Origin of the sequence: Paenibacillus vortex V453 (assembly GCF_000193415.1) — a bacterium.
Classification (GTDB): domain Bacteria; phylum Bacillota; class Bacilli; order Paenibacillales; family Paenibacillaceae; genus Paenibacillus_AQ; species Paenibacillus_AQ glucanolyticus.
Genome location: NZ_ADHJ01000050.1, coordinates 1 through 56675, shown reverse-complemented (window position 1 = coordinate 56675; position 56675 = coordinate 1). Strand labels below are relative to the sequence as shown.

Here is a 56675-nt window from a genome sequence, read left to right as displayed (position 1 = left end):
GTAGCTCGTCGGGCTCATAACCCGAAGGTCACAGGTTCAAATCCTGTCCCCGCAACCAATTTATATCACTTATAGTGATCATACCTTATGGAACTGTGGTGTAGAGGCCTAACATGCCTGCCTGTCACGCAGGAGATCGCGGGTTCGAATCCCGTCAGTTCCGCCATTATTTACAAGCTTCAGGGATAAGATGAGTATCCGATATGGGTTTCGTCGAAGTTCGCGAAGAACTAAGGCTCGGTAGCTCAGTCGGTAGAGCAGAGGACTGAAAATCCTCGTGTCGGCGGTTCGATTCCGTCCCGAGCCACCATGTAATTTTATAATTGTGTATGCCGGTGTAGCTCAATTGGTAGAGCAACTGACTTGTAATCAGTAGGTTGGGGGTTCAAGTCCTCTCGCCGGCACCATTATGGAGGATTAGTGAAGTGGCTAAACACGGCAGACTGTAAATCTGCTCTCTTCGAGTTCGGTGGTTCGAATCCATCATCCTCCACCAGTTTTTAGGGGCATAGTTTAAAGGTAGAACAACGGTCTCCAAAACCGTTGGTGTGGGTTCAATTCCTGCTGCCCCTGCCATTGAATACTTATAATGAACTTGGCGATCGTGGCGAAGGGGTTAACGCACCGGATTGTGGTTCCGGCATTCGTGGGTTCGAGACCCATCGGTCGCCCATTACTTCATTATGATTATTCTCTAGAAAAAACTATTACATTATGGCGATCGTGGCGAAGGGGTTAACGCACCGGATTGTGGTTCCGGCATTCGTGGGTTCGAGACCCATCGGTCGCCCCATAGTTTTTTTAAAAAATGTTGGGGATTAGCCAAGCGGTAAGGCAACGGACTTTGACTCCGTCATGCATAGGTTCGAATCCTATATCCCCAGCCATTGATTTTTTAATAAGCGGACGTGGCTCAGCGGTAGAGCATCGCCTTGCCAAGGCGAGGGTCGCGGGTTCGATTCCCGTCGTCCGCTCCATTTTTGTTTCTGGCGCCATAGCCAAGTGGTAAGGCACAGCTCTGCAAAAGCTTTATCCCCAGTTCGAATCTGGGTGGCGCCTCCATTACAAACTTATGTGCCCTTAGCTCAGCTGGATAGAGCGTTTGACTACGAATCAAAAGGTCAGGAGTTCGAATCTCTTAGGGCACGCCATCAGTAAGCCGGTGTGGCGGAATTGGCAGACGCGCGCGACTCAAAATCGTGAGGGAAACCGTGGGGGTTCGAGTCCCTTCACCGGCATCATCAAAAGGAATGCAGACGTTTATAGTCTGCATTCCTTTTTTCGTATTGATCTTTTGTTAGGTTAGTTACTCCACGCTAAGCCTCCGTTGCTTTTTATGATAGGGACTGATGTAAATGCTCCTCAGTATGTAGGCAGCTCCTGAATTGCACCTAACTGCATACCTTTAACTGCATGCCTTTAACGCCCCCTTTTTAATACACTATCGTACTTCATTTTACGTGGTATTAATCCCCTCACTAATCCGGGACTCGTTTAATTCTAGTGCTTTCAATCATTCATACATTAATGAATATCTTGATTTTCTTACAAGGCCTTTGTAAATCAGGACATATTACGCGACCCGCGGTATAGATCCTTTCTAAACCGACACTTTTAGCACTGCTCTAAGGTAATCAGTAATCAGACAGCAGTAGAGCTATGCTCTTGATGGTAATGATACATCCCATGGAATGAGCTGAGAGCAGATCTAGTGTAAGGGTTGGACGCAGGTCTGTAGGTGGCCCCGACTTAGGTCTAGGTTCAAAAACCGTCCGCAGGCCGTTTTAGTTCATCTTGAAATTACCTAGAATAGAGTCATAAGGTTGAACAAAAGAAACAACAATCAAATAACAGAAAGGCGGTGCATAAATGAGGAATTCAAAAGGAAATGGAATAAGTATCCTGTTGATTGGTTTAGGGATATTGGTTCTCCTGGGAATATTCGGTCCTCTGCTCGGATGGTTGTTCAGTCTTCTAATTCCAGTGCTGATGGTCGCTTTGGGATATTACGGGATCCGTAGAGGAAATACCTTAATCGGATGGATTATTCTCGGTATCGGTGTGATCTGGTTGATGGGTAAACTGTCCTGGTTGATCGGTCCGATCTTTGGAATCATCTTAATCATCTACGGGGTGTCCAGATTGAAGAATGGCAGACCACGTTACTGATATAACACAATAATGAATGGCAGGCATAAACAGCCAGATAATGATCGCGATAGAAGAGGAGGACTAAGCCAATATGAGTGTTTTCCGACGGATAAGAGACATAACCGTTGCAACATTGAATGAAAAGCTTGAACAGAGCCAGGATCCGGTTCGTTTGATCGACCAGTTCCTTCATTCAACCAGACAGGACATTGCAGAAGCAGAGAAACTGCAGCAGCAATGCCAAGTACATTCCAGACAGCTGAAACAGCAGGTGGATCAAGCAGAAACCATGCGCTATAAACGTGAAGAGCAGGCATTGCTCGCACTGAAGGCCGGTGAAGATCATCTTGCCAAACTTGCATTGCAGGAAAAGCTGATCTATGAGGAAAAAATTGAGCAGTACCAAGGCCTGTTATCCTCAAGCCTGGAGTCGCTGAAAGAAATCGATGAACAGCTCGGCGAGCTGCGCATGGAATATCAGACGGTGTACAGCAAACGGCAATATTACGTTGCCCGGGTCGAGACCCTTCGTCTTCAACAGAAAATGAATGAACGTACGGGATCCTACGGCGGCGGTCAAGATGTACCCAAGATGTTCAATCGCCTAGAAGATCGCATCAGTGATTGGGAATTGGAAGCCAGAAGCCTTCGCGATTTACGGCGCATGGGGCAAGAATACATGAATCAGGCTGGTGAATCGGTCTCCACTGTATTGGAAAAGGAACTTGCCCGCTTGAAGCAAAAGCTGAATAACAGCGGAAAGGAGTAAACATGACTAGATTGTACCGTTCCACCCGCGACAAAATGTTCACAGGGTTGATCGGCGGTATATCCGATTATTTCGGAGTCGAATCGACCCTACTCAGAATCATATTTGTAATCAGTATCTTTTTTACAGGCGGTACAACGCTCTTAATATATCTGATTGCATCCCTCGTAGTTCCCAAAGAACCGTATTATCACGATCCGTACGGACCACCACGGGGAAGACAGGGCGGCGGATATCGTTACAACGATAATCCAGGACCAGGTCCAGGCTACAATGGTTACAACGACGGTTATGGACGCCAAGGCTATCCTAATGAACATGGGATCTTTGGTCCGAAATATGACCGCTCTGGGCGTCCGGATGGAGGACATGGCGCAAGAAACAACGCGTCCCCGGATTCCGATCTGGATGCAATGATGAAGGATATCGAGAAGAAGGCAATGCAGAAAGAAATTGAAGAACTTAAGAAAAAACTTTCGGACTATGAGAAGGGAGATAAATAACATGGGAGTATTTAAAAGACTTAAAGATATGACAAAGGCATCGGTGAATGAACTGCTGGATAAAGTAGAGGATCCGATCGTAATGTTGAATCAGTACCTGCGCGATATGGAGGCAGAAATTCATGAAGCAGAGGTAACGGTTGCGAAGCAAATGGCTAACGAGCGCCGCATGAAGCAGCGTGTGGATGAGGCAGTAAAAATGGCTGCACAACGCGAAGCACAAGCTGAATTGGCTCTGAAAAACGGTCAAGAAGAAGTGGCTCGCAAGCTGCTTGAAGAAAAAATTTATTTCGATCAAAAAGAAACCGAGTATGTGGAGCTGCACCTGCAATCCGAGGCTCAAGCGAAAGAGCTTGTCGCTCAGCTGCATGAAATGAAAGACGAGTTCTACAAAATGCGTAACAAGCGCAATGAGCTCGTAGCCCGCGCTCAAATGGCTAAAGCGAAGAAACAGATGTCTCAAGTGAGCAGCCTGCACACGATTGAAAGCGGCAGTGCTTCGATGGGCTTCCACCGTATGGAGGAAAAAATTATGCAGTTGGAAGCAGAAGCTGATGTGCTCCGTGCACCATACCGTCCTAACAATGCTGTATACACCAGCCCGGTGGATGCTGAGAAGCAGTTGAAGGTGGATGAGCAGCTGCAAGCTTTGAAAAACAAAATGGGTAATTCCTCAAAGTCAGAGTAATTGCTTAACAAGTTAGCAAAATAAGTACAAACCATATTCGAAATCCATGTTCATATGATATGCTATACGGTATGATAGTTGTCCGAATAGTACAGGTAAAGCCATACAGTGTGGAGTGTCACACTGATATGGCTTTTCCGAGCTTATATCTTGGTCATCAAGGAGGTGCGACATGGACAGAAACCGCTGGATTGCAGTTGGTTTAATCAGCTTGGGATTCATTATGCTTTTCGGCCGATGGTTTGGTTTCTTCACCATTGTCGCCCTGCTGCTCATGTTTGCAGGTGTCCTTCAGATCAGGGAAAGTCACGTGAAGAAGGGATACATTCTGCTCGGAGTAGGTGCCGTGATGCTGCTGCTGGAGCATCTCATGCTGATTATCGGCATCAGCTTGATTTCGCTAGGTATTTTTTATGGTAAGTCCAAACGGGCTCATACAACAACAGGATACATTCAGAAGCAGAACTTTATGTCCAACTTTGATTGGGACCGTGCACCGTGGGTGATGCGAAGTCTGAGTGTGTGGCATGTGCTTGGAGAGGCCGATGTGGACCTATCGCTTGCGCTTCCTGAGGAACGCCAAACCGTCCTGATGTTCCACGGAATGCTGGGCGATATTGATCTGATGATTCCTGACTATTATGGGGTGGAGATCGAAGCATCGATACTGTTTGGCTCCATTCATATGGACGATCGGAAGGAAACCGGCATCCTCAATCGAGTTCGATATAAATCGCCTAATTATGAGGCCAGTGAGTATAAGGTGAAATTCATTGTTTCTTATTTAGGCGGAGATTTGAATATAAGAATGACCTAATAAATGCAGAAGCATTGTTTTGTTTAAACCATTCAGGAGGGTTGCCCCGTGGAAACAGAAAAGAAAGCAAATATGATTACCCGACATATGCGCGAGGGGACCCTTCTTGGATTGGTTGTCATGCTCGTTGTTCTTTATTTATTATATACATATGGTTATCTTAAGCCGTTTGATTCGTGGAAGAACCGGATCGAAGCCGGCATTACTCTGGTACTGCTGCCGATTGGACTTGGAGCCATTTATGGATTCTTTCAAGGATATCGGGTAAAGCGCCGGGTCGATCTTGTAAGGGAAACACTGGTAAACTGGGAAAAAGGCAGCCTAACGGACGTAATGCCCGATATCGGTGAAGATGAAGTGGGCAGGCTAGGCGAGCAGCTGGTTAAGATCAGCAAACGCTGGGAGGATCAAGTATCTTCCCTGCAGCGACTGTCTACGAACAATGCGCAGCTTGCAGAGCAAGCCAGAGTCACGGCGATTGTAGAAGAGCGGCAGCGTCTGGCACGCGAGCTTCATGATGCGGTTTCTCAGCAGCTGTTTGCGATCTCGATGACCGCAACAGCCGTAGGAAGAACGCTGGATAAGGATTTTGACAAAGCACAGCGTCAGGTCGCGCTGATTGAGGAAATGTCGGCCGTTGCACAGTCGGAGATGAGAGCACTACTTCTTCATTTGCGGCCGGTCTATCTCGAAGGAAAAGCGCTTGAGCAAGGACTGAAGGATCTGATCAAGGAACTGCGGATCAAAGTACCTATGGAAATTACGTTTGAGATGGACGATGACATACATTTGCTAAAAGGGATCGAGAATCATCTGTTCCGTATCGTTCAGGAGGCGATGTCGAATACACTTCGGCACTCCAAGGCGGAGAAGATGGATATTCGCATTCATCGTAAGCAGAACACCGTTCGGGTGATGCTGAGGGACGACGGGATCGGATTCGAGTTGGATGACAAGAAACAAACTTCCTACGGTCTGTCCACGATGCAGGAACGGGTAACGGAGATCGGGGGCTCGGTACAATTCATTACAGCACCGGGCAAAGGGACGCGAATTGAGATTGTTGTGCCGCTCATAAATGACGAACGTAAACGGGGGGATGGAGATGGAAACACCGATTAAGGTGCTGCTGGTGGATGATCATGAGATGGTTCGGATCGGTTTGGCAGCCGTTCTGGGTACAGAGGATGGCATCGAGGTTGTTGGTGAAGCCGGCAGCGGCGAGGAAGGGATACGCTTAGCCCAGGAATATCATCCAGATGTGGTGCTCATGGACTTGGTGATGGACGGAATGGACGGGATCGAGACGACGCGTCAATTGATGAATCAGTTCCCGAATCTTAAGGTTATTGTACTGACCAGCTATCTGGACGATGAGAAGATGTATCCGGTTATCGAAGCAGGCGCCTTCAGTTACTTGTTAAAGACTTCCCGCGCTTCAGAAGTAGCCGATGCGATACGTGCAGCCGCACGGGGGCAGTCGGTACTCGAGTCGCAGGTTGCCTCCAAGATGATGAATCGCTTCCGACATCCGCAAAATGAAGCACCGGCCCATAACGACCTCACGGATCGTGAGATGGAAGTGCTGCGATTGGTGGCCCAGGGCAAGTCGAATCAGGATATTGCTGATGATTTGATTATAGGCATCAAAACCGTGAAGTTTCATGTGACTAATATTTTGGGCAAGCTGGGTGTAGAAGATCGTACCCAGGCGGCCATATATGCATATAAGAACGGGTTGGCTGAGTAAGAACGGCCGGCTCTATTTTTTTAAGATATAGAATTTATAAGTTATCAGCAGGCTGATGAATTTAATGGCGAGAGGCGCATTTTTCATGTTGGGTGTATAAATCCGCTGTGACGAGGCTATCCTTTTAGTAGATTGATAGATTCGTACGGGGAGGCGTGGCTGACGATGCGGAAGATGCGATTACAGATTATTGTGATGATGTTGTTGCTGTGTGGAGCGGCAGGTGTCATGGCGGGTTTTGCAGGAACAACGAAGGACAATATGGGCGTAACGGTTCCGCAAGCGAAAGCAGTCTCAACCTCGGCAGGATGGGAAGCAGCAGGTGTGGCAGCAAAAAGCGATCTGGAGCTCCTTGTCGATCTGGGGGAGGAACACATGGACCCTTCGGCTCTCTTAACGGTAAAAATTCAAGGAGAAATCATAAATACCGTATCTGCGGATCAAGCTAAGATGCTTGCGGATCAGTTAGCGGGAGCTATTGGGCTGTCAGAGGTCACTACGGCTCGACTTCATGGAAACGAAGTATTCCATGCTGAAGCGAAGGTTTCCGGCGTATCTGCGCAGCTGGATTGGGCGCTCAGCGAGGAGGGTAGCAGTTACATCAGAGTGATGCTTATTGGAGAGGCAGCAGAGCAGACCACGGAGATGATGACGATGCAGCAGAACATCCAGGATGAGATGAATCAGGCAAGCATTGCCAACACATGGAATGCGGCCATTCAGGGGTATGCATTGAAAACAAGGGGTGTCGAGGAGACGATGAATCAGGTAGAGGAGTCCATATCCGCGGAAGTGCCGATTCGCTCGGTTGAAGATTATGCGGATGTCACAACTTTGAGTCGTTCATATGAGGCTCCATCCTTGGATGCTTTCGTGATGAGTGGCAGCACACCCATTCATATGCAGATGGCGGTGCATGAAGATTCGGTGAAGAAAAGTAATAGAATAACGATCGGATTTCCCGTCATTACAATAGAGTACTGAAAATGATTTCTGAAACTCCGATGAAAAAATGTGGAATGAGATAGCATACTTTATATGAATATGCTAAAATGTCATCACATCGTGTTAAGTTCCGATGCATAAAAATACACTATAATTCATAGAAAGAATGAGGAGCCATGGCTGAAAATCAAAATCTAGATACATTGAAGACACCGGGAGCGGTATTTTTCATCTTTGGAGCGACCGGTGATTTGGCAAGACGTAAGTTGTTTCCGGCGATCTACAGTCTTTATCGTGAAGGGAAACTGGATGAGGATTTTGCGGTAATCGGCGTGGCGCGGCGTCCGCGCACCCAGGAAGAGTTCCGCGAGGACGTTTATCGTTCGATTCAGGAATTCTGCCGATACAGTTCGGAACAGGATAGTGAATGGCATGCATTTGCACAGCATTTTGAATATAAATCTTTAGATATTAACAATATTGACGGTTTCCGTGAGCTTCGTGAACAAACAGAGCAGTTGGAGACGAAATTTAATATACCGGGTAATCGCTTGTTCTATCTGGCGCTTGCACCGGAATTGTTCGGTAGCGTATCGTTTAACCTGATGAAGGGCGGTATGCTGGACGGAGAAGGCTGGAACCGTCTGGTGATCGAGAAGCCTTTTGGCTACGATCTGGAGTCGGCTGCCAAGCTGAACGAAGAGATCCGCAAGGTGTTCAAGGAAGAGGAGATTTATCGAATCGACCACTATCTGGGCAAGGAAATGGTACAGAACATCGAAGTTATGCGTTTTGCGAATGCTTTCTTTGAGCCGCTCTGGAACAACAAGCATATTGCGAACATCCAAATTACGCTTGGCGAAACGGTTGGCGTAGAGGAGCGGGGAGGATATTACGACCATGCCGGCGCACTGAGGGATATGGGACAAAACCATATGCTGCAGTTGCTGACCATGATTGCAATGGAGCCGCCTAGCCGTCTGCTCGCAGAGGATATCCGCGACGAGAAGGTGAAGGTACTTCGTTCCCTGCGTCCATATGCCTCACATGAAGAGGTGAAGAACAACGTTGTCCGTGGCCAATATACCCACGGCTCCGCAGGCGGCAAAGATCTGCCGGCTTACCGTGAAGAGGACAAGGTTAATTCGGAATCCAATACAGAAACCTATTTTGCGGCCAGAGTATTCGTGGATAACTTCCGTTGGGCGGGCGTACCGTTCTATATCCGTACAGGCAAACGCCTGCCAGTCAAAACAACCGAGGTTGTTGTCGAGTTCAAACGGATGCCAACAAATGTATATTTGGGACAGAAGCATTCTCTGGAACCTAACTTACTTGTTATCCGCGTCAACCCGATGGAAGGCATTTACGTGAAGATTAACGCCAAGAAGCCAGGTTCGGAGTCGGAGATCGCTCCTGTAGCGATGGACTTCTGTCAAAGCTGCATCGTGGGAATCAATTCGCCTGAAGCTTATGAGCGTCTGCTGCATGATGCAGCCCGCGGTGATTCCACCTACTTTACGCGCTGGGATGAAGTGGCTTCAGCCTGGTCCTTCGTGGATCGAATCGCAAACGCCTGGAGAGAGAACCAAGGGGAGCTGGAATCATATCCTGCAGGTTCTTGGGGACCCAAGAGGGCGGATGAGCTTCTGGAAGAAGACGGATTCCACTGGTGGCCCGTTAATGGTCAACTCGAGGATAACGTTGTGTGGTTGAAAAACTAACCAATTTCTAAAATTTACGTGATAAAAATCATCCTCATGCGCACCGCGTATGGGGATGATTTGCGTATTAATTGTGGTACAATGATATACATGACTTTAGTTACGAAGGGATAAGTGAAATGGCAAAGCTAATAGATGAACTGCAGCAGGAAGTGGATAAGCGACGTACGTTTGCGATTATTTCCCACCCTGACGCCGGTAAAACAACACTGACCGAGAAGCTGCTCTTGTTCGGGGGCGCCATTCGTCTGGCTGGATCGGTTAAGGCTCGTAAAGCGAGCAAGCATGCAACGAGTGACTGGATGGAGATCGAGAAGCAGCGCGGGATCTCGGTTACCTCGTCTGTTATGCAATTTGATTATTTAGGGCATCGAATTAACATATTGGATACGCCAGGTCACCAAGACTTTAGTGAAGACACCTATCGTACGTTGACGGCCGCAGACAGCGCAGTCATGTTGATTGACGTTGCGAAAGGGGTCGAGGCTCAGACCATTAAGCTGTTTCAGGTCTGTGCCAAGCGGGGCATTCCCATCTTTACGTTTATTAACAAGCTCGACCGAGAAGGACGCAGTCCGTTCGATCTCATGGAAGAGCTGGAGCAGGTGCTCGGAATCCGTTCTGTACCCATGAACTGGCCGATCGGTTCTGGACGCGATCTGTGCGGTGTATACGACAGGGTTAAGAATCAGGTTGAATTGTTCCAGGGAGACGACCATTCCAAGATTAAAGTACAGAAGGTCGAAGGCTATGAGGACCCGCTGATTCGTGAGATGGCCGGTGATTACCTGCATGATCAATTGTGCCAGGACCTGGAGCTTTTGGATGTCGCTGGCGACCAATTTGATCTGGAGAAAGTTATGCAAGGTCAGCTGACGCCCGTATTTTTTGGAAGCGCGATTAACAATTTCGGTGTTCAGACTTTCCTGGAGAACTTTCTTCAGCTTGCGCCGAAGCCGGAGCCGCGCCGCAGCACGGAGGGTGTGGTGGAACCGACCGACGAGAAGTTCTCCGGGTACGTATTCAAGATCCAAGCCAATATGAATCCGGCTCACCGGGATCGTATCGCTTTTCTGCGAATTGTGTCGGGTAAGTTCGAGCGCGGCATGAGTGTGAAACACGTTCGCGTAGGCAAGGAAATCAAGCTGTCGCAGCCGCAGCAGTTCCTGGCGCAGGATCGAGATATTGTGCAGGAGGCTTATCCTGGCGATATCATCGGTCTGTTTGACCCGGGCATTTTCCGTATCGGAGATTCCCTCAGTCAAGGACGAGAAGTGGTATTCGATGAGCTGCCAACGTTCTCCCCAGAGATTTTTGCGAAAGTAACGGTGAAGAACGCGCTCAAGCATAAGCAGTATCAAAAGGGGATTGACCAGCTGACGGAGGAGGGAACCATTCAGGTATTCCGTACCGTTAGCTTCGACGAAACAATCCTCGGGGTTGTAGGTCAGCTCCAGTTCGAGGTATTCGAATACCGGATGAAGGGTGAATATGGTGTCGATGTCCAGCTTCAGCGGATGCCGTATCAGTTCGCACGCTGGATTGTGGATGAGACCATTGATCCGTCCAAGTTCCGGATAAATTCAACGCTCGTGAAAGACAAGAAGGATAATTATGTTGTCCTGTTCGAGAATGAGTACGCAATGAGAACGGCAATCGATAAAAATCCAACCGCGAAGTTTCTAGAAACGGCTCCGTAAGTTGTAGATCGTAATGCGGTACATGAAAACAATCCCCCAGCTATGACGGCTTAGGGGATTGTTTTTTTTGTTGACCTTGGGTTTATCCTTGCAGGTTGCCGGGGGTAACGGTTTTCAAATGGTCGTGAAGGGAAGTGACAAGGCTGTTCTGCTGGGAAGCATCCATGTCTTTCCACATCATTTCAAACATCACACCGAGTCCCGGTAGCGCGGCTTCAGGCCCGTCAACGGAACCCTCGATCATGGAGCGCAGCTCTTCTTCGTCCTGGTTGTGGACTTTATGAATGACGGCCTGCCTTAGATCTAACAATATGGACATGGAAATGTTCCTCCTTGTTATGAAAGGGTCATTGTGTAATGTACCCGTTAAGCGGCCGTTACATTCAAGTATTCGGGACAGTATGATATACTGATATCATTCATATTAGGAAATGGACCTAGGCTCGTGGAGGGGTATATATATGGCTAAGAAGCAGTACGCAGTAATCGGTATGGGGCGTTTTGGCACAAGTGTTGCCAAGGAATTAAGCAGCATGGGATTTGACGTATTAGCCGTCGATGCGAGCGAACAGCGCATACAGGAAATCGCGAATTTGGTCACTCATGCCGTATCGGCAGATTCGACGGATGAAGACGCGCTTCGGGCGCTGGGCATTCGGAATTTTGACGTGGTGGTTGTGGCAATTGGCGAGGATATTCAATCCAGCATTTTGACTACGCTGATTCTGAAGGATCTTGGTGTACCGGCCATTATCGTCAAAGCGAAAAACGAGCTGCATGGTAAAGTCCTTAACAAAATCGGTGCGGACAAGGTGATATTCCCGGAACGGGACATGGGGCTTCGGGTTGCCCATCATTTGGTGTCACCGAACATTTTGGACTATATTGATTTATCGGACGACTACAGTATTATGGAGATGCTCGCTACCGGAGATCTGATCGGTCATAATCTGAGGGAGCTTGATATTCGGGCACGTTTTGGCTGCAATGTCATGGCGATCCGAAGTGACGCGGATATGAACATCTCGCCGAGTCCCGATGACCGGATAGAGGACGGCGATATTCTTGTTATCGTTGGGCATAAGAACGATTTGACAAAGCTGGAGCTTGCTTATCCGAAATGACGTCGGTAATGTGAATTTTTGTGAATGTAGTATCAGGTTGAGTGGAACTCAGCGATGTATATAAGCAAAGAACGGATGGATTAAGAATGGAGATACTATCGCCGCAGAATGCCAGGGTAAAGGGCTGGGCACAGCTGCAGGAGAAGAAACATCGAGATAAGCAAAACAAGTACGTGGTTGAAGGTATCCATCTTGTGCAGGAGGCCTTGTCATCCGGTGCGGATATCGAGTGTATAGCTTATGATATGGATAAAGGTATCCCCCTTGAACTCCGTCAAATTCCAGATAGGGGTCAAGGCGCCGAATGGATTGGCGTATCCCATGCGGTGATATCAAAAGTCAGTGATACTCCGTCCCCGCAGCCGGTGTTTGCCGTTGTTCGGAAGGAAGCGCGTCAATGGCAGGACTTGATCATGCGCGAGAACGGATTGGTCATTGTTCTGGACGGTCTTCAGGACCCAGGCAACGTGGGAACTATTATACGGGGGGCGGACGCCGTAGGTGCTGCTGGCGTTATACTAGGACGCGGCTGCGCAGATTTGTATAACCCCAAGACGTTGCGCTCTACCATGGGCTCCCTGTTTCATCTGCCGGTGCTGGAGGGCGAGCTGCTGAGCATTTTGCCGGAGGCTCGAGAGCGAGGAGCCCGATTGGTGACAACCATGCTGGAAGGGAAGCGTTCCTGCTTCGAGTATGATTTCAGAGGGACAAGCTGGATTGTAATTGGAAGCGAAGGCCGTGGTGTCTCGCCTGAGGTTGCGGCTATCGTGGATGACGCGATCCGTATCCCGATGCCGGGTCAAGCGGAATCGCTGAATGCAGCCATGGCGGCGTCTGTGCTCATGTACGAGGCACTGCGGCAAAGACATTACGCAGACACAGGTCAATAGCAGATAGGGTCTTCTTCTGGGCGGGAAAGTGATTAGGTATCGTTGCTGATCATTTTCCGGCCTTTTTAAGTTATTTTTGAGAAAATGGAAAATCTAACGGGAGAGGTAGAAAGGAGTTTATTCCAATGTATGAGCAAAAAACGAAAGAGACAGATAACAGCGTGGTGGAGTTTATCGAGCAGGTGGATTCCCCTAAAAAGCGTGAGGATGCTTATCGCTTACTTGATATTTTCGAGGAAACGAGCGGCTTTCCAGCCAAGATGTGGGGACCCAGCATCATCGGTTATGGCTCATACCATTATCGTTATGCATCCGGTCACGAGGGAGATGCGCCGCTGGTTGGGTTTTCTCCCCGAAAAGCGAAAATCAGCCTGTATTTTGCCCCTGGTGATGATAAACGGGAGGAGCTGCTGAAGAATTTCGGCAAGCATACAGCAGGCAAAGGGTGTGTGTACATTAACAAAATCGCGGATATTGACGTTGAGGTGCTGAAGCAGCTCATTCGAGAATCCATTGTCTTTTTGAACGAAACCTACCCGGATCAACATCAGGAGGATAATATTGGTATTTGACGCGAAACCTATTGGTATCATATTATGTTAAAAGGGAAACCAAATGGTTTCATAATTCAAACATAAGTGAGGTATCATTTTGCCATGGACAACCCATCAAACGGCAAGCTGCCGGATATTCGCCATACCCTTGTACTTCAAGCGCCGATCGAAAAGGTGTGGAAGGCTGTATCCACCTCGGAAGGCATTGCGGCTTGGTTTATGCCAAACAACTTTGAACCGGTGGAGGGCTTTGAGTTTGAGCTGAATGCAGGTCCATTCGGGAATTCACCCTGCAAGGTTACAATCATTGATGAGCCCAACCGTCTGTCTTTCAACTGGGGGAAGGATTGGAGCGTTACATTTGAACTGGTACAGCAAGGAGATCATACAGAATTCACGCTCATCCACGGCGGCTGGACAGCGGATCAAGTCACCGAGTTCGGAGAAGCTCACGATATTGTACGTGGCCGCATGGACGGCGGATGGGCAGGAATTGTTCAGAAGCTTGCCAGATACGTGGTTTAATCCATGTCTCAAGCTGCTGCAAAGCATGATGTTTATCAAGCCATTGCAGATCCCACGCGCCGCAAACTGCTTGGTTTGTTAAGCGATAAGGAAATGCCGGTTAAGGAAATCTCGGGGCATTTTCCAATGACGCGTACCGCCGTGTCCAAACATCTACGAATTCTGGGGGAAGCGGGGCTCGTGAAGGAACGCAAGGTTGGACGCGAGACCCGCTATCGCCTGGATGCCGAACCGCTGAAGGAATTAAAGGATTGGCTCGCTTACTTCGATCGTTTCTGGGAAAATAAACTGTCGATGCTGAAGCATTACGTAGAAGAAGAGGAAGTTCGATCCCATAAGGAAGAGTAAGGATAACCTATCCTTGCTCTTCTTTTTTGCCGTTTGTCCGCATACCCTCTATACAGGAGAGCTTGCCATGGTAAACATGCTCCTCGGGGCGTAAATAGGGGGGACCAAGCATGAGACGAAAGAGATGGGGAAGCAGACGTATATCCTTTCCGTCCCTGTCATGGCCCAGACCAAGGAGGGCTTATAAACCACCACGCAGAGGCTTTAGGCCCGTACCTCAGAGCCGGGGCCGTCCTCAGGCTGCCAAACGGCGCAGCATGAAAAAATGGTGGCTGATCGGTGCTCTGCTCCTTTTGTTTGGGATCGTTGAGTTTTTTATGTATATTGAGCAGAATCTGCGTCCGCCAATCATGCATCTTGCGCAAATCAGGGTGAAGCAGATTGCCACCGAAGCGATTAACAAAGCGATCACATCACAGGTGACCCAAGGCAAGGATTTTGATAACCTGGTTAACTGGAAAACGGATAGCAACGGCAAAGTGACGGGATTCATGCTGAATTACGCCGAGCATCTGAAGATTACGTCCCATACAACCGAGGTTGTTCAGAAGACACTGGACGACATCCATAAGCGCAAGGAACAGATTCCACTGGGCCAGGTGATGAAGAGTCCAATCATCGCTTCATTCGGTCCGCAAATCCCATTAAAGATCGAACCGCAGGGAGCGGTAAAGGTTCAGTTGGATACTAGGCAGCAGGGAGCCGGTATTAATATGATACTGGTGGAGGTATTTGTTCATATTGTAACCGAAGTGGCGGTAGTTGTTCCTTTTGACATGGAGCCACAGATTGTGGAGGCCGATATTCCCATCTCCTATCTGCTCGTGGTCGGCGATGTGCCGATGTATTATTATGATGGTCAGGGAAAGGCTGTTGGTGAGAATAAAGCTAGCGCGCCAAGCATAGCGATTCCGCCACCAGTGACGAATGAGAACAACCATAACTCGCAGCAGGAAACCCCACCGGCAACAATTCCCGGAAATCCGGTTGAGGGAAGCGATGTGCCCATTATTCCTCCTCCTTCGTCCGGTGGCGTAAGCTCAGGACAACAAGAGGGGACAGGGATCGGGGATTAAGCATTAGGGGTTAGCCTATTATTCGGAATACCTACCTGGGTTTGTACTCGGACCGTGTGATTGAATCAGTTGAGCAGTTGATGTCATTGAACGAAAAAAACGCGCCCTGAGCTAAGCTCAGGAGCGCGTCTTTTTCTTGGTTCGTCTTTCTTCTGCTTCCCAATGCTTCAGCAGCGGGTAAGGATCGAATGCCCACTCGGTGAGTCCGGTATCCCGGTAAATGCCGTAATGGAGATGAGGAGGAAATTTGCCTTGGGTTCCGGGCTTTCCGTACCCTGAGCTGCCGACCCAGCCCAGGGTTTGCCCCGGCGTCACAACATCCCCAAGCGAAATGCCTTTGTCGAAGCCTTGCAGATGGGCGTAATAGTGGTAATGGTTGTTCAGGTCACGGATGCCGATACGCCAGCCGCCGTATTTATTCCAGCCCTTGATTTCAACAACACCGTAACAGGTACTGCGAACGGGGACTCCATAATGGGCGAACAAGTCGGTTCCTTCATGGACTCTTCTGCCGCCCCAGTTGCGTCCCATTCCGAATGTGCTTCGGTAGGAATAGTCGCTTTGGACAGGCAGAGGAAAGGCATGATCGAACAAATCCAGCTTCCCAAAGGTCTCGTACAGCTTGGCATACTGCATCACGCGCTGCACGGCCCGAGTGTTCTGATAGTACGACCACAATCCGATGCTGAAATCATCAGCGGCATGCCCATACGGAGATAGTCTTGTCGCAACCGTATAGAGAAGATCGATATTATTATTGGGGTCTGCCTTGCCATCTCCGTCACCATCCAGACCGATCCCTGAAAACACGCTGATCGACATCGGATCAACATCTTCCTGATTGGGATTTAAGGGACCGGTCCATCTTGTGGGAGGGATGAAGATGCCGATTGTCCGCTCTGGATGCTTGCGATCCTTGGGATGGACCCGGGTAAGTGTTCTTTCATACTGGTCGATGGCCGCAAGGCGATACCATGGAATCTGGGTCACGGTAGCAACCTGGTCGTACAACGATTTCCGATCAGCAAAAATGGCTGCGGCATCGATGCTTTCTACGGATTCATCGGCTTTGTTTATCGCGATAGAAGCGGATGCAAACACAGGTCCGCACATGCAGCAGGCAGCGGTCACTGCAGCCACTGCTGCAGTGGTCCAGCGATAATAGATGCCGCTGCGGCTCAATGGTTGTAATATCCTCAATGTGTCCTTCTCCTCCTTCTAGATTGTCATAATTAAGGACGGACAGTCATGCCTACACTGTAGGGTGAATCGAAATAAGGATTTTTATCCATGCCGCAAGTAGATTAATCTCATATCGATGCGAAACAAGTAATATGATGGTTTTCATGATATAATATGGGACAGTAAACGATGGGTTATGTCTTGCGTTATATCATTACAATTCGAAAGAAGGTTTTTTCTTTGTCTAAAACCAAACAGCCAAAACCTGACTGGATTCGAATCAAGCTGACTACTGGCGATAATTATAAAGAAATCAAAAGCATGATGCGATCCAAGACGCTGCATACGGTGTGTGAAGAGGCTCGCTGTCCAAATATTTACGAATGTTGGGCAAACCGCACGGCAACCTTCATGATTTTGGGCGATATCTGCACCCGTGCATGCCGATTCTGTGCCGTGAATACAGGGCTCCCAACAGAGCTGGATCTGCAGGAGCCGGAACGCGTAGCGGAAGCAGCAGAACAGATGAACCTGCGCCACTGCGTAGTAACAAGCGTGGCCCGCGATGATCTGAAGGATGGCGGAGCATACATATTTGCAGAAACCGTGAAAGCCATTCGCAGACGTTTGCCGTTGTGCTCCGTGGAAGTGCTGATTCCCGACTTCATGGGAAGTGAGGAAGCACTGAAGATCGTCATGGATGTGAAGCCGGACATTCTGAACCATAACATTGAAACGGTAGAAAGAATGTCGGATCGGGTTCGTGCAAAAGCCAAGTATGAACGTTCTCTGCAATTGCTGAAGAATGCCAAAGCGATGCAGCCTGATATTCCAACCAAGTCCAGCATCATGCTGGGTGTTGGGGAGCAATGGCATGAGATCCTGGAGGCTATGGACGATCTGCGGTCCGTTGGCTGCGATATTATGACGATTGGACAATACTTGCAGCCTTCACCGAAACATCTGAATGTGGATAAGTACTATACGCCTGAAGAGTTTGCTATCTTGAAGGAAGAAGGAATGAAACGTGGATTCAGTCACGTGGAGTCCGGTCCGCTTGTGCGCAGCTCTTATCACGCCCATGAGCAAGTGAAATCTGCGGAACGCAACAAGGAAGAGACTGTACAGTCTTAACCTTTGGAAAGGCAGGGGAAGCTTTCAATGATCGTTATCGGAAACAAAAGTTATGAAGTGTTAAAGGACCATCGAAACGGCTGGAATCCGGAAGCTTTCCGTGAGCGGTACAGCGAGGTGCTGGAACGCTATGACTATATCGTGGGAGACTGGGGTTACAATCAGCTTCGACTTAAGGGTTTCTACCGGGACAACCATCCCAAGGCTGCCAAGGATTCCACCTTCTCCAGCATGTCCGATTACATTAACGAATACTGCAACTTCGGCTGCGCCCACTTTGTGCTGCAGAAATCCAAGGAGCAGAAGGAAGCGAAAGAACGGGATTCCAAAGAGCCTGCAGAGGGTCCCGCATCTCCCAAAGAAATTCGGGTAGATGGGGATCCTAAGGGAAACATGGATAACAAAGAAACCAAGGAAATGAAAGAAACACCGCAGGATGCCAATAAGGTTAGCAAGGATAACAAGAACCAGCGCGAGCGACGTGAAGCGAAGGAAGCGAGACGCGAGCAGCGCGATCTTAAGGAATCCAAAGAGAAGGAAGCCAAGCCGAAGGAGCTTAACCCTCCTGCAGAGCAGCACCAATAAAAAGATCGGTCATCTGTTTAACAGATGACCGATCTTTTTTAGTTCAATCAGCCAAGAAATGCATCCCTCACACGATTCCAGAACGGGAACGGCCGATAACGGGCAAAGCTGACCTGCTGCTCCGCCACTTGACAGCGAACGGAAACGAGATCATCAATCGAGATGTTGACATGATCGATGGTCAGCAGCAGACGCTGCTCTTTACGCGAGAATATATCACAATGATGATGCTTGGGCAGGAGGAGCGGTGAGCCCAGCGTACGGAATATCCGATTGTTAATTGAGGCGATCTCCGCGATCTGAAGGGCATCGATGGAGGGGTGTACCATGGCGCCGCCGACACTCTTGTTATAGGCCGTGCTGCCGGACGGCGTGGACACGCAAATGCCATCTCCCCTGAACATCTCAAAGGTTACGTCGTTGATGTCAATCTGAGCGACGACAGTGCCGTCAACGCCCTTAAGCGTAAATTCGTTTAAGGCAATGTAAGAGGACGTCCCTGATTTCTTATGGATTTCCAGCTGAACCAGGGGATACTTGACGAGACGCGGCTTCATGCCGCTGTGTTCGCCTTCTCCGCTCATATGATCAATTAGCTCCGTCAGTTCATCCGCCTTCCAGTCTGCATAGAATCCCAAGTGTCCCGTGTGGACACCAACAAAAGCGAGGTCAGGAATCCGGTCAATAAAAGTATGAAAGGCGTGCAGCATCGTACCGTCTCCACCGATGGAGACCACAATCTCCGGAGATTCTGCATCCAGCACAAACCCCCGCTGTTCCGCCAGCTTGTGAAACTGCTGGGTCAGCTCTACAGACAATGGGTCACCGCGGTCCAGAACATAATATCTCAAGTTGATAAGCTCCTTTGTAAAGGTTATATAAAGATGATAATCAATCTTGAAGAAGAACACAATGTTCACCTTGGGAATTTGCGGAATTTCTGCTGCAGTCCTTTTATGACCTGGATCAACAACGTAAATGTTATGAGGAAACCAAGCAGCATGCAAAAAGCCGCCATAATATGGGTATACCCGTTTAGAACGGAATTCGAAACAGCCGGCAGGGCCATGGTCGGAATGGAAGATCCCATCACGCTCTTCCACAACAGCATGACTGCTGTCGCGGCAATCAGGCCATGAACGAGTCTTGCGATGACAAACGGGAAATACCTGAGGTTTGTAGAGTTCAGGATGCTGATGATCTGTGCATGAACGGACAAGCCGCCCCATGACAAGATGAAGGCCGCTGCAGCCGCTTTGTACGCCAACGGAATGGCGGCACCCGCTTCACCGGCGTAACGCGCTCCAAGTGTTACTTCAAAAATCCCTCCTACGATGGCAGTGGAGAGGGACTCGGGCATGCCAACCAGGGACAGCATCAAACCGATAGCCTCGGTAAGCGCCGGGATAACGCCGGCACGGGTCCAAAGCTCGAGAAAGACGGAGAAGAATACCACGAGCCCGCCAACCACGATATTAAGCTGGAGCGATGATTGTATCGCTTGTCTAAGCAAGGTCCCCAAGTCCCGGCCATCCTGCTTCCTCGCAGCATGCATCGCACGAATCGCGGCTTTAACCCGGCTTGTCTTAACCTGAGACAGGTGAAGCGGCGATTCAGATGAGCTTTTAGCGTCATGTTTGCCATGAAACCTCATTAGCAGTCCGACAAGGAATCCACCGCCATAATGGGCTATTGCAAGAATGATACCGATTTTAGGATCGTGAAAAAAGCCGATGGAGACTGCTCCGATTAAAAATATAGGATCAGAGGAAGTGGTAAAGGCCACGAGCCGTTCGCCTTCCTCTCGACTTACCATTTTTTGTTCCCACAGTTTGGCGGTTAATTTGGCACCGATCGGGTAACCTGATACATATCCCATTGCGGCAACGAATCCCCCTGCTCCCGGAATACGAAACAGGGGCCTCATCATAGGGTCCAGAAGGGTGCCAATCAGGTGCACCACACCAAACCCAAGCAGCACCTCTGAAATGACAAAGAACGGGAACAGGGACGGAAAGAGAACGTCCCACCATATCGCCAGGCCCCGAAGAGCGGATTGAAGAGCGGCATCGGGAAATACAGCCATCAGGATAATTACGCTGAGGAGTGCCGTTACAAGCATGAACCAGCCCATTTTTTTCATGGTCATATAATGAATACGCCCCCTGGCATCGATGTGAACTACTGAAATATAGGTCCCATTAATTTAAAATCTATGCAGGATATAGGACAAACAGTATAAAAAAACATGAGAAAGCGGTTACAAATGTGCTTTATTTTCGAGGATATTGTGCTATAATAAAAAACATCAAAGCACATCTTTCGTATTATGTTTGGATGGAGTGATGATCATGAGCATAGTCGCAGGTATCCTAGTATGCGCCTTCGTTTATGTAATACGTGCTTCTCTCGTCCAGAGTGAAGAAGACTGGCGCAGTTATTAATAAGTTTCTAAAAGGTGCTAACCATTGCTTAGCGCCTTTTTTTGTTGTTTTTGCTATAATAAAAAGGTATATCCAATCGAAAGCGAATCATAAACAGATGGGAGAATTAGCGGATATGAATCCGAACTTAAGCATCTATGATAACCTCGGGGGTGCCGAGGGTGTACGTTCGCTCGTCGAAGCTTTTTATCCGAGAGTTCAGCAAAATGAATTGCTCTCGCCCTTGTTTCCGGAGGACATCATGCCGGTGATGGACAAACAATATATGTTCCTGAGTCAGTTCTTTGGAGGGCCTGCCCTATTCTCCGAAGCCTTCGGTCATCCCATGATGCGGGCCAGACATATGAAATTTCCGATTACGGACCGCCACGCTGAAGAATGGCTTGGCTGTATGGCAGGAGCCTTGATCGAAATCGGCGTGGAGGATGATCTGCGTGATTTTGTGCTACAGCGTCTTTCCGGTCCCGCTCACCATTTCGTCAATACACCTTAGTGCCTTGGAACTAGAAGTGGACTGGAATTAGACGCGAATGAAGGGATGGCGAATGGCGTGAAGTTAGAACCCTTGTATTCCATCAAGGTGGTTTGTGCGCACTGTGAGCAAGAATATTTAACATCTAGAGTAAGACCAAGCTTCAAAAAGGCATTCCGAACAGATACGGACTTCTGCGCTTATTATAAATCGGAGAATCCTGATTTCTACGTGGTGCGTGTCTGTCCTGAATGCGGATTTGCCTCAACGGAGAATTCGACTGTGAAATTGAATGAGCGGCAGAAGACGCTGTTCTACGAGCAGGTTGGATGCCGATGGGACAAGAGGGATATGGGGGGTCCACGCAGTCTGGAGGATGCCCTGGAGGCGTATAAGCTGGCTCTCCTCTGTGCGCAAGTGATCGGGGAGCGGGATCGGATTGTGGCCAGCCTGCTGCATCATATTGCTTGGCTGTATCGGTATCAAGGCAATCAGGACCAGGAGAACCGCTTCTTGAAATATAGTCTTGAATCCTATATCCGGGTGTTTGAACACGAAGGAGTAGGAGCAAACGATGCCCGTCTTCTATTCCTGATTGGAGAGATCCACCGCAGGCTGGGACAATTCCAGGAGGCGGTTCAATGGTTCTCCCGAGTGGTCCAGGACGAGAAGATTATGGATGCTGCCATGATCCGGGCTTCCAGAGAGCAGTGGAAGCTGATCTCGGAGCAGATACGGGAACAGAAGAACGCTGCAAAGGCGGAATCTCAATGAATGCAAAATGCAAACAGCCCGCCGAATGAAATGCCAGCAGGCTGATAAGAATGCTCATTCTTACTCGTACTAGGCGAAGTCAGCGAAGTCGCTGATCCGTGAGCAAGTAGTCGATGTCGCTGTCCAGTACGGTTACTTTATTATGGCAGCAGGGGAAAATCAGCAGCTTCTTTTTCCCCTCTCTAACACTCACTAATTCTTTGGGCTTCATTGGCAGTAATACATTGTCAGTTCCACAGAAAGGGCAGCTGTGTACATAAACGTCGTTTCCAACGACATCGTAAGGCCACGTATTAGAAAAAGGGATCATGAGTTCTCCGATGAGTGAGGCTCATCGTCCTTTTTCGAGGATGGCCCTTCATCATTTTTGGCAAGCTCGGCAATTTTCTGCATCAATATATGCTGTGGCATATGCATCAGCTGTTCCAGCGGAACGCCCAGCTGCTTGGACAGTGTAACCGCCGTCTCCGGTGATATTTGTAAAGGTCTCATGGCTTCCAGCTCCTTTTAGTTATAGCAGTAATTTGATTTATATATAGTTATACACTTTTCCCTATGCTCGCACAAATGGTATTACTGCATGGATTCATATTATGATTCGAAAGGTGATGAATGTTCGATGGCACTTCAACAAACTTGGGATTTAGATTCGATATTTCCTGGAGGTTCTTCCTCTCCACAGCTCTTGAGCTTTCTTGAGACCCTTGAGCAGGATGTACAACAGCTCCAACAGGATGTACAGGCACTGTCCGTTCCGGAAACCGTCGAGCGTGCGGCGAGCCTTGAGCGTTTCCTAGAGCAGTTTCAAAGCGCCTATGCCCGTATCCGTGAAGTCTCCGCATTTGTGAGCTGTTTGACCGCACAGAATGTGAATGACAAAAAGGCGGTTCAATTGACCGGCCGGGTAACTTCCTTGTCCGCAACCCTGCAATCGGTTAAGAACCAATTCGATAATGTGCTCCGCGGCATGAACGATGAGCTTTGGACCGCTTGGACAGGTACAGATAAAGTGTCTCAGCTGGACTTTGTATTGAACGAAGCCCGCAACCTTGCCAAGGATAAAATGAGCCCTGAGCTTGAAAGCCTGGCTCTGTCTCTCGGCGTTGACGGTTATCACGGTTGGGGAGAATTCTATGATACCATCGTGAAGAAAATCCAGATTCCATATGAGGAAGATGGCAAGACCGTCATGCTGTCTGCAGGACAGGCATTCAATAGAATGCATGATCCTCGCAGAGAAGTACGCCAATCCATGTTTGAAAAATGGGAGCAGGCTTGGGGAGATTCTGCCGATTACTGCGCGGATACCCTTAACCATCTATCGGGCTACCGCCTGAAGCTGTATGAGAACCGCGGCTGGGACGATGTGCTGAAAGAGCCGCTCGCCATTGGCCGAATGAGCCGTGAGACTCTGGATGCCATGTGGGCCGTCATTCAGGACACCAAGTCGGTACTGGTGGAGTATTTAAACCGTAAAGCGAAGCTGCTGGGCTTGGAAGGCTTGTCGTGGACGGATGTGGATGCACCGCTTCGTACTTCGGCTGCCAAAATCTCCTACGATGATGCTGCCGTCAACATTGTTGAGCAGTTCCGCAAATTTAGTCCAAGGCTGGCAGACTTCTCGCAAATGGCCTTCGACAAGAGCTGGATTGAGGTCGAGGATCGTCCAGGGAAAAGACCCGGCGGTTTCTGTACATCCTTCCCGGCAAGCAGCCAGACGCGCATATTCATGACATTTGGCGGAACCGCCTCGAATGTTTCGACGCTGGCTCATGAACTCGGTCATGCTTACCACCAGCATCTGATGGGCGGAATTCCGGTTCTCAACCAGAAGTATGCAATGAACGTTGCTGAGACGGCCTCTACTTTTGCCGAGATGATTGTTTTTGATGCAATGGTGAAGGGTGCCGGCAGCGAAGAAGAGAAGCTGGCTCTGCTGGAAGAGAAAATTCAGAACAGTGTAGCTTTCTTTATGAATATTCATGCACGGTTCCTGTTTGAAACCCGCTTCTATGACAAACGGAAGAGCGGACTGCTCAGCAGCGAGGAGATTTCAGAATTGATGGTTGAGGCACAGAAGGAAGCCTACTGCGATGCTCTGACATCCTACCATCCTCATTTCTGGGCATCCAAGCTTCATTTCTATATCACGGGTACACCATTCTATAATTTCCCATACACCTTCGGTTATATGTTCAGCACAGGCTTATATGTACGGGCATTGGAAGAAGGTCCGACCTTTGCTGATAAATATGACGCGCTTCTTCAGGATACAGGTGTCATGTCCGTTGAGGATTTGGCTAAAAAGCATCTGGATGTGGATTTGACTCAGCGTGATTTCTGGCAAAGTGCAGCGGATTCTTGCGTATCCGATATCAGACAATTCTTGCAAATGACTGAAACTTTGGCATAATTTGTTGATTATCATCGGAAAAACAGATAAAAAGGCCGTTCCTGAAATGGATATTTCCATCCATATTCATGTTTATCCCGCCAAAATAGAGAAGCTCCCAGTGAGCTTCTTTTTTTGTCGTAAAAGAAAGAAAGTTGACGCAAAAAAGGAGTGGAAATCTAAAATATTTGTGCAATTTTAGTAATAAATACCCAATTGTGTTGAATATTGTTGATACATTGATTTCTTTATCCTATAATGAGTCACAAGCCCTAATAATAGGGAAGATTTACTAATAAAGGAGGGGAGAAGAGATGGTAAAACTAGATCAATTATCACTGGCTAGACAATTGGACATTGTTTTTAAAGAGCTGGAAGAAGAGTTGGGAGGTCTAAGTTCAGGGACAGTATTTGTACAAATACGAAACAATGTAATTGGTAAATTTGGCATACGGCATAATCCATTGGCTGGGCGAAACGGGGTCATTGCTCCTTGTGAAGAGGGGCTTAGTGAAGCTCAACAATTCTCTTTTCGTACGATGGCGCTTGAGAGTTTGAAGCATAAACGCCATTGGACACATGGCGAAATTAGTTATGAATTTATGGTACGGCAAGGAATTGTCGTGGTAGATGCTATTCTTGAATCGAACTATAACATGGCCAATCTAATGATTCGGTACCCTCGTAATACATATGCCGAAGCTGCTTCGGAATCCTGAAATCATTTATCATATAAAACATATAACGAAAGAGGCGATCTTTGGGGAGAAGATCGCCTCTTTCTATTTGTGGCTGGAGGGAAGAGATGCGAATTACAGGTTCGAACGACCCGATAATTGCTGCTCAGCCAATTGAACCAGACGTTTAGTAATGTAACCTCCCAATGAACCGGTTTCACGGGAAGTATAGTTTCCATAGTAACCGTCTTGTGGAATCGTTACACCCAGTTCTTGTGCAGCTTCCATCTTCAATTGTTGAAGAGCTGCAGTTGCTTGAGGTACGACAAGATTGTTAGAAGAACGACCTTGAGCCATGTCATGTCACCTCCTTTGATGTTGTATGAGGATATTATGACCTGAATGCTAGGGGTCTCATTCGTTCTGGAGGAAGATTGATCACTGGTAAAATTAGCCGATTCATAAAAATCGTCGTTTATATAGAACAAACCAGAGCAGCACCCTGGTTTCAAAGGTCGACTCTGGTTTGGATAAGTTAAGTATAGATGCTGGTCATCCAGCAGGGATAGAGTGAACTAATCTTGATGCGTTTCCGGTGAAGTTCTCTGGATGCTGATCTTGGTATTCAGATTGACGGTCTGTCCCGGTTCCAAATGAATCAGTCCGGTTTCGTCGTCCGGGAGATTCAGATTGGGAGCGTTAGGAAGCCAGGTATAGGGTTCGATACAGAGGAATTCCTCTGCGACGCCCTTGGTATAGAGCACCCAGTGCTTGAAAAAATCACGATCAGCCGAATAATGGATTTGATAGCCGTCATCCCGTTTAAGCAATGCCTCTGCTGGCTTGCCTTCAGGAATTCTCAGGATCGTATCCAGATCGGCATCCTTCATATTGAGTCCTGTATTCAGTAGTTCCAGATCGCCAAGCGGCGAGAGATCACCGGTTGGGATCAGTTCGTTGTCCAAGGTATAAATACCTTCTACAGGCAGATCAAGCGTCCAGCGATGCGGTTCGCCATCCAACAGGAACCACGTATGATAGCCCATGCCGAATGGTACAGGGCTAGAACCGAGATTGGTTACACGAAGACTCTGCGACAGGCGGGTACCTTGAAGGCGGAAGGTCATCTCCAGCTTCAGCGGTACAGGAAATTGAGCAATCCACTTTGGATCATCCGATGAGATGAACTCTGTCGAAACGGCACAACCGTCATCTTCTTCCTCAATGTCGCTGACACACCAAGCCTGTGAACGGTGGAGTCCGTGGATATGATTGTCGTTCGCGGTATTTTGATCAAATTGATACGTTGTTCCGCCATATTCGAAATGGCCCTTGGAAATTCGACCTGGCGGAATGAGCATCGGGATGCCGAAGTGGTAAGGCTTCTGCAGATAGAATGCAAGCTCGCTTTCATCTGGTCTTCGGAGAATTTCGCGTGTGTTCTCGATGTCTTTGATCCCAATGACGTTGTTACCTAGACGAGGAAGGAGAGTCACTTCAAGACGGCCGCTGTTTAATATATAGGTGTCGTAACCATTCCACTGGCCTTTGGTCACTTGATTCATATCGATGCTCCTTTACTAACAGAAATCATGGTCTGGACGATTAAACACATCATAACAGATTTTTGTGGAAAGGGTAAAAGAAAAGCTTCAAAACCCAAGACAACCTGATTCCAAATTGGAATTGACAAGGCAGAGCAAGAGTTTTATCATTGCATGTAATAGTGAACCATAATGATGGAAACACGATGACAAGGACAAGTAAGCAGTGCGGTCTATCCTTCAGAAAGCCGGTGGTTGATGTGAACCGGTGGATCCGCTTTGCTGAATGGACCTTCGAGTGCCGAGCTGAACGGGAGAATGCTGTTATTCCTTAATATGCCGGCCGGGTATTCTCCGTTACAAGAATCTAAGGCTGCATCGATTTTCTGATATGCTGTTGCAGCGAATAAGGGTGGCACCACGGTCACACGTCCCTTGCGGATGTGTGGCCTTTTTTGCGTTCATATAGGCACGTAGGCATGCTTCGTATATCGGGGCAGACTCGGGATTGAAAGAATTTTTCGAGATAAATTGGAGGTTAATCATGAAAACTGTATTATCGGGCATTCAGCCAAGCGGTAACCTGACACTGGGGAACTATATTGGCGCCATCAAAAATTTTGTTAAGCTGCAGGAAGCACATGATTGTTATTTTATGGTGGTCGATCTGCATGCCATTACCGTTCCTCAGGAGCCGAGCTCGCTTAGAGAACGTTCTGAATCGGTTGCCGCACTGTACGTTGCTGCCGGAATTGATCCAAATCGTGCGAATATCTTTTTGCAATCCCATGTGCCGCAGCACGCTGAGCTGGGATGGATCATGACAACCCTCGTCAACATGGGTGAATTGGAACGGATGACGCAGTTCAAGGACAAATCAGAAGGCAAGGATTCCGTAGGAGCCGGGCTATTCGTCTATCCAGCGCTTATGGCTGCAGATATTTTGCTCTACAATGCCAATCTGGTACCGGTGGGGGATGACCAGAAACAGCATCTTGAGATTACGCGTGATTTGGCTGCGCGGTTTAATCACCGGTTCGGTGAGTATTTCAATGTACCGGAGCCTTTCATCCCTGAAGTAGGCGCTCGGATCATGTCGCTTGATGATGCATCTAAGAAAATGAGCAAGAGCAATCCGGTAGAGGGAAGTTATATCGCGATGCTGGATACGCCGGACCAAATTCGCAAAAAAATAAGCCGTGCCACAACCGATTCCGGAACAGAAGTGGTGTATGATCCATCAGCCAAACCGGAAGTCAGCAATCTCATGAGCATTTACTCCGAATGTGCTGGAGTGTCTTTGCAGGAAGTGCAAGCACGCTTTGAAGGAAAGATGTACGGGGCGTTTAAGAAGGAGCTTGGCGAAGTGGTGGTGTCTGCTCTGGAGCCACTACAAAACAGATACTACGAAATTCGCCAAACCGGTGAAATTCATGACATTCTAGCCAAGGGAGCGGAGCAGGCACAAAGAACTGCGACTCAGGTGCTGGATGGCGTGAAAGACAAAATGGGCTTCCTGGCTCCGAGATAACGCTGTCCAACCTGTTTAAGAAGGTCTGCGTTTCGCTTTGATAATGAAGCCCCAGCCGATGTTGAAAATGGATAGGATCCCTAGACCGACAGCAAGAAATCCGTTATAGCTGATGGAGATGGCTGCAGCCGCCAGCAGAACGATGGAAGATACCGCAAACCAAAGAGATAAGCCTTTACTCATATGAAAAAACCTCCAAAGATAAAAAATTTAAAAAATACGTATAACGCTGCAAGAAGGAGCCATAATAAGTTTGCAAGCTTGCACTGGAATTACAGACATTCAGTGAAGGGAGATATTTAATATGGCACGCAGCAGCAACAATTTGGTGGTACCTCAAGCAACAGCAGCATTACAACGTTTGAAACTCGAGGCTGCTCAAGAACTAGGCGTAACGATTCCTCAGGACGGTTACTATGGTAACTATACTTCCCGTGAAACAGGATCCCTGGGCGGATACATTACAAAACGTTTGGTACAGCAAGCTGAACAGGCTCTTTCTGGATCTGGCCGCACGCTGTAATATCTTTCTCATAACGTGAGTGGGAAGCCCGGAGCGCAATGTTTGCGCTCCGGGCTTTGTATTCATTTCAGAGGCTCGACACGCATTCTAATACATAGACAAATTGTGCCTTAAACAACGGTATAACGTCAAGATTATATCGCTTCCAAATGTCACTGAATTGTCATATAGATGGAACGAATTCCGAAGGATTGCTAAACACTTTTTACTAATGATATGATAAACTTTATAGCGGAGGCAGTACTTCCTCCATAACGACAGATACAAGGAGGAACGTTTACACGTGGATAATCACTTGAGATACCAGGCTCCTTCAGAATCCGCGGCACTGGCCTCGGCAGCGCCTGCACCTCCCGATAAGGCGGGGACTTGGAAAGATTTTATCACGGTGACGAAACCCGGAATCATCCGGTCAAATTTGATAGCGGCTTTTGCCGGATTTTGGCTAGCATCGCGTTGGGATATCCAATTTGGATTGATGATTATGACACTTCTCGGAACCGTGCTTGTCATGGCTTCGTCCTGTGTATTCAATAACTATTTTGACCGTGAACTCGACATGAAGATGGAACGGACCCGGAACCGCTCTCTTCCAACCGGACGGCTGACGCCAAAGGTTGTTCTTTGGTATGCCGTCATTCTTGGGGTGGTCGGACTAGCTATACTATTCTCGTTCTCCGGTGTACTGGCAGGTATATTCGGAGCTATCGGCATGTTTGTTTACGTGGTTGTCTATACACTATGGCTAAAGCGCTCTTCGACATGGAGCACCTCAGTAGGCGCGATTTCTGGAGCAATGCCTCCGGTGATCGGTTATGTGGCAGTAACAGGAAGCGTAGATATGGCAGCAGTTCTGCTGTTTGCGCTGTTGTTCCTATGGCAACCGCCCCATTTCTGGGCGCTGGGCATTCGTCGGGTCGAGGAATATCGGGCAGCGGGCTTCCCTCTACTGCCAGTTGTAAAAGGAATCCCGCGCACGAAGATACAGATGATTCCTTATTTGGTGCTTCTCATTCCGATACCGATTCTGATGTACGCGTATGGGTATGCAGGTATATTTTTTCTGGTCATCGGGCTCTTTCTGGCAATTTGGTGGCTTTACGCCGCACTGCAGGGTTTCCGTGCCAAGGACGACGAAGCCTGGTCCAAAAAAGTATTTATTATCTCCATTAACTATTTGACCTTGAGCCTGATCGTTCTCATACTTAACACCACTTTTTAATAAGGTGGAGTTGCTATAGGCAGTATATTCCCTGATTAGGAACTGGGTTTGTTTGAGACGAAGGGAGAACGAGGAAAGTCATGAGTGCATTCAAACGGTATAAATGGACTTGGGTATTGCTTGCTGTCTGTGTAGTTGCAGCTGTTTATCTGGTTTACAATTCGCTCGGCTTCGGAAAAGAAAAATTTCCGATTGTTCGTGAGGTTGCCGCCTATTCCATGGAAAATGTGGATGGGAAGACCATCACTTCAGAAGATACCAAAGGCAAGGTGAAACTGATGTACTTCTATTTCACCAGCTGTCCGGATGTATGTCCGATTACAACACTGGTCCTTTCACAGATACAAGAAGACTTGAAAAAAGAAGGTTTGTTTGGAAAAGAAGTTAACTTTGTATCCATCTCCTTTGACCCGGAAACCGATACGAAAGAGAAGATTAAGGCATTCGGGGACCGATTCTATGCCGATTATAGCGGCTGGTACTTCCTTCGAGGTGATCAGGAGGAAACGCGGAAGCTGATGCAGGAATCCTTCAAGATTCCGCTGCTTGGCAATAACTCGACCAATTTCACTCATGGCAACTCCATCGCGCTGGTTGACCGGAATAACAATATTCGGAAGACCTATAACGCAGCGGATCCGGCGCAAGTGAAGACCGAGGATATTGTGAAGGACATTAAGACCTTAGTTAAGGAATAACATAGTGGTAAAACCAAAAGACGCGCTTCATCGTTAAAGATGGAGGGCGTCTTTTTTATATTCTTCAACTGGCTCATAAAAGGCTTTGGACCAAATCAGGCGTTATTTACCCAGGGTAAATCAGAATTCATCAGGTGGCGGATAAATAATGAATTCTTCCAGCCCGGCTTTCTCCAACTGGGCAATCAAGTATTCATCCGGGGTTCCTTCAACACCGGCATACCCCCGGCGTGTATAGATTTGCCCGGCATCTGGGAAGACATCTCGCAGGGCCCCGCGAATTTTCTTGCCGGAGCTGTCATTATCCATAAACAGATAAACCTCATGGTCTTTCACCTGTTTATGCAGGCTCTCAAGCTTGGCGGTGTTTAATGTTCCGAATGTACACAGGATGGTTATATCTGATGTCAGCAATCTGCGGATTCGGCTGCGATCGTTCTTGCCCTCTACAACGAGGAATATCGGCATCTTTTTTCACCTCTGTCATGATACGGAGATCCTTGGTAGCATTCCCCGGGAAATGTTGATTCGACGTCGAATGATGTATGTATAGTGTAACTTGTTTTTTGTTGATCATGCAAAGCAAACGAAATAAACGGCCATCCGAGTGGAAGGCCGTTTAAGCTAATCCATGTATTCTAGTAGAAGCAGCTCAAAATGATGACAAGCAGAATATACAATACAAGTACCATGCCTACAGAATTTCCATGGCCTCCATGACAGTGCTTATGATGATGAACATGACTCATGTTACTTCACCCCTTGGTTAGATGTCCGTGGTCATTTGCCACACTGTATCTTATGTGGTTTTACCCATACGGATTGTGTGTTGGCCTATCCGCCACTTTTTGGGCGCTTCATCATAACAGGGTACAGGTTCATTAGTCATTTCAGACTATAACGGTGAGATGACCGTTGATGGTGCTTCACGATTGCGTTTCGGAAGCAGGAGCAGGACTGTCATCAGCATGAGGAACGCGATAAAATAAGGAGACACTATCGTCCGGAACTGTCCAGCTGCAATCGGTCCGACAAAGGACCCCAGCGACATCGCAATGGATTGCAAAGAGAATACTTTGCCGAGTCTGCCTCCTCCGCTTAGTTCAATAAACAGGGAGGATAACGCCGGGAACAGCAGGCCTTTGGCAAGACCCAGGGAAAACAGGATAACCATAATCGGCACATGGTCTGCTGCAGCCAGAGCGTAAAAGCAGATCGCCAGTCCCAGCACGCCCAAAGCGACCCTGACATGAGGCGCATAACGGTTCAGGAACAGCATGCTTAACGTGACCAGAGCCCCAAGGCTAATGACGGAGAATAAAATCCCCGTAGACATTATGCTTGCCTTCCCGCTTTCGCGAAGCGGAATTTCGAAGAATAGTATGCCTTGAGAGCAGGCGATAGCAAACGGAATTAAATAAAGGCGCAAGCTAAACGGAAGCCGTGCCGGCTTCTCTTCCTTGGAAGCCAAAGCATTTTCTTTATTGGCGGCCGTGGCTGATAACCGCTTGGGTAGACTGAAGAATGCCATAAACCCGGTAAAGATCAAGAGCCAGCCCAAACTCTGAAATGTACCGGAAAAACCGGCGTTAGCGACAATAAAAGCTCCTGCTGCCGGTGACAAAACAGAGGCAAGGGTGTGTACGACGCCATGACCGGACATGTATTTGCCTTGCGTAACCGGATCACGGGAGAGAGACGCTAACAGCGCCAGGCAGGCTGGTGATAAAAAAGCCAGTACAAAGCCGCTGATCGAGCGAAGCGCGAGCAACTGCCAAGGCAATTGGACATGAGCTTGGAGTAGCAGGATAACTCCAGCCGCAGTTAAACTGAAAATAATGTAGCGTCTGCTGCCGTGTCGGTCGATCAGATTACCTGCAATCAAATTGCCAGGCAGATGCGTCAAAGCATAAATTCCCATCATCCACCCGATAAACGTGGGAGCTGCACCAAGGGAAATCGCAAAAGGTGTCAGCACGGGATACTGAGCATGCAAATCAAAAAACGCCAGAAACAAAAACATATAGAGCCATAAAGCGGTTTTCAATATGGCACCCTCCTATCCGGCAAGAGTTCGGTATTACTACTTGTACGTTCGAAGGGGCAAGCTTATACCTTTTTGTGAAAAGACCCGGTTGGCTGACAGCTTTGCAGGGTATCATGTATAATTAATAAGACGGCAAAAAATACGCCGCCTGAAAGTATGGACGGGAGTGAAATAAATTGGATACACAGGTCTGGATTGAATTTCTTAAACAAAACTGGCTGGTCATTGCGATTGCCTTAATTATCTTGTTTATTGTACTGAATGTGTTAAGAACCGTAATCAAGTGGGTACTTGCGGTCCTTATCATTGGGGGATTGCTGGTGTACAGCGGAATTTCCTTGGATAAGATTGGGGAAGTGGTGTCCACGGTGAAGGAAGAGACGGTGGATACGATAAAAGCGGAAGCGATGAATATGATGATGAAGGAAGCGAAGGAAGCCAAATATACATCGAATGGGGACGGCACCTACTCGATTAAAGCTCCCAACCTGGAGCTAAAGGGCAGTGCTGGTTCAGAAAAGGTTGAGGTCACTTTCCGCGGGGTTTCGGTAGGAAAGTGGGATATCAATGATACGATCCGGAGTTTTATCAACGATGCCAAGTCCAATACAGCCACTAAATAAAGAATACTACCATAATCGGATGCGGATGTAAGGCAGCGTGGGCAAGTTTATCTTATTGCCAGCAAGCCTGCCCTCTTACATCGGTAGACAAGACATCTTAGGGAGAGGAGGGGATACCGTATGATGTCGGCATGGAAGGATAGCGTGCTCGATGGAAACGGAATTACTATCTTGCTGCTGCTGATTGTGGCTTTTTCATTATGGCAGGGGTGGAATCGTGGAGCCTCCCGCTCAGCCGGGAAGCTTGTTTTTTTTCTGGGGGATGCGGTGCTGCGTTTGGTTGGTCTTGCAATTTCCGTCCCGTTTACATTGTGGTTATCACCCAAGGCAGGGGACTGGCTGGGTGCTGCCTCAACGCTGCCGAATCGTGAACTGCAATTCTGGGAGCAGATTTATTATACGGCTCTAAAATCGCTGGCGGATTTTCCGCTGCTGAGGTTCGCCGTGCTGTTTATGCTCAGTTATGCGCTGATTGTATTTATGCTTCGGCTGCTTGTTTCCCTGATCATAGGAAGCAGGATGGGAGTCTTCGGATCGAGAAAAGAAACCCGGGCATCGCTGCCCAGCCGGCTTGCAGGTGCGGGTATCGGAGCCATCATGGGTGCTGCGCGGAGCATTATCGTGATCGCGATTTTGTTCATCTATGTCAGCCTGAATCCGGACCACGGCTTTAGCCGGTATGTTGAAGCTTCACCCGTATATCAGCAGGGTGCACAAGCTGTCATTGAGCCGCTATCTGGTTCGCTTGTCAAGGAAAAGCTGCCCGTATTCACCCAATCCGTTCAGGATGAACTGAATGGAATCATACAGCGCAAGTATGAGGTGATCGACCATAAGATTCCCGAGGGAATCGAACAGACAGCCGCCCATGTCGTGAAGGGGGCAGCCACCGACGAAGAGAAGGCTCGAAAGCTTTATGATTGGGTTGGCAGCCGCATCTCGTATGATCATGACAAGGTAACATTGTACGAAGAGCAGCGGATATGGAAAGAGCAGACGCCCCAGGATACGTATGATACAAGGTTAGGCGTATGTATCGACTATGCCCGGCTATATGCCATGATGGCACGGTCACAGGACCTCGAAGTCAGGGTGGTGACCGGCAGGGGCTACAATGGACAAGGCGGTTATGGCCCCCATGCCTGGAATGAGGTTTATTTGAGTGAAGAAAAGCGGTGGATTCCGCTGGACCCAACCTGGGCACAGAGCGGCAACTGGTTTAACCCGCCGCGCTTCAATGAGACTCATATTAAAGAGCAAGTGTTTTGATGATGGACAGGGGCGGACTTTCACAAGGGAAGTCTGCCCTTCTCTTGAGGTCGGCCCTCCGCGTGAAGTGGGGGGGCGTTTATGTTAAGATGGGTTTATGTGATTGTGGGTAAAGGGGAGAAGCATACGTGAAAGGGTTTAGGCCGGATAAACGCAAACAAGAAGAAGGGGATGCCGGCAGTCAGTTTAATTTGCGGGTCAATCTGTTCTTTTTCAGCACATTTATCATATTCTGTGTCATTATTATACGTCTTGCGATACTGCAGTTTGTCGAAGGGCCTGAGCTGAAAGAGCTCGAAACCGGCGGGCAGGTTAAGAATTTCCCGCTGCAACCCATCCGGGGGAGCATCATCGACGCTTCCGGAACGCCACTCGCTTACTCGACACCCTCCCAAGCACTGTATTTAACGCTGTTAAAGGATTACAGTTCCTCTGAGAGAGGGAAGAAGAACCGTCCGGAAATTGAGAAGTTGGCTGAGGAAATGGTTAAGATATTCGATCAGCATGGGGACCCGAAGGCAGAGAAGCTGACGGTGGACGACGTGATCAAAGCGATGGACCTGGAGTTCAATAAGCAGCCGGGTTATGAGCCGAGACGCATCAAGTCCGAGCTTTCAACCAAAGAAGTGGCTTATTTCATGGAGCACAAGAACGAGTATCCTGGGTTGGAGGTCGTTGAAGAAAGTCAGCGACAATACAATCAGGACAGAATCGCCGTTCAGACCATCGGTTATTTGAAAGAGTTCCGCGGAATTAAGACACTGGAGAAATATAAAGAGATTGATGAGCAGAACAAGAAGCAAAAAGATCCGGGACTCATCTACACCGAGCAGGAAAAGGTTGGTGTTGATGGCCTGGAAATGATGTTCCAGGATGAGCTGCGCGGCAAGAACGGATATATCGGCATTCCGATTAATCCGCAGAACATGGCGGACGGGGTCCCAACAATGATCGCTCCGGAGAAGGGGTACAACATTCATACCACCATTCATAAGGATATCCAGAAGGTTACCCAGCAGGCGATCATGGATCAGCTGAAATGGCTTCATGCCAACCCGGTTTCCGGCAAAACCCACCCGTATGCACAAACGGGTTATGCAGTGGCCATGGAAGTCGATACCGGCAACATCGTGGCCATGGCCAGCATGCCTGATTATGATCCGAATGTGTGGGAGTTCGGGACCGAAGATTGGGAGACGGTCATGAAGTATTACGGGAACGGAACCATCTCTCCGTACAGCTCTGGGCGCTCCGGCAACAATCTGGAATCGACTGTGCTGCTCGGCTCTACGATAAAACCACTGAGTGTGTTGATTGGTTTGAACGAGAAATTATTCGGGCCCAACGACTACTACTATGATTCTGGTGCTGCATTCTTTGGTAAGGATAACTCAAGAGTTCAGAACTCCGGTGGTAAATCCTACGGGTCCCTCAACGCAAGAAAAGCGATTGAGCATTCCTCCAACGCCTTTATGGTTGATTGGATTGGGGAAAAGCTATATAACAAATATGGCTCCGAATCCGTTGGAATATGGGATAAATACATGAAGAAGTTCGGTCTGGGTGTATCCACCGAATCCGGTCTGCCGAAGGAGCATAAAGGAATTATCGAGTATACCAACATTGAGCAGGCGGGAAGTTATTTGGCGGCCATGGCATACGCTTCATTTGGCCAGTCGGGTAAATATACGACCCTTCAACTGGCGCAATATGCCAGCACACTTGCCAATCAAGGTGAGCGCATTCGGCCGCAGCTTGCGAGCAAGATCGAGGATCAAGACGGCAATGTGGTCAAGGAATTCAAACGCGAGGTGCTGAATAAAGAGGAATTCCCTCAGCAGTACTGGAATGAAGTTATTGCTGGGATGAATACCCAAGGGCTTCGGGCTTTTGAAGACTTCAAATATGATTTTGCCCGGAAAACAGGAACATCGGAGCAGGATATATATAAAAACGGAAGCCGGATTAGGGTAGAGAACGGGGTATTCATCGCATTTGCACCGCGGCAGAACCCTAAGCTGGCCGTTGCCGTCGTAATTCCGGAGGCCGGCTTTGGTTCCCAAAGTGCGGCGCCGGTGGCCCGTAAAATATTTGATGCATATGATGAAATATACGGTCTGGACGGTACGCCTCATCCTAAAACCAATAATGATGAGAACAAGGACGGCGAAACGGAGTAATAAAAGGTAACGGCAAAACGGCAGCCAACAGCCCGAATGGGTTGGCTGCCGTTTCTTTTATGCCGTCGATACGGGGGAATGTTTTGGCGCACCCTCTTTTGTGGTAAAATGTCGTTATGTTTGCTTGTGATGGATAAGGGGGTTAATTAATACCATGAATTATAAATATCGTTTGTTAGCATTGGATATGGATGGAACACTGCTTCAGGATGATCATGAGGTGTCGGAGGAAACGGTGAAGTGGATCAAGGAAGCCGTCCGTCAAGGCATCCATGTCTGTCTCTCAACAGGTCGGCCGTTTGCGGAGGCTTATCCTTATGCCAAACAGCTTGAATTGACGACACCGATGGTGACAGTGAATGGCGGTGAAGTGTGGCGTGCGCCATATGAACTGTATCGCCGCGCGCTGCTGGACAGCAAGCTGGTGGAACAAATGCATGCGCTGGCTATTGAAACCGGATCCTGGTTCTGGGCGTATTCAGTAGATAGATTATATAACTCTGAGAACTGGACAGATGATATTGCGAATCAGGAATGGCTGAAATTCGGTTATACTACGAAGGATCATGAGGTGCGTCACCGGATCCTGATGCGGCTGCAGGACATGGGCGGATTGGAGATCACGAACTCCTCTCCCATAAACCTGGAGATCAATCCGCAGGGCGTCAATAAAGCGACGGGAATCGGGCAGGTATGCGAATTGCTCGGCATCAGCATGTCCCAGGTTGTAGCGGTAGGGGACAGCCTGAACGATCTGGCCGTGATTCAGGAGGCGGGCCTTGGCGTGGCTATGGGCAATGCCCAGCAGACCGTTAAGGATGAGGCAGACCTTGTGGTTTCAAGCAACAATGAGGACGGCATCGTGGAGGTCATCAGGGATCATATTTTGATCGAAGGGTGAGATGTAGATGGACGTATTGGGCTGGATTATCGTAATTGCTCTGTTTATCATTGGTATGGCCGGAGCAATTTACCCTATTTTGCCGGGGGTTGTCGCCATTTACCTGGCGCTGTTCGTTTACGGCTGGTTTTTTACATTCGAGCATTACAATACATGGTTCTGGATCATCCAGACGATCATTCTGGTTGTGCTGTTTGTCGCCGATTATGCGGTTAACGCATGGGGAGTCAAGAAGCTGGGCGGATCCAAAGCCTCTATATGGGGCAGTACGATTGGACTCATTGTCGGCCCCTTTGTAATCCCTGCTTTCGGATTGATCATCGGTCCGTTCCTCGGTGCATTTCTGGGTGAAATGTTCGCGGGGTCAGGGCCAAGCAAATCCGCGAAGGTGGGGTTCGGCTCGGTCATCGGATTGTTCAGCAGCATTGTAGTCAAGATCATTTTACAGCTGGCGATGATTATTATTTTCTTCATCTGGATTTTCTAATAGACGTTTGGATCGCTGTGAGAGGCGTTTTGGAGGAGAAAGAAGGGTACGGTTTTGTCAAAGAAAGAATCATTTATTAAAGGCACCATCATCCTGGCCGTTGCTGCGCTGGTGGCCCGTGTACTTGGGCTTGCGCAGCGGGTGCCACTTGAGCATATGTTGAATGATATAGGGGATGCCTCATTTACGATTGCTAATAACGTATATTTAATGCTGTTAACCGTAGCTACGGCAGGAATTCCCAGCACGCTAAGCAAAATGGTCTCGGAGCGGCATGCACTGAATAAGCCTGCCGAGGCACAGCGCGTCTATCATGCAGCGCTTATCTTTGCCGGAGCGGCCGGCGTCATCATGACGCTCCTGCTGTATTTTGGAGCACCCTTCTATGCAACAAACATAGCTAGGCAACCAGAGGCTGCAGCTGCGATACAAGCATTGGCTCCTGCCCTGCTGCTGTTCCCGGCCATCGCGATGATGCGGGGGTATTTCCAGGGACGCAACAATATGACGGCAGGCGGCATCTCTCAGATCATCGAACAGATTGCAAGGGTTTTAACTGCTATTGGTCTGGCATATGTGCTTCTGCGTCTGGGTTATGACGATACCTGGATTGCGGCAGGCGCTTCCTTTGGTGGCGTACTCGGCAGCATCGGGGCATTTGCGGTGATGCTGTACTTCACGGTAAAACTTCGCCGAAGTGACCGGGAACTCAAGCTACCGGCAGCCGACCGTTCCATTCCGCTCGGGGGAATATACAGGGATATCTTTACCCTGTCCATTCCGATTGTCTTATCATCGCTGGCAGTTCCAGCCGTCAATTTCATTGATGGTTCCATTGTTAAGCCGCTGCTTATGGGACAGATTGGTCCCGAGCAAGCAACAGCAGTACTTGCGGTGTTAGGAAACCGGGCACAGAGCGTGGCAGGAATTCCGCCGATCTTAGCGATTGCGCTGAGCACCTCACTCATTCCGATCATCTCTGCTGCCTTTGCCCGAAAGGATCAGGAGCATTTGGAACGACAAGTGACGCTTGCTATGCGTGTTGCTATATTGACGGGAATGCCGGTTGTTATCGCACTTTGCGTTGCATCTTATTCTATTAACGGCTTGCTGTTCAGTTCCCTCGGGGGAAGCGGGATTATTGGCTTTCTGACGTTTGGCACCATTTTTCAGATTACGATGATGACCACGAACTCGATTCTGCTCGGTATCGGCAAGGCCAAGCTATCAATGGTTCACGTTATGATCGGCATTGTGGTTAAACTGGCCGCAAGCTTCCTGCTTGCACCGTTGTTTGGCATTTATGGCATCATTGCAAGCACGGCTCTATGTTTCCTGGTGATCACGATGCTCAATCTGCGATCCATTAAAGCGATTGTTTCTTTCTCCATCCTGGGCAAACGCTGGACAGGCTTTGGATTGACCGTCATTGCAGCCGGCGGAATCGGCTATGGCCTGAATCAGGCCGGTATTCAATTGGTTGACGTCATGCCGGCACGACTGGCATTCCTGCTGACTTGCCTTATGGTGGGCGTAGTTGTTGTTACTGTATATCTGGTGCTGCTGGTGGTGTTTGGCGTACTGCGTCAATCCGAGCTCAGCAGTTACCCGCGCCCGTTGCAGAAGGTGTTCCGTCCGCTGATGAGACTGCAGCCTTCGCGAATGCGGGATCGGGGATAATCCAGAATTTAAGTGCAGCAGCACACAATAGAATGGGGACCATCCCAACCTCATCGGGATGGTCTCTTCCTGTTTTCATGGGAATGGATTCGCTCCGATACGTCATGCACGATGGAGGTCTTCTCAAGCGCGGCGCGATGGGCGTGGGTCATATCCGGCAGCAGTGGGCGTATTGGCTTGCGAATGTGACGGAGCATCACGCGGCCTTGATACCAATCGTACCGGGGAATGGGTTCCTGGGATTCATCCTGCCAGATCTCCTCAATATGGGGGCTGTATAGACGCCCTCCCTCCGGCAGCCACTCAGACTGGATCAGGTTGCGACTCTCGTGAGTATTATTCATAGCGGACTCAAGGGTCGGGGTAAACAATGCAGGCCAATATTCGGCCCGCGATCCCCGATGCTTGGTCGACTGCGCGAATGCTAGCACGGAGTGGAATATTTCCTCATAACCAAACAACAAAGCGTATAACGTTCTGCCCGCCTTGATCCGAATGCTCAGATCAGCAAACTTGGGGATCGTCATTCCGGCTAAAGGCCTAGTTGAGTCAGGAGGCTCTTGGGAAGCCATCATGTCCGCCTCGGGTCCGCTGACTTGTCCAAGTGGAAATACAATCTGATTCAGCCTGGCCAGCTCATGGATCCGAAAGAAAGGTTGCTCCAGAACATGCTCCAGGTAAAAAGGGTGCCTTGCCACACGTCCTTCAATATAGTTCTGCTCGTTAATGATCAGGGCAACCGTCAGCAGCGAACTCCCACGGTCCAGCCAGAACTGCTCCCAAAACGGAGTCATGAAGGCCGAAATATGGAAGTGAGGGAGCAAATGGAATAAAGGAGCTCCTTTTTTCCGACTGTGGATATAGAGAAGCAGCTGTGGATAGGCATCCTGAAAGATCAGAGCATTGCAGCGCTCGAGGAACCGGTACAGATGGTTCTTGAACTGTGAATCCGTGAGATCGGACATTAATCCACCCTTCAGATCACTCATATTCCACCCGGCATTTCGTGATACCATATGGGCCAGCAAAGCCCAGTGCAGCTCAGGATATGACTTATAGCAGTCATAATACGCTTGTGTACGGGTCACATTGCTCCGATTCGCATTCGCTGCAGCCTCCTGAATGAGAAGAATCAGCTCTTGCTCTTCCTGGGTTAGGTTATGAAGTTGATTATGACTTCGAATGCTGCTGTATCCTTCTGTAGAGGACATCAGTGAACCGGGCGGTTGAAGATAGGGATGGGAGGAGAGGATATCCTTAAGTTTCCTACGGATGGTTCTTACTGCTGCGTAATCCCATCGTAATTCATGCTTGTTGGTTGTGAGTTTTAAGGAAATTTGCCATGAGGCGAGCGTACCGGACCAAGATTCTGCAAGGGCATGCGGAATGGCGGCTGTCCACGCCCATACATCCTTTCCCCCCTTTTTATTATCTCTGGTTCCGTGCGAGTGCATTGCAGTTGTCACCTGCACTTTCTGATGAAATTCCAGGGTTTCAACATGGTAATGTCAGTATGCCTCTAAAATTTGACTTCCACTCAACATTTTGATTCACTAAGGGTGAAGGAATTCGACGTAAAGGGGAGATAATCAATGGAAAAAATCACTTCAGAAGCAGAATTTCAGGTTGCAATCCAGTCTCCGCGACTGACCGTTGCCGTATTTAAAGCAGACTGGTGCGGTGATTGCAAGTTTATCGATCCGTTCATGCCGGAGGTAGAGACTAAATTCTCGAATCAACTGACTCTGGTAGAAGTTGACGTCGATGCTGTCGGTGACGTGAGTCAGCAGCAAAATATTTTGGGAATCCCAAGTTTTGTTGCTTATTCAGACGGACGCGAGCTGGTTCGCTATGTTAACAAACTTCGCAAATCGCGAGAAGAGATTGAAGACTTCCTGCAGCGCGCTGTGGATGTATACGATACGATTCACAAGTAAAGCATGGATAATAGCACCGCCGCCTCATAGCTATATCGGGCGGCGGTGCTATTTTACATAACAAAGGGTTTGGTTGAAGAGCCAAGCGTGTCCAAGAATGATTTTCTCATTTTTGAACATTTTGTCACAATCGCTCAAGTGACCGTAGCTCCAGAATCAGGTATAATGAAATGTGGACTGTGTTCGATGCGATCCTGTAAAGGTTCCAGATAGTTAATGATTACGAGCAGCAGGTGAGATGAGTGAATGATAAACAATTAAAATGGTTGAGTTACATAACATGCATCGTTATGTTCTGTGCGACTTTTGGAGGCATGGTTGTAACGAAGACGGGCTCGGGACTCGGTTGTGGCCAAGAGTGGCCGCTGTGCAACGGGAAATTTGTTCCCGCTTACACGGTTTCCTCCATGATCGAATACTCGCACCGGGCAGTTAGCGGAATGGCGGGTTTGGCAGCTCTGGCCTCGCTTATCGCGTTCTGGAGATATAAGCGGGACCGGCGGGATCTGATGGCTTACGTCATTGGCACCTCGGTGTTTGTTGTGGTACAGGCTATTATGGGAGCCTTTGCCGTGGTCAAGCCCCAGTCGGCAGCAATCATGGCGCTGCATTTTGGATTCTCGCTGATTGCGTTTGCCAGCTCGGTTATGCTGGCTCTTGGCATGCGGCGGGTAGAACAGGCCAAGGAATCCGTTGATCGGGAGCGGCTGCCGCGGGTAACCAAAGGGTTCCGTAATTTGGTGTGGGGAACCACGTTGTACAGCTACGTCGTTGTTTATATCGGTGCATTCGTCAGCCATACCGATTCGCGGGAAGGCTGTTCGGGATGGCCGCTGTGTAACGGAGAAGTAATACCCGAGCTGACCGGTGGCGTGGGGATTGCCTTTATGCACCGCGTCGCAGCCCTTCTGCTGCTGATTGTGGTGGCTGTTATGGGGCACTTTGCTTATTGGCGTAACCGGAACAATAGGGAGATACAGATGCTAGGGATTTCGGCAGCAGTGCTCTGTCTGCTGCAGGTGTTCAGCGGTGCCCTCATCATGGCAACGATCCATAATGAGGAGGTTTATGTATTCTCCGCATTGGGGCATACACTGCTGATCTCGGCGCTGTTCGGCGTACTTTGTTATTTAAGCGTGAGAGCATGGCAGCTAGGCAAGCCGCTTGAAGCGAAATTGCAGCGGGACCAAGGTATTCCCCGCGAGAAGATTGTGTAAGTAGTAAAGGCTCATGCCTGAGCCTGATCAGATCGAAATTTTTAATAACATAGATGTACGCAAAGTCCCCGGGCCAGCAATGCAGTTCGAGGGCTTTGTTGTATAGGCTTTGCTTATAGGAAGGAGGGGAGTCGTTGATCGTTCATAATCTTCGCCAGTGGCTCGAAACGCTACGCAAGGAGAATGATCTTGCTGTCATTGATATCCCGGTAGATCCGTATTTGGTGCTGGCCGAGATTCATCGGCGCGTGATTGATGAGGGAGGGCCGGCCTTGCTCTTCACTAATGTGAAAGGCACGCCCTTCCCTGTGGCTACGAATTTGTTCGGCACGCCGCGCAGAGTCGATATGGCCTTTGGGCCCCGGCCCGAGCAAATGATGAAATCGCTGATCGGTGCTGCGGAGACATTGCTTCCACCAACCTTTTCAGCGCTGTGGAATGAACGGGGGCTGCTTAAGGACATTTTAAAGGTAGGCATGAAATCAGTTCCGCAGCATGAAGCGCCTGTGATGGCAATAAAAGTGACGGAGAATCCGCTGAAGGATCTGCCGCGGCTGACCAGCTGGCAGGATGACGGCGGACCTTTTGTTACACTGCCGCTTGTATACACGGAGAGCCCATCCAAACCGAAGGATCATAATCTGGGCATGTACCGGCTTCAGATTTACGATGACAACAAGGCGGGTATACACTGGCAGATCCATAAAGGTGGCGGTTTCCATTATGCTGAAGCAGAGCAGCAGAATCAGGCGCTTCCGGTCTCAGTATTTCTAGGTGGACCCCCAGCTCTGATTGCCTCTGCGATTGCACCGGTTCCGGAGCATTTGCCGGAATTGCTCCTGGCCTCCCTCATTCTTGGCGGGAAATTGCCAATGACCGACAACCCGCTGGGAGGACATCGCATTCCGGCAGAGGCGGAATTTGCGATTAGCGGTGTGGTGCCACCGCATGAACGCCGTCTGGAAGGCCCTTTTGGGGACCACTACGGTTATTATTCCCTTGCCCATGATTTCCCGGTCCTGCATGTGAAGCATATGTGGCATCGCAAGGAGGCGATATATCCGGCTACTATCGTCGGTAAACCGCGGCAGGAGGACTATTACCTGGGTGAATTCCTCCAACGGCTGCTCTCCCCGGCATTCCCGATGGTTATGCCATCGGTACGCTCCTTGTGGACTTATGCGGAAACCGGCTTCCATGCCTTAACCGCAGCTGTCGTACGGGAGAGCTATTCCCGTGAGGCGCTTGTGTCCGCATTCCGAATTTTGGGCGAAGGGCAGTTGTCACTAACCAAAATGCTGCTCCTGACCAACCGTCCGCTCGATCTGTCCGATTTTCGTGAAACATTGGAAGCGGTATTGGAACGGTTTAATCCGGCATCAGATTTGTTTATATTTAATAAAACGTCCCATGATACCTTGGACTATACGGGGAATAAGCTCAATCATGGCAGTAAGGCCGTGCTCATGGGTATCGGTCGGCCAATTCGTGAGCTGCCGCGCAGTTATACCGAAGGTGAAATTCCGGGCATATCTCAAATGGCTCCATACTGTGGGGGTTGTCTGGTCGTTTCGGGGGCATCCTATGAGAACGATCCCGGACTGGCCCAGCAAGTGATGGGGTATTTAAAAGCACGGGATACCGCATGGCCGTTGGTGATTGTGGTTGATGATGCCGAAGCGGCAGCGGCCACACAAACCTCATTCCTGTGGACGGTTTTCACCCGCTTCAATCCGGCAACGGATATTCATGCGGCAGCTGATATCCAGCATCATCATCTATCCTATAAACTTCCGCTGGTTATTGATGCACGAATGAAACCGGGATATCCGGAGGAGCTGTCCCCGCGAGAAGATATCGTGCAGACGGTGGATGCTCGCTGGAGCGATTATTTTGGCAAATAGCAATTCATGAAAGAAGGTTAATCTGACGACGCGAGGGGGTACCGCCATGCTGCGAATGTTACTCGGGGAACAGCCCCGACACAACAATGGCTTGCTTGAGGAGGCCATCGAATCGATGGTCAAGACAACCCGGCTGCTGCAAAAGGAAATGGAGAAACATCAGGATCCAACGCATGATTTTCGCAAGCTTGAGATTTGGACCCGCGGATTGATTGTATCCCTTGATGAGCTGGAGCAGAGCTGGAATGCGGCCAAGCATTTCAGTCAGTCGGTTAAATCGGGTTATATCGATGATATGTCAATTCAGGAGCAGGGCGAGTATCAAAGGTATGTGTATTTTTACAAAAACGGATTTATTCGCGTATTCTCCATCCTTGACAAGCTGGGTACGGTGCTTAATGAGCTGTATGATCTCCACACCTCGAAGGTTAAGGCTCATTTCTCCTACTTTACGGCACTGCGGCAGTTCAAGTTTCTAAAGGCACACGGTGAGCTGGCGTCAGAGCTTGAGGCGATCAAGGAACGCTATAAAATACCGCTGAACACACTTCGGAAACGCCGCAACGCTGAGATCCACTATATGAATTCAGAGATGCAGGATGATCTGTGGCAGCGCCATCAGGGACTGTCGGATAAAATCGAGCTGGAGGATATCGACCAGCACCTCGAGGATCTTAAGCAGGGTGTAGATATGGTATGCCGAAGCTTGGCTGCCTCGTATCGATATACTAATCGGATCTGGGCGGAAAAAGGAGTGCGGGTTTAGGCACAAAATCGCCATGAAATTCCTTTTGACAAAAACCTGAAAAGAATCTATACTAACTATTGCATTCATTAAATGTTATTAAATCAGATCAAATTAATTGGAAAAATTTCATATCGATGTTTTCTTATCGAGAGAGGCGGAGGGACAGGCCCGATGAAGCCCGGCAACCGGCTCCAGCGTATATCGCGTAACGCGATGACGGATGGAGTGACATGGTGCTAATTCCTTCAAAGCTGCAGGATCATCCTATGGCTTTGACAGATGAGAAAAGGCGTTGACTTTTACGTAAAGAGAGCCCTTTTTGATTCTACAAAAAGAGGCTCTTTTATTTTGGGTAAATAGATATGAGGCTATGGAAAAAGGAGGATTATCGGATTGATTGAGCTCAAGCAATTGACGAAGCAGTACGGAAAAGCCCGAACGCTAACCACAGCCTTGTCCGAATTGGATTTGTCGATTGAAAAAGGAGAAATCTTCGGTGTGATCGGACACTCCGGCGCAGGTAAAAGTACATTGATCCGTTGTATCAATTTGTTGGAACGTCCCACCTCCGGCGAGGTGTGGGTTAACGGTAAGAATTTGACACTGCTCGGCAAGAAGCAGCTTCAAGCAGAGCGTCGCAAAATCGGGATGATCTTTCAGCACTTTAACCTGCTGTCATCCGCAACGGTTTACGATAATATTGCCTTTCCGCTGCGGCTGATCAAGACGCCGAAGGCTGAGATGGAACGCAAAGTATCCGAGCTGTTGGCCTTGGTTGGCTTGGAGGCTCACCGGGACAAGTATCCGTCCCAGCTGTCAGGAGGGCAAAAGCAGAGGGTCGGCATAGCCAGAGCGTTGGCAAGCGATCCGGAGGTTCTGCTGTGTGATGAGGCCACTTCAGCGCTGGATCCGCAGACCACGGATTCGATCCTGCGCCTGCTGCTGGATATTAACAAGAAATTTCATCTCACGATTGTGTTGATCACCCATGAGATGCATGTCATCCAGAGCATATGTGATCGGGTGGCCGTTATTCATCAGGGCGGCATTGTGGAGCAGGGGCCGGTGACGGAAGTGTTCCTGAAACCTAAACATGAGGTGACGCAGGAATTCATCCGTCAAGAATTGGACAGCGGAGAAGCGCTCCGGCTGGCCATGCAGGGTCAGGCGAACAGCTCTTCCCAAGCGGTGCAAATTACGTTCCTGGGATCGAAAACGTACGATTCCATTCTATCCCATACCGTTCATGAGACGGGCGTGAATTTTGCGATTCTGCAGGGCACGATCTCCACGATCAAGGAAACACCGTATGGTCAGCTCATCGTACGCTTCGAAGGGGAAGAGAGAGCCATCGAAGAGACGATTCGGAAGCTGCTTCAACAAGGATTAGACGTGGAGGTGATTCATTAATGTTGGAGCTCGATTTTACCCAGATCGACTGGAAAGAAATCGGTACGGCAACATTGGATACCCTGCGAATGCTGGGGGCTTCGGCTTTGTTCAGCTTCATTATCGGGCTGCCGGTTGGCGTGCTGCTGTATATGGCTGCAAGATCCACATCGGGCTTGGTGCGCTTCGGATATTCGATCCTGTCGTTCATTGTGAACATCCTGCGTTCGGTTCCGTTCATCATCCTGATCGTTGCGATGATCCCGATTACGAAGTCGCTTGTGGGTGTATCGTACGGCGTCCTGGGAACCATTCCGCCGCTCGTTGTGGGGGCAGCACCGTTCTTCGCCAGACTGGTGGAGACGGCCCTGAATGAAGTGGACAAAGGCGTCATTGAAGCCGCTCATGCCATGGGCTCCTCGACAAGCCAAATCGTGTGGAGGGTGCTTCTTCCAGAGGCTCGTCCGGGTTTGCTGGCGGGCATGACCATCACGATTGTGACCCTGGTATCCTATACGGCGATGTCGGGTCAGGTCGGCGGCGGCGGTTTAGGGGATTTGGCCATCAAGTACGGCTATTACCGTTATGAGACGGAGATCATGATTCTGGCCGTTGTGTTAATGATTGTGCTGGTGCAGCTGCTGCAAATGGCAGGGGACCGCCTGGTACGGCATTTTACAAGAAAATAACGGGATTGGTAAAGCATCAAGGCAGACATTATATAGATAATACATTTTCGGAGGGAGAGTTTAAGAATGAAAAAATGGACATTGGCACTCATCAGTTTGACTTTGGTTGCGGTGCTGGCTGCATGCGGCAGCAAGCCTGCGGATAACGCTTCGGAGCCAGGGGGAACAACGGGAGGCAGCGGTCAAGAGACCGTAACCTTGAAAGTAGGGGCTTCGCCTGCACCACATGCGAAAATTCTGGAGCATATCAAACCTGCGCTTGAAAAAGAGGGCGTGAACCTGGAAATCGTGGAGTTCACCGATTATGTTCTGCCGAATACGCAAGTAGATTCCAAAGAAATCGATGCGAATTTCTTCCAACACAAGCCTTACCTGGATAATGAAATCAAGGAACGCGGCTTGAGCTTGGAATCGGTGATTGCGGTACACGTTGAACCGCTGGGTGCTTACTCCAGAACGATTAAGTCTGCGGATGAGTTGAAGGATGGAGCCGTTGTAGCAATCCCTAGCGACCCATCGAACGCTGGTCGTGCATTGTCCCTGTTGTCCAAGAACGGCGTAATTAAGCTGCAGGATGAGACGAAGCTTGAAGCTACCGCCAAGGATATCGTGGAAAATCCGAAGAACCTGCAATTCAAGGAAGTTGAAGCCGCCATGCTGCCGCGTATGCTGGATGAGCTGGATCTGGCTGTCATCAACACGAACTATGCGCTTGAAGCGGGACTCGACCCAACGAAGGATGCTCTCTTTATCGAGGACAAAGAGAACCCTTATGCAAACTTGCTGGTAGCCCGTCCGGATAATAAGGATTCCGATGCCATTCAAAAATTGGCGAAGGCACTGACTTCCGAGGACGTGAAGACTTTTATTGAAGAAGAGTACAAAGGTGCCGTCATTCCGGCATTCTAATGGATCATAGCAGGTATCTGCTGTATCCATGAATAGAGGGGCATTATTCGAAAAGACCTGCGGGTCTATCGGGTAGGCCCCTTTTTTTGTTTACCTTAGTCGCTGCCCCCCACAAGTTGTGAGGTTGGATCAAATCTTTTATACTGAAGGAAGGATATCCATCTGAGGAGGGAAAGCCTTGAAGGGAAAAGTGGCGCTGGTTACAGGCAGTGCGACAGGTTTAGGAAAAATGACTGCTCTGTCGTTAGCGCGGCAGGGATGTAATATGGCTATAAATTATGTAAACAGCAAGGATGAGGCAGAATCCCTTTCTCGTGAAATTGAAGGACTTGGCGTCAAGTCGATAGCGATTAAAGCTGATATCGCCAGCGAGTTGGAGCTGTATTCTCTGGTGGACCAAACGGAAGACCGTCTTGGCAGCGTCGATATCCTGGTGAATAACGCAGGCCCTTTCATTCGGGAGCGCCGCCTGTTCTCGGAGTATACCCGCGACGAAATTGTACATATGGTCAATGGCAACCTAACCGGTGTCATGCTGCTGGACCATCGCGTTCTACCTGCCATGCGTGCGAAAAAATGGGGCCGGATCATCCATTTCGGCTTCGGGCATGCCGGCGAAGCACGAGCGTGGCCTCAACGCGCAGCCTATGCGGCTGCCAAAGTGGGCCTTGTTTCGTTTACCAAGACGCTTGCGGTGGAGGAAGCGCCATATGGAATCACGGTCAATATGATCTGCCCTGGAGATATACGCGGTGCAAACAAGGAGAAGTCCATTGATGAGGTGTCAGGTATTCAAGACGGTCTGACACCGCGCGGACGATCGGGAAGCGGGGAGGACATCGCCAGGGTAATCGAATATTTATGTCTGGATCAATCGGATTTCATTACCGGCAATATTATGGACATTTCCGGCGGACTGGACCCGATCCGGCCGTTAATCAAACCGGAATAGGATCTCATTATATTCTCTCAAAAAAAAGAGTCTTGGTTCCGTAAGGAAACCAAGACTCTTTATAGTTAAAGAAGATTTAGAATACTTGAACTACTTCTTGAATGCCTTCTACTTCTTCAACCAGGGCGCGTTCAATCCCTGCCTTCAGAGTAATGGTGGAGCTTGGGCAGCTGCCGCATGCACCCATCAATTTCAGCTTAACGATGCCGTCTTCAACGTCGACCAATTCCACGTCACCGCCGTCGCGCTGCAGGAACGGACGAAGTTTATCAAGCACTTCAGCCACTTCATCATATACAGTGGTTTGCGTGTTTTCACTCATCTTGTTCAACTCCTTTCCTCCCTATATTATAGTACATAAACCGGCAAATTAAAATGCCAATCTTAAGGCGGGTTGAATAACAATGTCCATCATGATTGAGTTTTGTACAAGTAATTCCTATTTCGGCACGGATAAAGTTTTACAACCGCTTGAAGCCAGGTTTGATTGTCAAGTCATTGAATATGGCTGCCTGACAAGCTGCGGCCAGTGCTATTTGACGCCCTTCGCCTATGTCGATGGCGACTGGATGGAAGCCCCCACGGCTGAAGCGCTGCTTGAGGCCGTAGTGCGCAAGTTGGAGAGCCTAGAGCCCAATCGGAGGAGCAAGGCTGAGCTGCAGTTTTTCCATGCGCGACTCGTCATATTTCAGACTAGTAGTGGCGCTTGGATTTCCAGAGTACACCGCTCTTCAATATTCTTGGCACTCGGCCCATAACCGAAGTGCTGCCCATCAGGCCAAAGCCTGCATGCTTGCCAAGGGAACCCAGCGTTCCCTTCAGCTTCAGCGGAGATACCTTAGGCGTATCCTCACGCCAAACCGCTTTCAAGACATGTCCCACTTGCTCGGCTTGAGCTCCGGCCGCTTGGGCACTCGGGACGAACGGAAGGCTGGCGCAGTCGCCGATGACATACACTTCCGGATGGGAAGGAACCTGGTACCACTCGTTTAGCAGAATGCGCCCGCTGCGGTCTTTTGGCAGATCGAGATCCTGCACGACTTTTACAGGCTGGATGCCAGCCGTCCAAACAGCCAGATCGGTTGCGATAGGCACATCGAGATTGTACACGGCGTCCTTCTCAACCCGGGATACGGAAACGCCGCTGTGGATATCCACGTGATGCTCCTCAAACCAGCGTTGAATATAAGCAGACAAACGGTTAGGAAAAGAAGAAAGAACGCGTTGTCCCCGGTCCAGTATGGCGATATTAAGGTCAGGTCGGCTTTCACGAAGATCGGCAGCGAGTTCGATGCCGCTTAAGCCTCCGCCAATGATATGAACTTGACCGTAAGGTCGCAGGTTGTTCAGGTTCAAATAGGTTTCCCGGGATGCAGAGAAAGATTGCAGGCTGAACGTAAATTCCTCAGCGCCCGGTACACCATGATAACGGTCCGTACATCCCAGGGCAATGGCGAGCTGATCGTACTCCACAGGATCGTTGTTTGTCAGGTTAACAAGCTTCTTCTCAAGGTCAACGGATGTAACTTCACCGTATAGAATATGGAGCCGATTATACACTGGAAATTTCACACGAACGGCGGTATCGGCCACTGTGCCTGCTGCCAGCGCGTAATATTCGGTTTTGAGTCCTTGATATGGCATGCGGTCGATGAGCACGACCTCCACGTCTGGAGGAAGATAGCCGCTGAATAATTCCTGAATTAAGGCAAGACCACCATAGCCTCCACCGAGAATGACGAGCTTTTTCATAAATTTCTTCCTTTCTCAAGAGATAAGAAGGTGAGTGGATGTTCGCAAGAAAAACGCCGCTAAAAGCGGCTTAGGGTACCCACGCTATAATATCTCTTTAACCTGTTTTCCGTTTTTTGGAACGTCTGCTTGTATTCATCGCTGCTGATAAGGGTTATTCGTAAACCTTGATCTCGTTGTAGAATGTATCTCTTTCAACCGGAATGCGGCCAGCGCCTTTGATAAGCCACACAAGCTCTTTGCGTGTCAATCCCTCCGGTGTTAAAGCTCCTGCAGCATGGCTGATGCGTTCCTTCAGGATGGTACCATGCACATCGGAAGCGCCAAAGCTGAGCGCCACTTGAGTCAACTGTGCTCCGATATTAATGAAATAGGCCTTGATGTGGTCGATATTATCGAGCATCAAGCGGCTGATGGCAATGGTTTTGAGATCCTCGTAAGCCGAGTTCCGGCGCATAATGCCCGCATTTTTATTCTTAGGCTGCATGGACAGTGGAATAAATACCATGAATCCATTGGTTTCATCCTGCAGATCCCGGATTTGCAGCATATGGCGGATACGGTCCTCATGGCTCTCGATAGATCCGTACAACATGGTTGTATGGGTCTTCATGCCAAGCTTGTGTGCAGTACGGTGAACATCGAGATACTGATCCACATTGGCTTTATCCACCTTCATCTTCTGACGGTATTGGTCCGATAAAATCTCGGCACCGCCGCCTGTCAAGGATTGCAGACCGGCCTTCTGCAGTTCCTGCAGCACTTCCTTCGTGCTAAGCCCGCTGATTCGGGTGAAGAACTCGATCTCTGCCGCGGTGTAGGCTTTCAGGGTCACTTCCGGGAAACGTTCGCTCAATGCCTTCAGGGAATCTACGTAGTACTGGAAAGGCACATGATTATTATGTCCGCCAACGATGTGGAATTCTCGAACTCCTGGATGAATATGCTGTTCCACATATTCAATCATCTCAGCACCGGATAGGGTATAGGAGCCTTCCTCGCCTTGATCCTTCCGGAAATTACAAAACGCACAGTGGGATTCGCATACATTCGTGAAATAGAGACTCATGTTCTCGATGAAGTATACTTTTTTCCCGTTCTTGCGCAGGTTTGCCTCATTAGCCAGCTGCCCGAGGGTCAGCAGGTCATCGGTTTGGTACAAATACACACCGTCTTCGAGATTCAGGCGTTCGCCGCTTCGGACTTTGGCAACGATTTCGGCCATTCTCTGATCGGTAAAGGGTGTTACAATCGTGGACATGTTCAATCCTCCTGTTCACACTTGATCTGTCTGAACATTCAGCAGCCAAGTGATCATAAAGTGGATCACTCCCCGTAGGGAACGGTCCGTCTATAATGGTATAACTGCTGCATCCATAATGGGCTGAATAATTAATGGAGTTTGTGAAAAAATATACAACTGTGGACCAGCCATAACCTTTGCCGCATTTAAGCCGGGGGATGTGACAATTATCCAACAGTTGCCGCCCATGTTCCTTCCCTATTATAAACCTGACCCCTCGGGGTAGCAATACAAATAGAGGAATTGAAAACAGGTAATTGTTCATATGGCAAAATGACCATCATAAGAACCTTGAGCGAATTCGCGAAGAGGAGTATACTTAAAGGGTGAACGAAAAGGAGGGTGACCTATGATAACAATCAGCGAAACGGCTGCAGAACGGTTGAAAGAAATGCTTGCTGAACAGGAAACGCCCAATATGTTCCTTCGATTGGGTGTCACTGCCGGCGGTTGCAGTGGTTTTTCATATGCAATGGGCTTTGATGACAGTGAAACGGAAGCAGACGTATATATGGACTTGCAGGATATGAAGGTGGTCGTTGAGAAGGACGACCTGAAATACCTGAACGGTCTTGAGATTGATTTTGAAGAATCCGGCATGACCGGAGGCTTCACCATTCACAACCCGAATGCTACGGTTACTTGCGGCTGCGGTTCGTCGTTCCGCACGCGAGAAGACGCAGGCAAACCGAGCGAGGAGCCTTGTTAAGAAGCGGGTTTTCAGCGTTGACGGTTCCGGATGTGCCTTGCGGAAGCATAGGCGCCATGATTGTGGATCACGGCCTTTATGACGGTAAATAACCGTTATGGAGGTCGTTTTTTATGTCTTTAAAAAAGCGCACGAAACGAATCAATATTGATAAGAGTTATTCGCAATTAACGTTTAAGCAAGCGCTCGACATGGCAATCAGGAACATGGGTTACTCACAATGTCTATGTTTGGGGAGAAAACAATGCTGGGTTTGACTATGATGCGATTCAGGACATAACTGGTGAAGGCGAACTATTGTTATGGAGTACAATCGAAATATATTAAGTGAAAATGACCGACTACCTACTATGGGTAGTCGGTTTCTTAAAGTTCATTAAGATAAAGCTAACAGATAACAACACGATTATAATCCACGTATATCTATATACTCCATTTCCTCCAGAGAAATAAAGAGCCACAGGTATCAACCAAACTATAGAAATTAGCATGAGTCCTCTTCTACGTGCTATGGCTGAAAAAACTGCCAAACAACCAGGGATAAATAACATAAAGAGTAAGATCGTAATAGTACCCCAATTCAACATTTCGGTAGGGTTGAAAAAACAAACGATAATATAAATCACAACGCTACACAATCCTCCGCAAACTCCTAGCAACTTATCAATAAACATTATCTTCCTCCCCTCTTGAGGTATAAGGACCTTCTTCCATTCTAATTGATATTATTTCACAGATCAGTATAAATTTATAATTTTTAATTTTCACTATTGTTCACTATACCTTTGCTTCGGCAAAGAATTACGTGTCCTGTATCTCTCATCCGATCCTTAGTTCGTGTAGTTTTAACGACTTATGATTATTAGGTTTCCCCTCGTTGTATGACTGAATCAACACTCCAATGCACATTTTTCTCCTAGATCGAAACATCGTTCCGTAAGCCGCCGGGATCAAGCAAATTATACTGCCTAACGAAGTATCTTGCTTGTTCTGATCGTTTCTCTTCCGGTTCTTGGATTGAGCACGTTTACGCAGCGTTACAAATAGTCGGAATATTGCGGTCCTAACGACACGGACGACATTAGCAGATTACGGTCGAAAATGAGCGGATCTACGGAAGGGCGATTTATACGTTGTGATTTATTGTGAGTTTGCGCAATTTTCCTGCCGCATGCCTCTGACGCGTGACCCCTCCGAAATCTCATAGTTTGTTTTTTCATGGATTCTCCCCCATTCTTATTGTTTAGGGTAAACATAAGCGTTTACACCATTAATATCATCTGGTTGAGGTTTAACTATTTTATTTCGATCTCTAAGCTGATTCATTAGTACATCGCCTGATCTGAGGTCACCTATATGCAATGCATGGCCCAATTCATGAGCGAATATACTCTGAGCAACATTCCAAAAATCCTTCCCTAGAGTTGTTTGATTAACTACTGCAGTTTGGTTGATCCAAATCTGAAATTGAGAAGCTTGACCATGTCTATCTAAAAACTGTGGCGTGTAGCTTCCAAAAATTTGAGTATCGGATAAATTACCCATTATAACAGTATTATCAGCGTTAGCATCTCGGCTAATATACACTTTAGTAGAAGCCGCATTTCAAGAAGCCGCAGCGCTGATGAGGGCCGATTCATACTGTGAAGGTAAACCCTGGGGGGGCAAACCTTATACTTGGTGACAAATACCCAGTTTTTAAAGATACGTAAGCGTATACACTTGAGGAGAACAATAATACTAACGAAATAATAGCTGTTAAGATTAATGACGTTTTCTTTTTTAACATTTTATACCTCCTGTGTTTTCAGTGGACTCTTTTTGAGGCAATTGTAATTGAGAAGGGTGATGAAACCATTACGGTAACATCCTATGAGAATAGGACCGCTGCAACGTTTCTCGTCGCAGCGGTCTTTTTTTGTGTAACACCTGCCGCTTCCTACATAATATATAGATGAAGAAGAAACTCAGGCCATAATTCAGAGGCACATAACAAAAAAATGCAGCCCGCCCGACATAGAGGTGGTAAGCTGCATTTTTTTATGTTCTCCTTAACCGATCATACCGGGAAGAAGAAGGTGTCGTTCAGCATCAGCACAATCATACCGGCTGCCACAAGCGAAAAGACGATACAGCCCGCTCCGAGTACCCGGCGCTTGTCTTTGATGAACTTGAAGCCCATGACAAAGATAAGAACGGTGATGGCTGCAAGGGCAACGGACATGCCGACAATGGCAATCCAGTACAATACTTCAAACAACTCTGCCAAGGTGACAAAGCCTCCTTTATCGTTATCCAAGCGTGATGGATTTATTACGGACAAAGCTCTTTTCTTACTATACGATAGATCACATCATTTGGAAAGGGAAGCCATCGCGACAACACCGGATAGACAAATTATTAGGCATACTCTCACGGACAATCATCCAAGAAAAAGCGCGGATACGGGAATAGAATAACGTATGTCATGAATAAAAGGAGGCGAAAGCAGCATGGCGGGAAGACAGCTGGCCAGCAAGTGGCTAAAGACGGAGGCACTGCTGACCGATCCGCAGGTTGCTCCCTACATTCCGGCTACCGAGTCGTATGGAGGGGATACCCTGGTCTCAATGCTGGCGGAACACGAAATGGTCGTGATCAAGCCGATTGTAGGTACCGGTGGTAACGGAGTCATCCGAATACAGAAAGACGGGACGGGGTACCTGGTAACCCATAAGAGACGTACGGTTCATGCAGATACATTGAATTCCCTGTTGCAGGTACTGGGCAGAATGAAACTGAAACGGCGTTACATGATTCAGCAGGGTATTCATTTGGCTAAAATCCATGGGCGTCCACTGGATTACCGGGTGAAGGTGGTTAAGGAGAGAGGGAGATGGGAGTTCAGAGCAATGCTTGGGCGGCTCGCCAGCCCGGGGCTGTTTGTTACGAATATTTGCAAAGGGGGAACGCTGCTTCGGTGTCGCCACGCGCTTCGGTTGTCGCTGCCCCATATCAATGCAAGGGAAAAGCGAAATGAAATGCGTCGTATAACCAGGCAGTGTATTTCAATAATGGAATCACGCTTTCCGGGAATCGGGGAACTGGGGTTTGATTATGGTCTGGACAACGAAGGGAAGATTTGGATTTTGGAAGTTAATACAAGACCAAGCTGATTTTTTGTTCGTTATTCCCCCTGATATTCGTTTATATGATTTTTTAATAGGGTAATTGAGCATTTTGCATAATTCGAAAATT

General features: G+C 48.6%; 60 protein-coding genes, 12 tRNA genes, 1 riboswitch and 1 other annotated feature. Of the genes, 55 read left to right on the top strand and 17 right to left on the bottom strand.

The genetic code is table 11. The annotated features are described in order from the left end of the window. The first annotated feature begins 89 nt into the window (after window positions 1-89). From PVOR_RS26610 to PVOR_RS26505, 22 genes are all read left to right on the top strand, one after another. Window positions 90-166 (top strand) — tRNA-Asp (locus PVOR_RS26610). A gap of 68 nt (window positions 167-234) precedes the next feature. Then, a tRNA-Phe gene (locus tag PVOR_RS26605) sits at window positions 235-310 on the top strand. A gap of 21 nt (window positions 311-331) precedes the next feature. Then, window positions 332-407, top strand: a tRNA-Thr gene (locus PVOR_RS26600). A 4-nt stretch (window positions 408-411) separates the two neighbouring features. After that, a tRNA-Tyr gene (locus tag PVOR_RS26595) sits at window positions 412-496 on the top strand. A 6-nt stretch (window positions 497-502) separates the two neighbouring features. After that, window positions 503-576, top strand: a tRNA-Trp gene (locus PVOR_RS26590). A 22-nt stretch (window positions 577-598) separates the two neighbouring features. Further along, a tRNA-His gene (locus PVOR_RS26585) sits at window positions 599-671 on the top strand. 46 nt (window positions 672-717) lie between these two features. Then, window positions 718-793, top strand: a tRNA-His gene (locus tag PVOR_RS26580). Between the two features lie 19 nt (window positions 794-812). After that, window positions 813-887, top strand: a tRNA-Gln gene (locus PVOR_RS26575). Between the two features lie 15 nt (window positions 888-902). Continuing rightward, window positions 903-977: transfer RNA gene (locus tag PVOR_RS26570), tRNA-Gly, on the top strand. A gap of 11 nt (window positions 978-988) precedes the next feature. After that, window positions 989-1062, top strand: a tRNA-Cys gene (locus tag PVOR_RS26565). Between the two features lie 12 nt (window positions 1063-1074). Beyond that, window positions 1075-1151 (top strand) — tRNA-Arg (locus tag PVOR_RS26560). 7 nt (window positions 1152-1158) lie between these two features. Then, window positions 1159-1238: transfer RNA gene (locus PVOR_RS26555), tRNA-Leu, on the top strand. A gap of 631 nt (window positions 1239-1869) precedes the next feature. After that, window positions 1870-2169, top strand: coding sequence for a hypothetical protein (locus PVOR_RS26550; RefSeq protein ID WP_006212661.1), 300 nt, complete (start codon window positions 1870-1872; stop codon window positions 2167-2169). Window positions 2170-2242: 73 nt separating this feature from the next. Then, window positions 2243-2920, top strand: a complete 678-nt coding sequence (locus tag PVOR_RS26545; RefSeq protein ID WP_006212660.1) for a PspA/IM30 family protein — start codon at window positions 2243-2245, stop codon at window positions 2918-2920. A gap of 2 nt (window positions 2921-2922) precedes the next feature. Continuing rightward, window positions 2923-3423 (top strand): PspC domain-containing protein, encoded by a 501-nt coding sequence (locus PVOR_RS26540; protein ID WP_036644774.1) that lies wholly within the window; start codon window positions 2923-2925, stop codon window positions 3421-3423. Between the two features lies 1 nt (window position 3424). Next, a complete protein-coding gene (locus PVOR_RS26535; RefSeq protein WP_006212658.1) occupies window positions 3425-4111 on the top strand; it encodes a PspA/IM30 family protein in 687 nt (228 codons plus the stop codon). A 172-nt stretch (window positions 4112-4283) separates the two neighbouring features. Continuing rightward, window positions 4284-4928, top strand: coding sequence for a cell wall-active antibiotics response protein LiaF (liaF, locus tag PVOR_RS26530; RefSeq protein WP_006212657.1), 645 nt, complete (start codon window positions 4284-4286; stop codon window positions 4926-4928). A 48-nt stretch (window positions 4929-4976) separates the two neighbouring features. Then, window positions 4977-6050 carry a sensor histidine kinase gene (locus tag PVOR_RS26525; protein ID WP_006212656.1) on the top strand — a complete coding sequence of 358 codons (1074 nt, stop codon included), beginning with the start codon at window positions 4977-4979 and terminating at the stop codon, window positions 6048-6050. Further along, window positions 6028-6678 (top strand): response regulator, encoded by a 651-nt coding sequence (locus tag PVOR_RS26520; protein ID WP_036644768.1) that lies wholly within the window; start codon window positions 6028-6030, stop codon window positions 6676-6678. The genes PVOR_RS26525 and PVOR_RS26520 overlap by 23 nt, the downstream gene beginning before the upstream one ends. Window positions 6679-6843: 165 nt before the next feature. Then, the gene (locus PVOR_RS26515; RefSeq protein ID WP_006212654.1) at window positions 6844-7662 is read left to right on the top strand and encodes a YwmB family TATA-box binding protein; all 819 of its coding nucleotides are present in this window, start codon (window positions 6844-6846) and stop codon (window positions 7660-7662) included. 137 nt (window positions 7663-7799) lie between these two features. Then, entirely contained in the window at window positions 7800-9347 is a 1548-nt protein-coding gene (zwf, locus tag PVOR_RS26510) for a glucose-6-phosphate dehydrogenase (protein WP_006212653.1), read from the top strand. A gap of 119 nt (window positions 9348-9466) precedes the next feature. Continuing rightward, on the top strand, window positions 9467-11047 hold the full coding sequence (locus PVOR_RS26505) for a peptide chain release factor 3 (protein WP_006212652.1): 1581 nt from the start codon (window positions 9467-9469) through the stop codon (window positions 11045-11047). Window positions 11048-11129: 82 nt separating this feature from the next. Here PVOR_RS26505 and sspI read toward each other — a convergent pair whose 3' ends face one another. Continuing rightward, window positions 11130-11366 carry a small acid-soluble spore protein SspI gene (sspI, locus tag PVOR_RS26500; protein ID WP_006212651.1) on the bottom strand — a complete coding sequence of 79 codons (237 nt, stop codon included), beginning with the start codon at window positions 11364-11366 and terminating at the stop codon, window positions 11130-11132. Between the two features lie 142 nt (window positions 11367-11508). On the opposite strand from sspI, the gene PVOR_RS26495 reads away from it, so the two are divergent. From PVOR_RS26495 to yunB, 6 genes are all read left to right on the top strand, one after another. Continuing rightward, the gene (locus PVOR_RS26495) at window positions 11509-12171 is read left to right on the top strand and encodes a potassium channel family protein (protein WP_006212650.1); all 663 of its coding nucleotides are present in this window, start codon (window positions 11509-11511) and stop codon (window positions 12169-12171) included. Window positions 12172-12257: 86 nt separating this feature from the next. Then, window positions 12258-13061, top strand: a complete 804-nt coding sequence (locus PVOR_RS26490) for a TrmH family RNA methyltransferase (protein WP_006212649.1) — start codon at window positions 12258-12260, stop codon at window positions 13059-13061. A gap of 125 nt (window positions 13062-13186) precedes the next feature. Continuing rightward, the gene (locus tag PVOR_RS26485) at window positions 13187-13633 is read left to right on the top strand and encodes a DUF1801 domain-containing protein (RefSeq protein ID WP_006212648.1); all 447 of its coding nucleotides are present in this window, start codon (window positions 13187-13189) and stop codon (window positions 13631-13633) included. 84 nt (window positions 13634-13717) lie between these two features. Beyond that, window positions 13718-14140 carry an SRPBCC family protein gene (locus PVOR_RS26480; RefSeq protein ID WP_006212647.1) on the top strand — a complete coding sequence of 141 codons (423 nt, stop codon included), beginning with the start codon at window positions 13718-13720 and terminating at the stop codon, window positions 14138-14140. 3 nt (window positions 14141-14143) lie between these two features. After that, window positions 14144-14488, top strand: a complete 345-nt coding sequence (locus PVOR_RS26475) for an ArsR/SmtB family transcription factor (RefSeq protein ID WP_006212646.1) — start codon at window positions 14144-14146, stop codon at window positions 14486-14488. 110 nt (window positions 14489-14598) lie between these two features. Beyond that, on the top strand, window positions 14599-15564 hold the full coding sequence (gene yunB / locus PVOR_RS26470) for a sporulation protein YunB (RefSeq protein ID WP_052649323.1): 966 nt from the start codon (window positions 14599-14601) through the stop codon (window positions 15562-15564). A 117-nt stretch (window positions 15565-15681) separates the two neighbouring features. Here yunB and PVOR_RS26465 read toward each other — a convergent pair whose 3' ends face one another. Continuing rightward, window positions 15682-16764 carry a M23 family metallopeptidase gene (locus tag PVOR_RS26465; RefSeq protein WP_006212644.1) on the bottom strand — a complete coding sequence of 361 codons (1083 nt, stop codon included), beginning with the start codon at window positions 16762-16764 and terminating at the stop codon, window positions 15682-15684. Window positions 16765-16986: 222 nt separating this feature from the next. Between PVOR_RS26465 and lipA the strand changes: the two genes are divergently transcribed. Beyond that, a complete protein-coding gene (lipA, locus tag PVOR_RS26460; protein ID WP_006212643.1) occupies window positions 16987-17880 on the top strand; it encodes a lipoyl synthase in 894 nt (297 codons plus the stop codon). 27 nt (window positions 17881-17907) lie between these two features. Continuing rightward, a complete protein-coding gene (locus PVOR_RS26455) occupies window positions 17908-18465 on the top strand; it encodes a YutD family protein (protein ID WP_006212642.1) in 558 nt (185 codons plus the stop codon). A 47-nt stretch (window positions 18466-18512) separates the two neighbouring features. Here the strand turns inward: PVOR_RS26455 and PVOR_RS26450 are convergent, their stop codons facing one another. Further along, window positions 18513-19316, bottom strand: coding sequence for an NAD kinase (locus PVOR_RS26450; protein ID WP_036644790.1), 804 nt, complete (start codon window positions 19314-19316; stop codon window positions 18513-18515). A gap of 65 nt (window positions 19317-19381) precedes the next feature. After that, a complete protein-coding gene (gene ylbJ, locus PVOR_RS26445; protein WP_006212640.1) occupies window positions 19382-20614 on the bottom strand; it encodes a sporulation integral membrane protein YlbJ in 1233 nt (410 codons plus the stop codon). A 410-nt stretch (window positions 20615-21024) separates the two neighbouring features. Here ylbJ and PVOR_RS26440 point away from each other — a divergent pair, with 410 nt between their 5' ends. Together PVOR_RS26440 and PVOR_RS26435 are read left to right on the top strand one after the other, a co-directional pair. Next, window positions 21025-21402, top strand: a complete 378-nt coding sequence (locus PVOR_RS26440; protein WP_006212639.1) for a globin domain-containing protein — start codon at window positions 21025-21027, stop codon at window positions 21400-21402. Window positions 21403-21447: 45 nt separating this feature from the next. Next, complete coding sequence (locus PVOR_RS26435) at window positions 21448-22155, top strand: DUF2225 domain-containing protein (RefSeq protein ID WP_006212638.1); 708 nt, start codon at window positions 21448-21450, stop codon at window positions 22153-22155. Window positions 22156-22234: 79 nt separating this feature from the next. Here PVOR_RS26435 and PVOR_RS29940 read toward each other — a convergent pair whose 3' ends face one another. After that, window positions 22235-22465, bottom strand: coding sequence for a hypothetical protein (locus PVOR_RS29940; RefSeq protein ID WP_009591425.1), 231 nt, complete (start codon window positions 22463-22465; stop codon window positions 22235-22237). Then, window positions 22462-22647, bottom strand: a complete 186-nt coding sequence (locus PVOR_RS26430) for a YycC family protein (RefSeq protein ID WP_006212637.1) — start codon at window positions 22645-22647, stop codon at window positions 22462-22464. The genes PVOR_RS29940 and PVOR_RS26430 overlap by 4 nt, the downstream gene beginning before the upstream one ends. Before the next feature lie 127 nt (window positions 22648-22774). On the opposite strand from PVOR_RS26430, the gene PVOR_RS26425 reads away from it, so the two are divergent. Then, entirely contained in the window at window positions 22775-24568 is a 1794-nt protein-coding gene (locus tag PVOR_RS26425; protein ID WP_040681052.1) for a M3 family oligoendopeptidase, read from the top strand. A 293-nt stretch (window positions 24569-24861) separates the two neighbouring features. Beyond that, complete coding sequence (locus tag PVOR_RS26415) at window positions 24862-25266, top strand: hypothetical protein (RefSeq protein WP_006212634.1); 405 nt, start codon at window positions 24862-24864, stop codon at window positions 25264-25266. Between the two features lie 93 nt (window positions 25267-25359). On the opposite strand, the gene PVOR_RS26410 is transcribed toward PVOR_RS26415, so the two are convergent. Then, window positions 25360-25581 (bottom strand): alpha/beta-type small acid-soluble spore protein, encoded by a 222-nt coding sequence (locus PVOR_RS26410; protein ID WP_006212633.1) that lies wholly within the window; start codon window positions 25579-25581, stop codon window positions 25360-25362. A 218-nt stretch (window positions 25582-25799) separates the two neighbouring features. Beyond that, entirely contained in the window at window positions 25800-26789 is a 990-nt protein-coding gene (locus PVOR_RS26405; RefSeq protein ID WP_006212632.1) for an aldose 1-epimerase, read from the bottom strand. A gap of 176 nt (window positions 26790-26965) precedes the next feature. Continuing rightward, window positions 26966-27207: a binding site (T-box leader), on the top strand. Between the two features lie 105 nt (window positions 27208-27312). On the opposite strand from PVOR_RS26405, the gene trpS reads away from it, so the two are divergent. After that, complete coding sequence (gene trpS / locus PVOR_RS26395) at window positions 27313-28299, top strand: tryptophan--tRNA ligase (protein WP_006212631.1); 987 nt, start codon at window positions 27313-27315, stop codon at window positions 28297-28299. 15 nt (window positions 28300-28314) lie between these two features. Here trpS and PVOR_RS31155 read toward each other — a convergent pair whose 3' ends face one another. Further along, the gene (locus PVOR_RS31155) at window positions 28315-28482 is read right to left on the bottom strand and encodes a hypothetical protein (protein ID WP_006212630.1); all 168 of its coding nucleotides are present in this window, start codon (window positions 28480-28482) and stop codon (window positions 28315-28317) included. 121 nt (window positions 28483-28603) lie between these two features. Between PVOR_RS31155 and PVOR_RS26390 the strand changes: the two genes are divergently transcribed. The 3 genes from PVOR_RS26390 to PVOR_RS26380 all read left to right on the top strand — a co-directional run bounded on the left by PVOR_RS26390 (window position 28604) and on the right by PVOR_RS26380 (window position 30742). Then, window positions 28604-28822, top strand: coding sequence for an alpha/beta-type small acid-soluble spore protein (locus PVOR_RS26390; RefSeq protein ID WP_006212629.1), 219 nt, complete (start codon window positions 28604-28606; stop codon window positions 28820-28822). Between the two features lie 283 nt (window positions 28823-29105). Next, on the top strand, window positions 29106-30044 hold the full coding sequence (gene cyoE / locus PVOR_RS26385) for a heme o synthase (RefSeq protein ID WP_006212628.1): 939 nt from the start codon (window positions 29106-29108) through the stop codon (window positions 30042-30044). A gap of 80 nt (window positions 30045-30124) precedes the next feature. After that, on the top strand, window positions 30125-30742 hold the full coding sequence (locus tag PVOR_RS26380; protein ID WP_006212627.1) for an SCO family protein: 618 nt from the start codon (window positions 30125-30127) through the stop codon (window positions 30740-30742). Window positions 30743-30862: 120 nt separating this feature from the next. On the opposite strand, the gene PVOR_RS26375 is transcribed toward PVOR_RS26380, so the two are convergent. Both PVOR_RS26375 and PVOR_RS26370 read right to left on the bottom strand, forming a co-directional pair. Further along, window positions 30863-31210, bottom strand: coding sequence for a toprim domain-containing protein (locus PVOR_RS26375; RefSeq protein ID WP_006212626.1), 348 nt, complete (start codon window positions 31208-31210; stop codon window positions 30863-30865). A 427-nt stretch (window positions 31211-31637) separates the two neighbouring features. Then, window positions 31638-32789, bottom strand: a complete 1152-nt coding sequence (locus PVOR_RS26370) for an MFS transporter (RefSeq protein WP_006212625.1) — start codon at window positions 32787-32789, stop codon at window positions 31638-31640. Between the two features lie 176 nt (window positions 32790-32965). Here PVOR_RS26370 and PVOR_RS26365 point away from each other — a divergent pair, with 176 nt between their 5' ends. From PVOR_RS26365 to PVOR_RS26340, 6 genes are all read left to right on the top strand, one after another. After that, window positions 32966-33412 (top strand): hypothetical protein, encoded by a 447-nt coding sequence (locus PVOR_RS26365; RefSeq protein WP_006212624.1) that lies wholly within the window; start codon window positions 32966-32968, stop codon window positions 33410-33412. Window positions 33413-33532: 120 nt separating this feature from the next. Next, window positions 33533-34681 (top strand): transglutaminase domain-containing protein, encoded by a 1149-nt coding sequence (locus tag PVOR_RS26360; RefSeq protein ID WP_006212623.1) that lies wholly within the window; start codon window positions 33533-33535, stop codon window positions 34679-34681. Between the two features lie 128 nt (window positions 34682-34809). Further along, complete coding sequence (locus tag PVOR_RS26355; RefSeq protein ID WP_006212622.1) at window positions 34810-36861, top strand: peptidoglycan D,D-transpeptidase FtsI family protein; 2052 nt, start codon at window positions 34810-34812, stop codon at window positions 36859-36861. Window positions 36862-37015: 154 nt separating this feature from the next. Beyond that, window positions 37016-37762, top strand: a complete 747-nt coding sequence (locus PVOR_RS26350; protein WP_006212621.1) for a Cof-type HAD-IIB family hydrolase — start codon at window positions 37016-37018, stop codon at window positions 37760-37762. Between the two features lie 7 nt (window positions 37763-37769). Next, entirely contained in the window at window positions 37770-38249 is a 480-nt protein-coding gene (locus tag PVOR_RS26345) for a DUF456 domain-containing protein (RefSeq protein WP_006212620.1), read from the top strand. Between the two features lie 54 nt (window positions 38250-38303). Beyond that, entirely contained in the window at window positions 38304-39929 is a 1626-nt protein-coding gene (locus tag PVOR_RS26340; RefSeq protein ID WP_006212619.1) for a putative polysaccharide biosynthesis protein, read from the top strand. Window positions 39930-39979: 50 nt separating this feature from the next. Here the strand turns inward: PVOR_RS26340 and PVOR_RS26335 are convergent, their stop codons facing one another. After that, entirely contained in the window at window positions 39980-41383 is a 1404-nt protein-coding gene (locus tag PVOR_RS26335; protein WP_006212618.1) for a DUF2515 family protein, read from the bottom strand. 138 nt (window positions 41384-41521) lie between these two features. Between PVOR_RS26335 and PVOR_RS26330 the strand changes: the two genes are divergently transcribed. The 8 genes from PVOR_RS26330 (at window position 41522) to PVOR_RS26295 (ending at window position 49674) form a co-directional block, all read left to right on the top strand. Beyond that, window positions 41522-41866, top strand: a complete 345-nt coding sequence (locus PVOR_RS26330) for a thioredoxin family protein (protein ID WP_006212617.1) — start codon at window positions 41522-41524, stop codon at window positions 41864-41866. A 242-nt stretch (window positions 41867-42108) separates the two neighbouring features. Then, window positions 42109-43083, top strand: coding sequence for a COX15/CtaA family protein (locus PVOR_RS26325; protein ID WP_040681048.1), 975 nt, complete (start codon window positions 42109-42111; stop codon window positions 43081-43083). Window positions 43084-43217: 134 nt separating this feature from the next. Continuing rightward, window positions 43218-44987: a UbiD family decarboxylase gene (locus PVOR_RS26320; RefSeq protein ID WP_006212615.1), complete on the top strand. Its 1770-nt coding sequence runs from the start codon at window positions 43218-43220 to the stop codon at window positions 44985-44987. Window positions 44988-45033: 46 nt separating this feature from the next. Further along, window positions 45034-45753, top strand: coding sequence for a Cthe_2314 family HEPN domain-containing protein (locus tag PVOR_RS26315; RefSeq protein ID WP_006212614.1), 720 nt, complete (start codon window positions 45034-45036; stop codon window positions 45751-45753). 121 nt (window positions 45754-45874) lie between these two features. Continuing rightward, window positions 45875-46021: riboswitch (SAM riboswitch) on the top strand. A gap of 107 nt (window positions 46022-46128) precedes the next feature. Further along, complete coding sequence (locus PVOR_RS26310; RefSeq protein WP_006212613.1) at window positions 46129-47145, top strand: methionine ABC transporter ATP-binding protein; 1017 nt, start codon at window positions 46129-46131, stop codon at window positions 47143-47145. Next, the gene (locus PVOR_RS26305) at window positions 47145-47813 is read left to right on the top strand and encodes a methionine ABC transporter permease (RefSeq protein ID WP_006212612.1); all 669 of its coding nucleotides are present in this window, start codon (window positions 47145-47147) and stop codon (window positions 47811-47813) included. The genes PVOR_RS26310 and PVOR_RS26305 overlap by 1 nt, the downstream gene beginning before the upstream one ends. Window positions 47814-47879: 66 nt before the next feature. Further along, window positions 47880-48722, top strand: a complete 843-nt coding sequence (locus PVOR_RS26300; RefSeq protein WP_006212611.1) for a MetQ/NlpA family ABC transporter substrate-binding protein — start codon at window positions 47880-47882, stop codon at window positions 48720-48722. A 178-nt stretch (window positions 48723-48900) separates the two neighbouring features. Then, on the top strand, window positions 48901-49674 hold the full coding sequence (locus PVOR_RS26295) for an SDR family oxidoreductase (protein WP_006212610.1): 774 nt from the start codon (window positions 48901-48903) through the stop codon (window positions 49672-49674). 76 nt (window positions 49675-49750) lie between these two features. On the opposite strand, the gene PVOR_RS26290 is transcribed toward PVOR_RS26295, so the two are convergent. Continuing rightward, the gene (locus PVOR_RS26290; protein ID WP_006212609.1) at window positions 49751-49996 is read right to left on the bottom strand and encodes a NifU family protein; all 246 of its coding nucleotides are present in this window, start codon (window positions 49994-49996) and stop codon (window positions 49751-49753) included. Window positions 49997-50078: 82 nt separating this feature from the next. On the opposite strand from PVOR_RS26290, the gene PVOR_RS33125 reads away from it, so the two are divergent. After that, window positions 50079-50432 (top strand): YuzB family protein, encoded by a 354-nt coding sequence (locus PVOR_RS33125; RefSeq protein WP_083811735.1) that lies wholly within the window; start codon window positions 50079-50081, stop codon window positions 50430-50432. Here PVOR_RS33125 and PVOR_RS26285 read toward each other — a convergent pair. Next, window positions 50368-51426: an NAD(P)/FAD-dependent oxidoreductase gene (locus PVOR_RS26285; protein ID WP_006212608.1), complete on the bottom strand. Its 1059-nt coding sequence runs from the start codon at window positions 51424-51426 to the stop codon at window positions 50368-50370. The two genes, PVOR_RS33125 and PVOR_RS26285, sit on opposite strands and share 65 nt — an antisense overlap. Before the next feature lie 154 nt (window positions 51427-51580). After that, window positions 51581-52687: an aminofutalosine synthase MqnE gene (gene mqnE / locus PVOR_RS26280; RefSeq protein WP_006212607.1), complete on the bottom strand. Its 1107-nt coding sequence runs from the start codon at window positions 52685-52687 to the stop codon at window positions 51581-51583. A 391-nt stretch (window positions 52688-53078) separates the two neighbouring features. Here mqnE and PVOR_RS26275 point away from each other — a divergent pair, with 391 nt between their 5' ends. Continuing rightward, window positions 53079-53438: a HesB/IscA family protein gene (locus PVOR_RS26275; RefSeq protein ID WP_006212606.1), complete on the top strand. Its 360-nt coding sequence runs from the start codon at window positions 53079-53081 to the stop codon at window positions 53436-53438. Window positions 53439-54674: 1236 nt separating this feature from the next. Here PVOR_RS26275 and PVOR_RS26265 read toward each other — a convergent pair. Then, window positions 54675-55025, bottom strand: coding sequence for a hypothetical protein (locus PVOR_RS26265; protein ID WP_006212603.1), 351 nt, complete (start codon window positions 55023-55025; stop codon window positions 54675-54677). A gap of 472 nt (window positions 55026-55497) precedes the next feature. Further along, the gene (locus PVOR_RS26260) at window positions 55498-55707 is read right to left on the bottom strand and encodes a hypothetical protein (protein ID WP_006212602.1); all 210 of its coding nucleotides are present in this window, start codon (window positions 55705-55707) and stop codon (window positions 55498-55500) included. A gap of 223 nt (window positions 55708-55930) precedes the next feature. On the opposite strand from PVOR_RS26260, the gene PVOR_RS26255 reads away from it, so the two are divergent. Then, a complete protein-coding gene (locus tag PVOR_RS26255) occupies window positions 55931-56593 on the top strand; it encodes a YheC/YheD family protein (RefSeq protein WP_006212601.1) in 663 nt (220 codons plus the stop codon). Window positions 56594-56675 lie beyond the last annotated feature (82 nt).

Bases quoted from the DNA above. Each gene is read 5' to 3' on its own strand.
- PVOR_RS26550 (WP_006212661.1), top strand. From the start codon at position 1,870: ATGAGGAATTCAAAAGGAAATGGAATAAGTATCCTGTTGATTGGTTTA.
- PVOR_RS26545 (WP_006212660.1), top strand. From the start codon at position 2,243: ATGAGTGTTTTCCGACGGATAAGAGACATAACCGTTGCAACATTGAAT.
- PVOR_RS26540 (WP_036644774.1), top strand. From the start codon at position 2,923: ATGACTAGATTGTACCGTTCCACCCGCGACAAAATGTTCACAGGGTTG.
- PVOR_RS26535 (WP_006212658.1), top strand. From the start codon at position 3,425: ATGGGAGTATTTAAAAGACTTAAAGATATGACAAAGGCATCGGTGAAT.
- liaF (WP_006212657.1), top strand. From the start codon at position 4,284: ATGGACAGAAACCGCTGGATTGCAGTTGGTTTAATCAGCTTGGGATTC.
- PVOR_RS26520 (WP_036644768.1), top strand. From the start codon at position 6,028: ATGGAGATGGAAACACCGATTAAGGTGCTGCTGGTGGATGATCATGAG.
- PVOR_RS26515 (WP_006212654.1), top strand. From the start codon at position 6,844: ATGCGGAAGATGCGATTACAGATTATTGTGATGATGTTGTTGCTGTGT.
- zwf (WP_006212653.1), top strand. From the start codon at position 7,800: ATGGCTGAAAATCAAAATCTAGATACATTGAAGACACCGGGAGCGGTA.
- PVOR_RS26505 (WP_006212652.1), top strand. From the start codon at position 9,467: ATGGCAAAGCTAATAGATGAACTGCAGCAGGAAGTGGATAAGCGACGT.
- sspI (WP_006212651.1), bottom strand. From the start codon at position 11,366: ATGTCCATATTGTTAGATCTAAGGCAGGCCGTCATTCATAAAGTCCAC.
- PVOR_RS26495 (WP_006212650.1), top strand. From the start codon at position 11,509: ATGGCTAAGAAGCAGTACGCAGTAATCGGTATGGGGCGTTTTGGCACA.
- PVOR_RS26490 (WP_006212649.1), top strand. From the start codon at position 12,258: ATGGAGATACTATCGCCGCAGAATGCCAGGGTAAAGGGCTGGGCACAG.
- PVOR_RS26485 (WP_006212648.1), top strand. From the start codon at position 13,187: ATGTATGAGCAAAAAACGAAAGAGACAGATAACAGCGTGGTGGAGTTT.
- PVOR_RS26480 (WP_006212647.1), top strand. From the start codon at position 13,718: ATGGACAACCCATCAAACGGCAAGCTGCCGGATATTCGCCATACCCTT.
- PVOR_RS26475 (WP_006212646.1), top strand. From the start codon at position 14,144: ATGTCTCAAGCTGCTGCAAAGCATGATGTTTATCAAGCCATTGCAGAT.
- yunB (WP_052649323.1), top strand. From the start codon at position 14,599: ATGAGACGAAAGAGATGGGGAAGCAGACGTATATCCTTTCCGTCCCTG.
- PVOR_RS26455 (WP_006212642.1), top strand. From the start codon at position 17,908: ATGATCGTTATCGGAAACAAAAGTTATGAAGTGTTAAAGGACCATCGA.
- ylbJ (WP_006212640.1), bottom strand. From the start codon at position 20,614: ATGACCATGAAAAAAATGGGCTGGTTCATGCTTGTAACGGCACTCCTC.
- PVOR_RS26440 (WP_006212639.1), top strand. From the start codon at position 21,025: ATGAATCCGAACTTAAGCATCTATGATAACCTCGGGGGTGCCGAGGGT.
- PVOR_RS26435 (WP_006212638.1), top strand. From the start codon at position 21,448: ATGGCGAATGGCGTGAAGTTAGAACCCTTGTATTCCATCAAGGTGGTT.
- PVOR_RS29940 (WP_009591425.1), bottom strand. From the start codon at position 22,465: ATGATCCCTTTTTCTAATACGTGGCCTTACGATGTCGTTGGAAACGAC.
- PVOR_RS26430 (WP_006212637.1), bottom strand. From the start codon at position 22,647: ATGAGACCTTTACAAATATCACCGGAGACGGCGGTTACACTGTCCAAG.
- PVOR_RS26425 (WP_040681052.1), top strand. From the start codon at position 22,775: ATGGCACTTCAACAAACTTGGGATTTAGATTCGATATTTCCTGGAGGT.
- PVOR_RS26415 (WP_006212634.1), top strand. From the start codon at position 24,862: ATGGTAAAACTAGATCAATTATCACTGGCTAGACAATTGGACATTGTT.
- PVOR_RS26410 (WP_006212633.1), bottom strand. From the start codon at position 25,581: ATGGCTCAAGGTCGTTCTTCTAACAATCTTGTCGTACCTCAAGCAACT.
- PVOR_RS26405 (WP_006212632.1), bottom strand. From the start codon at position 26,789: ATGAATCAAGTGACCAAAGGCCAGTGGAATGGTTACGACACCTATATA.
- trpS (WP_006212631.1), top strand. From the start codon at position 27,313: ATGAAAACTGTATTATCGGGCATTCAGCCAAGCGGTAACCTGACACTG.
- PVOR_RS31155 (WP_006212630.1), bottom strand. From the start codon at position 28,482: ATGAGTAAAGGCTTATCTCTTTGGTTTGCGGTATCTTCCATCGTTCTG.
- PVOR_RS26390 (WP_006212629.1), top strand. From the start codon at position 28,604: ATGGCACGCAGCAGCAACAATTTGGTGGTACCTCAAGCAACAGCAGCA.
- PVOR_RS26380 (WP_006212627.1), top strand. From the start codon at position 30,125: ATGAGTGCATTCAAACGGTATAAATGGACTTGGGTATTGCTTGCTGTC.
- PVOR_RS26375 (WP_006212626.1), bottom strand. From the start codon at position 31,210: ATGCCGATATTCCTCGTTGTAGAGGGCAAGAACGATCGCAGCCGAATC.
- PVOR_RS26360 (WP_006212623.1), top strand. From the start codon at position 33,533: ATGATGTCGGCATGGAAGGATAGCGTGCTCGATGGAAACGGAATTACT.
- PVOR_RS26350 (WP_006212621.1), top strand. From the start codon at position 37,016: ATGAATTATAAATATCGTTTGTTAGCATTGGATATGGATGGAACACTG.
- PVOR_RS26345 (WP_006212620.1), top strand. From the start codon at position 37,770: ATGGACGTATTGGGCTGGATTATCGTAATTGCTCTGTTTATCATTGGT.
- PVOR_RS26335 (WP_006212618.1), bottom strand. From the start codon at position 41,383: ATGCACTCGCACGGAACCAGAGATAATAAAAAGGGGGGAAAGGATGTA.
- PVOR_RS26330 (WP_006212617.1), top strand. From the start codon at position 41,522: ATGGAAAAAATCACTTCAGAAGCAGAATTTCAGGTTGCAATCCAGTCT.
- PVOR_RS26315 (WP_006212614.1), top strand. From the start codon at position 45,034: ATGCTGCGAATGTTACTCGGGGAACAGCCCCGACACAACAATGGCTTG.
- PVOR_RS26305 (WP_006212612.1), top strand. From the start codon at position 47,145: ATGTTGGAGCTCGATTTTACCCAGATCGACTGGAAAGAAATCGGTACG.
- PVOR_RS26300 (WP_006212611.1), top strand. From the start codon at position 47,880: ATGAAAAAATGGACATTGGCACTCATCAGTTTGACTTTGGTTGCGGTG.
- PVOR_RS26290 (WP_006212609.1), bottom strand. From the start codon at position 49,996: ATGAGTGAAAACACGCAAACCACTGTATATGATGAAGTGGCTGAAGTG.
- PVOR_RS33125 (WP_083811735.1), top strand. From the start codon at position 50,079: ATGTCCATCATGATTGAGTTTTGTACAAGTAATTCCTATTTCGGCACG.
- PVOR_RS26285 (WP_006212608.1), bottom strand. From the start codon at position 51,426: ATGAAAAAGCTCGTCATTCTCGGTGGAGGCTATGGTGGTCTTGCCTTA.
- mqnE (WP_006212607.1), bottom strand. From the start codon at position 52,687: ATGTCCACGATTGTAACACCCTTTACCGATCAGAGAATGGCCGAAATC.
- PVOR_RS26275 (WP_006212606.1), top strand. From the start codon at position 53,079: ATGATAACAATCAGCGAAACGGCTGCAGAACGGTTGAAAGAAATGCTT.
- PVOR_RS26255 (WP_006212601.1), top strand. From the start codon at position 55,931: ATGGCGGGAAGACAGCTGGCCAGCAAGTGGCTAAAGACGGAGGCACTG.